Raw genomic sequence first — 56,811 nt, forward strand, 5'->3', positions numbered from 1 at the left:
GCGACAACCAGAACGTCAAGGATCAGGACGACCTCAACGCGCGGATCACCGCACTGGAGAACACTCGCTGGCCTCTGCCCACGGTCGCCGCGCTGACCGCGGTCGGAGCCCTGGCCATCGCGGTGTGGCAGGCACTCGGGCGCTAGCGCCTGCCGTGGCGGGAGTTCAGCCGAGCCGGAGATGGTGGAGCAGCAGCAGTGCGGCCGCCATGTTGGCGGCCGGGACCTCTCCGCGGGCGATCATGTCGGGGACGAGCTTGAGATGGACCCACTCCCTGCGGTCCGACTCGAAGTCGTCCTGGGGGTGGCCGACGTACGTCGCCTCGTCGGCCCAGTAGATGTGGTGTCGGGCGTCCGTCAGACCGTTGGACGGTTCGACGCTCATCAGGTGCCGTAGCGGTCCCGGCCGCCACCCGGTCTCCTCCTCCATTTCCCTGGCGGCCGCGTACGCGATGTCCTCGCCGTCCTCGACGACGCCGGCCGCGAGTTCCCAGCCCCAGCTGTCGGTGATGAAGCGGTGACGCCACAGCAGGAGCACCTCGTCCGCCTCGTTGACCACCGTCGCGACCGCCACGGGGCGAAGGCGTATCAGGAAGTGGTCGAGGTGCTTGCCGTCAGGGAGTTCGACGTCTGCCAGATTGACGCTGAACCACCTGTTTTCATACACAGTTTGTTCGTTCAGTTTCGTCCACTGCACGGTTCTGCCACCTTCCATCGATTTGATGGCAATATCGCAGCAGCGGCGTGAACGAGCGCCCAGGCAAGAGGGGCAAGGCTCAGAGCGGTACGCGCAGCGCCCCGTCGATGAGTTCGGCGGCTTCGGCCGTGCCGGCACAGCCGCTGCGCACCAGGTGCTCGCGTACCGCCCGGAGTCTGTCGCGCAGGCGCTGGGATTCCATCCCCCGGGCGGCCTCGGCCATCTGGACCGCGGTCTCGACGGCCTGGTCGGTGTTGCCCTGTCTGAGCTGGATCTGGCTGAGCACGGCGAGCCGGTGGACGCGGCCGCGGTCGTGCGCGGGAGTGTGCACGGCCTCGGTGGCGTGCTCCTTGGCGCCCGCGTAGTCACCGAGGCTCAACAGGGCTTCCGCCACCTGTACGTTGACGAACCCGGGCTGCACGTACCCCGTCTCGTCCGGTTCGTGTCCGCGGCGGATCCGGTCGGCGGCGGACTCGGCACGCCGGATGCACTCCAGGGCGCTGGTGCCGTCGCCGAGGTGTGCGTACGACTTGGCCTGCATCGCGTACAGGTCCGAGGCGAGGGCGGGGGTGATGTGCCGCCCGGCGGCGCGCAGCGCGGCCTCCGCGAAGGCGACCGCCTGCCGGTACTCCCGCATGTGCAGCGACTGATTGACGAGGAGCGCTATGACGTACGCGCCGAGTCCCCGGTCACCGCTGGCCTTCGCGAGCCGCAGCGCCTGATGGAAGTAGCGCTGGGCGAGTCCGTGCGCGTCGGAGTCGTAGGCGCAGATGCCCGCGATGGCCACCAACCCGCCTGTGGCCCGGTGGAGATGACGGCCCGTCTCGTCCGTGTAGCTGCCGCGGAGCAGCGGCGCGGCCTCCGAGTTGAGGAAGCCGACGATGCGGATCCGGGTCGCGATGCCGCCCGCCTTGCGGTACATCTGCTCGTAGTGCGTCCGGGCCGAACGCATCATCTCCAGGTCGGCGAAGCTGACTTGGTGGCGCCCGCCGCGCGAGACGTCGTTGTCCTCGGGCGGGTTCTCCCACTCCCAGACGGGCATCACGGCCGGGGTGCCGGTGACGGCGGGGGCGTCGAGGATGTGCCGGCGCTGCTGCTGGTCGGAGCGCCACAGGGCGGTCGCCCGCTCCACGAAGCCGGACAGCGTCCCGTTGTGCGGGACGGCCGGTTCACCGGGGATGCCTAGGCCGATGTCGTCGAGCGTGACATGCCGCTGGAGCCGGGAGGCGAGCACCTCGCAGATCAGGTCGGGCACCTGGCCGCGCGGGCGCTGGCCCTTCAACCAGCGGGCCACGGCGGTGTGTTCGTACCTCAGGGCGAGCCCGCGGGCCCGGCCCGCCTGGTTCACATGGGCGGCGAGACCAGCATGGGAGATCCCGGCCTCGTCGAGAATCGCGTCGAGCAGGGTGTTGGGCTGCATGGATGCCCTCCGTTGGCTCGGTGCCGCCAGCCTAGTCGAGGCCGCTTCGCACGGGGTGTGATCGGAATGCTCAACTCCGTCCCCTGCGCGCTCTGTTGTGGCCGGTTTCATCCCGCTTGACTGAACTGCCTCGCAAGAGGCCGGCCGGGCCGTCGGCTCCCCCTCGTACAGTACGGCGGCCCGTCACCGCGTCGTCCGCCCGCTCGCCTGCCCACAACTCCGCGGCGGGCGGACGACGCGTCCCGGGACGGTGTGATGTGTCAGAGAACCTTGTGCGCGCTCAGGCCCACGGGCTCCCCGTGCTGCATCGGCACGCGCCTGCGGTCGTTGCGCAGGACCAGCAGGGCCGCGTCGTCGGCGGGCGAGCCCGCGACGTGGTCGAGCAGCTGCCCGTACACGCTGTGGATGACGGACTTCGGCACGATGGTCCGCAGCCGCACGGCCTCGATCAGCGCGGCCTGGAACGGAAAGAACCGGCCATGAGCGTCGCGGGCGTCCTCGATGCCGTCGGTGTGCAGCAGGAGCCCCTCCCCCGGCAGGATCCGCCCGCAGCGCACGGGCGTGAGCTCGGCGGGCAGCGGGAACGGTCCGAGCGGCGGCATCGGATCACCGCCGGTCATCGCCTCGACGCAGCGCACGGCACCGGGGCTGAGCCGGTACGGCCACGGGTGCCCGCAGTTGAGCGCGTAGACGGCGCCGTCCTGCCGGATCTCGAGGAGCAGGACGGTGACGAACTCCTCGGCGAGCGGGCTCTCGGGCTCGCCGCCCCCGGCGGCCGGATGCTCGTCACGCGAGCGCTGCCGCAGGTGCCGGGCGTGGGCGCGCTCCAGTCTCCGCAGCACGCAGCCGAGTTCGGCCTCGTCGTGGGCGGCCTCGCGGAAGCTGCCGAGGACGGCGCCGACGGTGGCGAGCGCGCCGAGTCCGTGTCCGCGGACGTCTCCCATGACGACCCGTACGCCGTGGTCGGTGGCCACGACGTCGTACAGGTCGCCGCCGATGCTGGCGCCGCGGTCGGCGGACAGTTGCCCCGCGGCGAGCGCGAGCCCGTCGAGCCGCGGCGGAGGTGGTCGAAGGAGCACGGACTGGGCGGCGCCCGCGACCGCCCTGATCTCCCTCAACTCCCGCATCAGGCCGTGTCGTACGTGGAGTATCAGCCCGGTCCCCACCACGAAGAAGACGGCACTGCTCACGATGCGCGCGCCCAGCCCGTTCTGCTGGGCGAGCGGGCAGGCCATCTTGTACGTGATGGCGACCGCGCCCCACACCGTGGGCAGCCCCAGCATCAGGGCGCGCCTGATGCGGCGGGGTTCGGCGCGAACTACCTTGCCGAGCCGTGAGCGCAGGCCGGTGCGGAGGGAGGTGGGGCGGGCTCGGGTGGGCGCCCTGGTCTTGGTACGAATCATGCCGACGGCCCCCTAGGCCCTGTTCAGCGGGCGCACCGGTCGGCCCGGCGGCCGCCTTGATTCTTGCGACCGATGCCCCGATCGGGCCAGATCACCGAGATTCCTCACTCGAACGAGTGAGGGGCGCACCCGGTGACCCGGGTGCGCCCCTCACGAGCGTCCTGCCTGCGCCGTTACGCGCCGCGCAGGACCGCGCCCATGTTCTCGGCGGCCTGCGCGACCGCGGTGTCGCGGGCGGCGCTGGCCTCCTCGACGGTCAGGGTGCGGTCGGTCGCGCGGAAGCGCAGCGCGTAGGCGAGGGACTTCTTGTCCTCGCCGAGCTGCTCCGCGTTCTCGTACACGTCGAACAGGCGGATGTCCTCGAGGAGTTCACCGGCGCCGAGTCGCAGCGCGTGCTCCACGGCGGCGGCCGGGACGTCCTTGTCGACGACGAGCGCGACGTCCTGGGTGGCCACGGGGAACGTGGAGATGCGCGGCGCCTGCAGGGCACCCTCGCTCGCCTGCTCCACGAGGTCGAGCTCCAGCTCCATCGCACTGGTGCGGGCGGGCAGTCCGAGCGCCTTGACGACGCGCGGGTGCAGCTCGCCGGCGTGACCGACCAGGGTCTTTTCCCCGTCGATGACCACGTACAGCGCGGCGCAGCGGCCCGGGTGCCACGGCTCGTGCTGATCCTGGTCGACGGCGAGCTCGACCCCGGCCTCACGGGCCACGGCGCGCGCGGCCTCGACGGCGTCGGCCCAGGTCGACGGGTGACCCTTGCCCCACCAGCCGGCCTGCTCGCGGGCGCCCGCGAGGACGACGGCGACGCGGCGCGGCTGACGCGGCAGCGCGGTGGTGAGCTCGGCGATCTCCTCGTCGGTCGGGCGACGGTCGACGGGCAGCCGGACGGCCTTGTGCTCGTCGCCGGTCGGCCGGAAGACCAGGCCCGTCTCGAAGAGCGCCAGATCGTGCGAGCCGCGTCCGTCGTTGCGGCGCAGCGCGCCGAGCAGGCCCGGCAGCAGCGTCGTACGGAGCGAGGGCTCCTCGTCGGAGAGCGGGTTGACCAGGTCGACGGTGACCCGGCGCGGGTCGTCGGCGGCCAGGCCCAGCTGGTCGAGGACGGCCTGCCCGATGAACGGGTAGTTCAGGGCCTCGACGTACCCGGCACCGGCCAGCGCACGGCCGACGCGGCGGTGCAGCCGCTGCCGCTCGGTGAGACCGCGGCCGGCCGGGGGCTTCGGCAGGGTGGAGGGCAGGTTCTCGTAGCCCTCGAGCCGGATGACCTCCTCGGCGAGGTCGTTCGGGTCGGTCAGGTCGGGGCGCCAGGACGGGACGGTGACGGTCAGGTCGTCCTGCCCGTACACGTCGCAGCCGACCTCCTGGAGGCGGCGCACGACGGTCTCGCGGCCGTACGCCACGCCCGCGACCTTGTCCGGGTGGTCCGCCGGGATCGTGATGGTGTGCGGGGCGCCCGGGGAGATGACCTCGGTGACACCTTCCTCGGCCGTACCGCCCGCGAGCAGCACGAGGAGGTCGACGACGCGCTGCGCCGCGGCGGACGCGGCCTGCGGGTCGACGCCGCGCTCGAAGCGCTTGGCCGCCTCGGAGGACAGCTTGTGACGGCGCGCGGCGCGGGCGATGGTGATCGCGTCGAAGTGCGCGGCCTCGATGACGACGTCGGTGGTCCCGGCGCCCTCAGCGTTGTCGGGGTGATCGGCGATCTCCGTGTTGGCGCCGCCCATGACACCGGCGAGGCCGATCGGGCCGCGCTCGTCGGTGATGACGAGGTCCTCGGCGTCCAGCGTGCGCTTCGTGCCGTCGAGGGTGGTGAGCTTCTCGCCCTGCTGCGCCCGGCGCACACCGATCGCGCCCTGGACGAGGGAACGGTCGTACGCGTGCAGCGGCTGACCGAGCTCCAGCATCACGTAGTTCGTGACGTCGACGGCGAGCGAGATCGGGCGCATGCCGGCCTTCTGCAGACGGCGCTGCAGCCAGATCGGCGAGCGGGCCTCGGGGCTCAGCCCGGTCACGGTGCGCGCGGTGAAGCGGTCGCAGCCGATGGGGTCGGCGACCTTGACCGGGTAGCCGTGCGCGTTCGGCGCGGGCACGTCCAGGAGGGCCGGGTCGCGCAGCGGGAGCCCGTACGCGGTGGCGGTCTCGCGGGCGATGCCGCGCATCGAGAGGCAGTAGCCGCGGTCCGGCGTGACGGCGATGTCGAGCACCTCGTCCACCAGCTCCAGGAGCTCGATGGCGTTGGTGCCGGCCTCGTACTCCGGCGGCAGCACGATGATGCCGTGCGTGCCGTCGTCGCCCATGCCGAGCTCGTCGCTGGAGCAGATCATGCCGTGCGAGGTCTTGCCGTACGTCTTGCGCGCGGCGATCGCGAAACCGCCGGGCAGCTCGGCGCCGGGCAGCACGACGACGACCTTGTCGCCGACCGCGAAGTTCCGGGCGCCGCACACGATCTCCTGCGGCTCACCGGTGCCGTTGGCGGTGCCGACGTCGACGGTGCAGAACCGGATCGGCTTCTTGAAGCCCTCGAGCTCCTCGATCGTCAGCACCTTGCCGACGACGAGGGGGCCCTTGAGGTCGGCGCCGAGCTGCTCGACGGTCTCGACCTCAAGCCCTACGCCGACCAGCTTGGCCTGCACGTCGCGGCCGGTCTCGGTGGCGGGGAGGTCGACGTACTCCCGCAGCCAGGAAAGCGGGACCCGCATCAGATCTCCATCCCGAACGGCCGGGTGAACCGGACGTCACCCTCGACCATGTCTCGCATGTCTTCGACGTTGTGGCGGAACATCAGCATCCGCTCGATGCCGAACCCGAAGGCGAACCCGCTGTACTTCTCGGGGTCCACACCGCAGGCCGTCAGGACCCGCGGGTTGACCATGCCGCAGCCGCCCAGCTCGATCCAGCCCTCGCTGCCGCAGGTGCGGCACGGACGGTCCGGGTTGCCGACGGACTCGCCGCGGCAGACGTAGCAGACCATGTCCATCTCGGCGGACGGCTCGGTGAACGGGAAGTAGTTGGGCCGCAGCCGCGTCTTCATGTCGTCGCCGAAGAGCGCCTGGACCATGTGGTCGAGGGTGCCCTTCAGGTCCGCCATGGTCAGGCCCTCGTCGATGGCGAGGAGCTCGATCTGGTGGAAGACCGGGGTGTGCGTGGCGTCCAGCTCGTCGGTGCGGAAGACGCGACCGGGGCAGACGACGTAGACGGGCGGCTCACGGTCGAGCAGCGCACGCGCCTGCACGGGCGAGGTGTGGGTGCGCAGGACGACACCGGACTCGTCGCCGACAGTCTTCTCGCGGCCCTCGGGACCGGCGACGAAGAACGTGTCCTGCATCTGCCGCGCCGGGTGGTCAGGCGTGAAGTTCAGGGCGTCGAAGTTGAACCACTCCGCCTCGACCTCGGGGCCCTCCGCGATCTCGTACCCCATGGACACGAAGACGTCCGCGACGCGCTCCATCATGGTGGTCAGCGGGTGGCGGGCGCCGGCCGGAGTGCGGTCGTAGGGCAGCGTGACGTCCACGGCCTCCTCGACCAGGACGCGCGCGTCGCGCTCGGCCTCCAGTTCGGCCTGGCGGGCGGCGAGGCCCCGGCCGACGGCCGCGCGGGCCTGCCCGACGAGCTTGCCGGCCGCGGCCTTGGCCTGCGGGGGCAGCGCGCCGATCTCGCGGTTGGCGAGCGACAGCGGCGACGTGCCGCCGGTGTGCGCGACCTTGGCCTCCTGAAGCGCCTCGAGCGAGTCCGCGGCGGCGAAGGCGGCGAGCGCCTCGTCCCGGGCCCGCTCGATCTCTTCCGGTTTCAGTGCCTCGACCTCGACAGGGTCGTACGACTTGTTCGGTGCCGACATCTCTTCCCGTGCTTCCGATTGGCGTGGCTGAGGGTCCCGCAGACGCGTTCGACGGCCGTCGAGTGGCAGGGACGCAAACGTGCCAAAGGACGAGTCTAACGGGGGTGACGTGTACGACTGCGCCCGTGGGGGCCCGGCGCTCAGCTGGTGAGATACGCGGGCGTCGCCACGGGCAACGTAAATCGGAACTCGGCGCCGCCGCCGGGCGCCCGCCCGACCGTGATGGTCCCGCCGTGGGCCTCGACGATGCCCTTGACGATGTACAGCCCGAGGCCCGTGCCGCCGCGCTTGCTGCCCCGCCAGAAGCGGGTGAAGACGCGGTTCATGGACTCCTCCGGGATGCCGGTGCCCTCGTCGCTCACCGTGACCGACGTGCCGACCGGCTCAGTGGGTGCGGCGGGTTCGATGGCAATGGTGACCGATCCTTCGCCGTGCCGCACGGCGTTTTCCAGCAGATTGCTGAGCACCTGGTCGACCTTGTCGGGGTCCGCCCACAGATCGGGCAGCGGCTGCTCCACCCGGAGCAGGAAACGGTCGGCCGCCTGCCCGGACGCCACATGGGCCTGGATGTGCCGGGAGACGGCGGCGCCGATGTCGACGGGCTGGCGCCGCACTTCGAGACGGCCCGAATCGATCCGTGAGATGTCGAGCAGTTCGGCGATCAGCCGCGTCACGCGGTTCGCGTCGGCGTCGACGGTCTCCAGCATCAGCCGCTTCTGCTCGTCGGTGAACCGCTCCCACTTCGCGAGGAGCGTGGCGGTGAATCCCTTGACCGAGGTCAGCGGGGACCGCAGCTCGTGGGCGACGGTGGCGATCAGCTCCGCGTGGCTGCGCTCGGTGCGGCGCCGGGCCTCGGTGTCGCGGATCGAGATGACGACGCGGCGCACGGGACCGGTCGGCCTGCCGCGCACATAGCGCGCGGTGACCAGGACCTCCCGCCCGCCGGGCAGCAGCAGGTTCCGCTCGGGCTGGCCGATGCGCGTGGCGAGTCCGCCGTACGGATCGGTCAGTTGCCACCAGCGGCGTCCTTCGAGGTCCTCCAGGGGCAGCGCGCGCTCCAGCGGCTCGCCGAGGGCACGCTCCCGCGGTACGGCGGTGATGCGCTCGGCGGCGGCGTTGAAGGAGACGACGCGGCCGCTCTCGTCGGCGACGACGAGTCCGTCGGGCAGTTCGTCGGGGTGCACTCCCAGGCCGGCGAGATCGTCGCGGTCACGCGGGGGCACGGTCGGTCCCCACCGTCCCCGCACTCCTCGCGAACTGCTCGTGCCGACGACGCTCATCTCCCCGTGTCCCACCTCTCGTCCCCATCCAGGACCAGGCCCGAGGTGGTCACCCTACTAGCTGTCCGTGACGGAACGGCACCCTCCGGGGGCGCGCTGTGCACGAGCGGAGGCGTACAGGCACACGGCGGCCGCCGTCGCGAGGTTGAGGCTCTCGGCCTTCCCGTGGATGGGGACGCGCACCACGGCGTCCGTCAGCGCGCGGGTCTCCTCGGGCAGTCCCCAGGCCTCGTTCCCGAAGACCCAGGCGGTCGGGGTGCCCATGGTCCCCTTGTCGAGCTCGTCGTCGAGGTCGTCGTCCCCCGCCCCGTCGGCGGCGAGGATCCGTACGCCCGCGTCCTTGAGCCCGGCGACGGCCTGCTCGACGGGCACGCCCATGGCGACCGGCAGATGGAACAGCGACCCCACGGAGGCGCGCACGGCCTTCGGGTTGTACAGGTCCACGGAGGCGTCGGTCAGGATCACTGCCTCGGCACCGGCCGCGTCCGCGCACCGCAGCACGGTCCCGGCGTTCCCGGGGTCGCGCACGTGTGCGAGTACGGCGACCAGCTTCGGCCGCGCCGCGAGGATCTCCTCGAACGGCGTGTCCAGGAACCGGCAGACCCCGACGAGCCCCTGCGGTGTCACCGTGGTCGAGATGTCGGCGATGACGCTCTCGTCGGCGAGGTGCACCCGGGCCCCGGCCTCACGGGCCTCGCCCACGATGTCGGCGTACCGCTCCGCGGCCTCGACGGTGGCGAACATCTCCACGAGCCCACCGTGCGCGGCGGCCTCCCGCACGGCCTGCGGCCCCTCGGCGAGAAACAGCCGCTCCTTCCCCCGGAAGTTCCGCTTACCGAGCCGCCGGGCGGCGGAGACGCGGGGCGACTTGGGAGAGATCAGCTCGGGGGCAGCAACCATGACAACTCACCTGGGGAAGAAGCGCCCCCGAAGGGGCGCGAGGAACGGCGCGACCAGCCACAGCCGGTCCGCACACGGCACACAACAGACGATGGCAGACGGGACACCGAACGCACTCGGACCCGCAAGCGGCAAGCTTGCGGGTCCGAAAATCACGTCCGGCTCAGCGGAGCGATCAGGCGGCAGCCTTCGGCGCGTTGACGTCCGCCGGAAGCGCCTTCTGCGCAACCTCGACCAGCGCGGCGAACGCGTTGGCGTCGTTGACGGCGAGCTCCGCGAGGATCTTGCGGTCCACCTCGATGTTGGCGGCCTTCAGACCCTGGATGAGGCGGTTGTACGTCATGCCGTTCTGGCGGGCAGCGGCGTTGATGCGCTGGATCCACAGCTGACGGAAGTCGCCCTTGCGCTTCTTGCGGTCGTTGTAGTTGTAGACCAGGGAGTGGGTGACCTGCTCCTTGGCCTTGCGGTACAGACGCGAACGCTGACCGCGGTAACCGCTGGCCTGCTCGAGGATCGCCCGACGCTTCTTGTGCGCGTTTACCGCGCGCTTGACGCGTGCCACTTTGTAACTCCTTGTAGCGGGGCCGGGGTTGTCGTCACCCGACCCGAATTCGAATAGGTCCCGGTCAGTCGATGCTCAGGGTGCGGGGCACCCGAGCATCACTTGCCGAGAAGCTTCTTGATCTTCTTGGCGTCGCCCGGGGCCATCTCGGCGTTGCCGGTGAGGCGGCGCGTCAGGCGCGACGACTTGTGCTCGAGCAGGTGGCGCTTGCCGGCGCGCTCACGGAGCACCTTGCCGGAGCCGGTGACCTTGAAGCGCTTGCTGGCACCGCTGTGCGACTTGTTCTTCGGCATAGCGCCGTTCTCTCCTCGTCAGTGGCGTTCCCGGCCGGTCCGTGCCTGGGGCGCGAACCGGCCGCGGGGGAACGTCAGTTGTGTCAGTTGGTATCCGTGGCGCACAGGCTGTGCGCCGGCGGATCATGCCTCGGCAGGAGCCTCGGCGGGGGCCTCGGCCGGAGCCTCGGCAGCTTCCTCGGAAGACAGGTCCTCGGCGGCGTTCTGCGACTTGCCGGGGTTGGCCTTCGCGTCGGCCTTGCGGGCGGCCTGCGCCTCGCGGGCCTCGGCCATGGCCTCGGTCTTCTTCTTGTGCGGGCCGAGAACCATGATCATGTTTCGACCGTCCTGCTTCGGGTTCGACTCGACGAAACCGAGGTCCTCGACGTCGTTCGCGAGACGCTGCAGCAGTCGGTAGCCGAGCTCCGGCCGGGACTGCTCGCGACCACGGAACATGATCGTGATCTTGACCTTGTCACCCTGCTTGAGGAACCGGACGACGTGACCCTTCTTGGTGTCATAGTCGTGCGGGTCGATCTTCGGCCGGAGCTTCATCTCCTTGATGACCGTGTGCGCCTGGTTCTTGCGCGCCTCACGGGCCTTCATGGCCGACTCGTACTTGAACTTCCCGTAGTCCATGAGCTTGCAGACAGGGGGACGGGCGTTCGCCGCCACCTCGACCAGGTCGAGGTCGTACTCCTGAGCGAGCTCAAGGGCCTTGGCAAGCGGAACAATCCCGACCTGCTCGCCGCTGGGACCGACAAGTCGCACTTCGGGAACGCGAATCCGGTCGTTGATGCGGGGCTCGGCGCTGATGGATCCTCCTCGGTAGCACCACACGACGGTCTGGCGGACCGCCGCGTACGTCTTTTACGTAAGTACCAACCGCGCCGGCGCACAAAAAATGCCCCGGACGGTACACATGGGGGGCTCCAAGAACTACCGGAGCACCGCCACGGTGTGACCGCGGGGCGCGCTATCGGACGGTTCCATCGTCCGTACGGAACGATGGGGACCGTCTGACCGGTGACCCGCCGCCCTTATGTGCCGGGCGGCCAGGTGGGAGATCGGAGCCTCCACTTGTGGGCCGGAACTCGCTGACTTTCGCAAGGGCGTGTCCGGCCGGTCGTTACACAAGGTTAGCAGCACTTGGGGGGTGCGCCCAACCGGGTGCACGGGCGGCATATCGTGTGACGCATGAGTGACACCACCCCTTCTTCTGTCGAAGCGCCTGACTACGACGCGCTGGCCCGTGACATCGCCGAGGTTCCGGCGGTCGAGGTCATCGTGACCGTCGCGGTGAACCTGATGAGTGCCGCCGCGGTGAAGCTGGGCCTCACCGAGGAGGGCGACGCCCACAAGGACCTCGACGAGGCGCGCAAGCTGATCCACGCCCTCGCCGGTCTGCTCGACGGCAGCGCGACCGAGATCTCGTCCTTCCACGCCGCGCCGCTGCGCGACGGGCTGAAGTCGTTGCAGCTCGCCTTCCGCGAGGCGTCGATCGTGCCCGACGAGCCCGGCCAGGGCCCCGGCGAGAAGTACACGGGCGCCGTCTACGGCTAGGGACGACGCTCAGCCACGTACGTAAAGGGGCTCGCCCGGAAGCGTGGCCTCGGCCGGCAGGAGTGCCAGGTCGAGGCCGCGCGCCAGGCGGGCCCTCAGTGTTTCGTCGGCCGCGATGCGGGCGGCCACCGCGCCGGCGGCCGCCTGGACGTCGGCCTCCGCGTCCACGACCAGGGCCAGCGTGCCGTCCGCCGGTCCCGGTCCCAGATATGCGCGGGACACCGCCGGCTCCGCCGCGACCGCCGCGCGGACCGCGTCCCTGACCGCCGGATCGGTCAGCGGGTCCGTGGTCGTGCGGCCCTCCGCGAGGGCGTACAGGGCGGGGCCCGTCAGCTCGTACGGGACCGGGCCCGCGAGGTCGAGGACGACCGTGTCGGCCTTCTCGTGGGCGGCGGCCTGGAGCGCCTGGTGCAGCGGGACGGCGACCGGGCGGGCCTCGGGGTCCCACAGGGCGAGGGACGCGGTGGAGGTGAAGGCGGGGAGCGCGGTGCGGTGGCCCGCCTTCAGGGTCGGGACCGCCATGTCGCTCGTCTTCTCGCGGCGCAGCCCGCCCACCCGTCTCCCACCACCGCCCTTGTTTCGAGCTTCGCGCCCCTCCTCGTTGCCCTCCTCCACCTCGCCGAGCACGGCGACGACGGGGACGAGGAGGCGGGCGCCCTTCAGTGCCTCCAGGACCGGGCCGTGGGCCGTGCGGTCCGCCGACCAGGCGGCCAGGGCCTCGGTCAGACGCGGGTCCGCGGTGCCGTCGTCGTCGGAGAAGCCGGGGTCGGGAATGTTCTTGTTCGCCACGTTCACCGACCCTACCGAGGTCACGGGCGCGGGTTCTCAGCGGACCCTGAGCCGGGCCTCATGGTCCCCACAGGACGCGGTCGCACCATCGGCCGCATGTCCCCCGGATCCCGTGGTTCCCGGCGCCGTGAGCGGAGTCGGCGGCCTGTCCTGTACGCGGCCGTCGCGTCCTCGGTGCTCCTCGCCGGTACCGCCGCCACTACCGTCTACGTGAAGGCGCAGGCGCACGACGCGACCGCGCTGGTGTCGCACGCGTCCGCTGCCGCTGGAGGTCCGTCCGTGTCGCCCTCGTCGTCGCCGTCCGCCTCGCCCACCGTCGACCCGGACGCCCTGCTCGCCGAAGCACTGAAGGGCCGGGACGGGACCTTCTCCGTCGCCGTGCTCGACGTGGCGGACGGAACGAGTGCCGCGTACAGCTCCGGCGAGGACGACAGGACGTACGACACCGCCAGCATCGTGAAGGTCGACGTTCTCGCCGCGCTGCTGCTCCGGGCCCAGGACGAGGGGCGGTCGCTGACCGGCCAGGAGAAGGCGTACGCCGCCGCGATGATCGAGAACAGCGACAACTCGGCGACCACCGCGGTGTGGGACATCATCGGCGGGGCCGACGGGCTCGACGCCGCCAACGAGCGGCTCGGGCTCACCGGGACGACCGGTGGCGACGGCCCGCTGTGGGGGCTCACACAGACCACCGCGGCCGATCAACTCGCTCTGCTGCGTCAGGTGTTCGGGGTGGCGGGCGACAGCGATCAGGTGCTGGACGCGTCCTCGCGCGCGTACGTCGAGGAGCTGATGGGCAACGTCGAGTCCGATCAGCGATGGGGGGTGTCCGCCGCCGGTGACGGCGACGGTCTCGCGCTCAAGAACGGGTGGCTGCGGCGCAGCACGACCGGGCTGTGGGACATCAACAGCGTCGGCCGGGTGACCGTCGACGGGAAGCGGTACCTGGTGGCCGTGGTCTCCGACGGGAGCGCCACCAAGGACGCGGGGATCTCGCTGGTCGAGGCCGTGGCGAAGGCCGCGGTGCCGGTGGTCAGCGGCGCCGCGTGAGGCGGTGGCCGCGCCACAGGTAGACGGCCGCGCCGACCAGGACGACGCCGAGACCGCCCGCCACCAGGCCGACCCAGGTGGCCTGACCCTCTTCGTCCGGGTCCGCGGGGCCGTCACCGAAGTACTTCTCGCCGTACGCGGCCGAGGTCAGGGTCTCCGGCTTGAGCTTGCGGGCCGCCGTGATCGCCGCCGCCGGGTCGACCATGCCGAAGCCGCGGGAGTCGTCCCGGCCGCCGTCCGGCGGGTCCTGCGCGGTGCCCTCGACGAGCTGCTTGATCTGGGCCGGGGTCAGGCCCGGGTGCGCGGCGCGGATCAGGGCGACCGCGCCGGAGACGAACGCCGAGGCGGCGCTGGTGCCCCAGGCCGAGTAGTACTTGCGGTCGGGGTCGGCGGTGACGATGCCGCGGCCGGGGGCGGCGACCGTGGCGTACCAGCGGCGGGTGGAGAACGAGGCGCGGGTGCCGGTCGCGTCGACGGCGGTGGCCGTGATGACGCCCGGGTAGGCGGCCGGGTAGGAGATGTGGTCGCCCTTCTCGCCGCCGTTGCCCGCCGAGGCGACGACGGAGACGCCCTTCTTCAGGGCGTACTGGATGGCGTCGTCCTCGCTCGCCTCGGCGTGGGCGGTGGACGAGTCGTCGCCGAGGGAGAGGTTGATGACGTCGGCGCCGTGGTCGGCGGCCCAGCGGATGCCGTCGGCGAGCGCGTTTCCGCGGGTCTCGCGGGCCTTGGCGCGGGACGAGTCGCCGTCCTCCAGGATCACGCGGACGGGCAGGATCTTCGCTTCCGGGGCCACGCCCATGACGCCGTCGCCGTGGTCCTTGCCGTGGCCGTGGCCCGCGATGACACTGGCGATGGCGGTGCCGTGCCGGGCCCAGGGACGGTCGCCGCGCTCGGCGCCGAAGCCGATGAGGTCCTTGCCCGCGAGCACGTTGCCCGTCAGGTCCGGGTGTTCGTCGTCGACGCCCGTGTCCAGGACGGCGACGGTGATGCCCTTGCCCTTCGTGGTGTGCCAGGCCTCCTGCGTGTGCAGGGCGGTGAGGCCCCACTGCTGGGCGCGGACCGAGTCGGCGTGCGCGGCCGTGGCGGGGAGCAGGGTGAGCGTCGCGGCCGTCGTGAGGATCGCGAGCCGGTGTCGGCGGTTCATGACGGCTGCTCCGTGGACTGCTTCTGGACCGCCTTGCGCAGGCCCCGCTCGATCCGGTCGGCGATGCCCTGGGCCTCGTGGCCGAGTCCCGCCTGGGCGGGGGCGGTGGTGGCGCCCGACTTCATGGCGTCGGCGGCGGGTTGGGGGTCGGAGACGGTGCGGCCGTCGGCGAAGCCGGAGACCGCGTAGACCACGACGGGGGCGTCGGTCAGGACGTTGATGGTCCAGGACGCGCGCTGGGCGTCGCCGAAGTCAGCGGCGGCGGTGCCCTTGGCGGCGTACGGGCGGGGCATGAGGTCGGCGCGCCGGTCCAGGCCCTGTTCGGTGAAGCGGGTGCGCAGCGTGCTGGTCGCCTCGACGTCGGCCCTGGTGAACATCAGGCCGACGGTGGTGACGTTGCTCTGGGTCGAGTCGGTGTACGTGGCGCGCAGCAGGCGCAGGCAGCCCGCGGGGCTCAGGGCCTTGTGCAGCAGCGGGTCGAAGGCGTCCTTGCAGCCGCTGTCGGGGGCGACGGCGATCCGCGTCCAGGTGCGGTCGGCGCCGCCGGGGCCCGCGCCCTCGCCCTTCAGGGTGGGCGGGAACAGCCGGTCGACGGGGATGCTGTGCCACAGCTCGCCCGCCTCGCGGTAGGCGCTCTGCGCGGACACGGTGCCGTCTCCGTCGTCGCCGGTGAGAAGGGAGCCGGTGGTGGCGCCGCCGAGCAGGCCGAGGCCCAGCACGAGGCAGGCCGCGGCCGCGGCGGCCCGGGGCGCGAGGCGGGCGCCGATGGGGCGCAGCCTCGTAGTGCTGTCGTCGTAGTGCTCGGGGCGGGCGAACCGCACGAAGGGCCGGCCGGTCGTGCCCGGGAGGGGGGTGAGGTCGACGGTGCCGACGGGCCTGCGGGGGGCTGTGGTTGGCGGGGCCGGCGGGATCGGTGGTGCGGCGGGTGCCGGTGGTATCGGCGGTGCCGGCGGGATCGGGCGCAGGCGGGTGGTGGTTTCGGCGGGACGCGGCGTCGGGACCTCGGGGGGCAGGGGGCCCGGGTGTGCCGTGGGGCGGGGGGCCTTGACGCCGTGGGCGGTTGCCGAGGTGCCGGCGGGTGACGCGCCGTCGCCGTTCGTCGCCTCGGCCCTCGCCTCGCGCCTGGCGGGGCGCAGCACCGTGGTCGGGGGCGAGTCCGGGAGGCGGGAGGACGGGGCCGGCGCCGGGGGCGCGGTCGGCAACGGCGGGGCCGCGTCCGGGCGTTCGGCCGCGGGCTCCTGCGCGGGGCGGGGCGGAACGGCGGTCTCCGGAGGGCGGGGCGGGAGGGGAGGGAGGGGAGGGACGCGTCGCGCTTCCGTGCTCATGCCTCCCCGTTTCCTCAGCCTGCTTGCGCGTCACTCTAACGGGCTCGGCCACGTACCGGAGGATTCAGTCCACGTGCTCGGCCGATCTGCCCGGAACGTCCCCCTACCCTGCGGTAATCGTGTCTGGCAGGCTGCGGTCATGACACCCCGTGCAGCCGATCGCGCCCGCTTCGACCGGGCCACCGCTCATCTCGACGCCCCTGTGGCGATCGTCGACCTGGACGCTTTCGACGCGAACGCCGACGACCTGGTGCGACGCGCGGGCGGGAAGCCGATCCGGGTGGCCAGCAAGTCCGTGCGCTGCCGGGCGCTGCTCGAGCGGGTGCTGGCGCGGCCGGGGTTCGCCGGGATCATGTCGTTCACGCTGGCCGAGTCGGTCTGGCTGGCCCGGTCGGGGTTCGAGGACATCCTCCTGGCCTATCCGTCGGCCGACCGTGCCGGGTTCGCCGAGCTGGCGCACGACCCGAAGCTGGCCGCCGCGGTGACCGTCATGGTCGACGATCCCGCGCAGCTGCGGCTCATCGACGAGGCCCGGGACGGCGGCGGTGAGGACATCCGCGTCTGTCTGGAGCTCGACACGTCGTGGCGGGTGCTCGGCGGCCGGGTGCGGGTCGGCGCGCTGCGCTCGCCGCTGCGTACCCCGTCCCAACTCGCCGATCTGGCACGGGTCGTGGCCCGGCGGCCCGGGTTCAAGCTCGTGGGCATCATGGCGTACGAGGGTCATGTGGCCGGGGTCGGCGACGCGATCGCGGGACGGCCGGTACGGTCGCGGGCGATCCGGCTGATGCAGGCCGCCGCCCGCAAGGAACTGGCCGCGCGGCGCGGCGAGGTGGTGCGGGCCGTGCGCGCGGTGGCCCCGGACCTGGAGTTCGTGAACGGCGGCGGAACCGGCAGCGTGCAGCACACGGCGGCCGAGGACGCCGTCACCGAGATCGCGGCCGGTTCGGGGCTGTACGTCCCGCGGCTCTTCGACAACTACACGTCCTTCAGCGGGCGTCCGGCCGCGCTGTTCGCGCAGCCCGTGGTGCGTCGCCCCGGGGTGGGCGTGGTGACGGTGCTGGGCGGCGGGTATCCGGCGTCCGGTGCCGCGGGCGCCGACCGGCTCCCGGTGCCGTATCTGCCGGAGGGCCTGCGCTACGACTCCCAGGAGGGGCCCGGCGAGGTGCAGACGCCGCTCATCGGCGCGCCCGCGGACGATCTGCTCATCGGCGACAAGGTGTGGTTCCGGCACGCGAAGGCCGGGGAGCTGTGCGAGCGGTTCGAGGTGCTGCATCTCGTGTCCGGGGACACCGTGACCGAGACGGTGCCGACGTACCGGGGCGAGGGCTACACGTTCCTGTAGCCCCCGCCCGGCGTCGGATCGGTCGGATCGGTCGGATCGGTCGGATCGGTCGGATCAGTGGATGGAGTCCACCTGGTCGGGGACGACCGAGCCGTCGTCACGCAGGAGCGGTCCGAAGCCGCCTTCCGGCTTGTTGTAGGCGGCGGTCGAGCAGGGGTACGTCCCCGTCTTCTGCGGCAGCGGCTCGATGAACATCGGGTTGGCGACCCAGCGTCCGTCGGCGTTGTCGTAGGCCCGGCACATGATCTCGTTCTTGTTCCGGTTGAGCACGAGGTGTGCGCCGGTGGCGTCGCCGACGAAGGTCACGTCGGTGTCGGCGTCACCGCCGCCGAGGGCGATGCGCTGGTGCCAACTCTGCTTGTTCCAGGCGGCCTTGCCCTTGACACCGTAGATGTCCTGGTTGATCCAGCAGCGCTTGCCGTCGATGTACGGGATGGCCTCGCCCTGGGTGCGGCCGGTGCCGCCGCAGCCTTCGTTGTACGTGGTGATGCGGCCCTTGCGGTCGAGCACGGAGCGGATCGCGATGGTGTGCTTCCGGTCGATGCCCACGCCCTTCGACCAGACCTCCGTCACCGGCTCGGACCCCGCGGACACGATGTAGACGTCGAATCCGGCCTTCTGCAGCGTCCGGATGAGGTCGCGCTGCTGGTCGTAGTAGCGGACGTAGCCGGGGATGGTGTGCGTGCCGAGCTTCTGGGTGGCGCCGACGGGCGCGGCGAGGGCCTCCTTGCGGGCGGCGGCCGCGTAGGACTCCAGCTCGGGGACCGTGTGGCCGGCGAACAGCTGCGGCACCCAGGCGTACTGGGGCACCGTCCAGCGGTGGTTCCAGTCGCCGGCGAACGCGGCGGCGCCGCTCATGGTCTTGCCGGACTCACGGATGTTGAAGATCTCGTCCGTGCAGTCGGTGTCGGTGGAGGTGGGCAGCGGGGAGCCGACGGGGACGGCGGTGCCGCAGGCGGCGGTGAGCGCCTTGTCGGCGTCGTCGGTCATCCACTTGCTGGACTTCTTCCAGCTCGCTGGCCGCAGGATCTTGTCGTGCTTGAGGGCCCAGGCGATGGTGGCGTCGGTGACGTCGTTCTTGGAGACGGTGTTGTCCCAGTCGAACGCGGCGACGGGGCGCGGGCCGTGCTGACCGTTGCAGGTCCCGCGCTCGTCGATCATCTTCTGGAGTCGGTCCCGGTTCTCCCCGTACCACGGCAGCTTCTTCGAGAGCTGCGGGCACCTTCCGGAGCCGGACCCGGTGGACGCGGACGTGGCGGCGGCCGCAGGAGAGACAAGAGCCGTGGCCACCAGGGCGGTGACCACGGCCGAAGTCCACGCGGCAACATCTCTGTTACGCATGTCTCGGGACCGTACACCTACATGACGCGTCCCCTACAGAGGCGTGACGTAGGCGCCCGAGATCCCGCCGTCCACAAGGAAGTCGGAGGCGTTGACGAAGGAGGAGTCGTCGCTGGCCAGGAAGGCGACGGCGGCCGCGATCTCGTCCGCCTCCGCGAACCGGCCGACCGGAATGTGCACGAGGCGGCGCGCCGCCCGCTCGGGGTCCTTGGCGAACAGCTCCCGCAGCAGCGGGGTGTTGACCGGTCCGGGACACAGGGCGTTGACCCTGATGCCCTCGCGGGCGAACTGCACGCCGAGCTCGCGGGACATGGCGAGCACGCCGCCCTTGGACGCCGTGTACGAGATCTGGGACGTCGCCGCGCCCATCCGGGCCACGAACGAGGCGGTGTTGATGATGGAGCCCTTGCCCTGTTCCCGCATGTAGGGGATGGCGGCCTTGCAACACAGGTACACGGAGGTGAGGTTGACGTCCTGGACGCGCTTCCACGCCTCCAGGCCCGTGTCGAGGATCGAGTCGTCGTCGGGCGGGGAGATGCCGGCGTTGTTGAAGGCGATGTCGACGGAGCCGTAGGTGTCGTAGGCCGTCTTGAAGAGGGCCTCGACCTGTTGGGCGTCGGTGACGTCGACCTTCACGAACGTGCCGCCGACCTCCTCGGCCGCCTTCTTTCCCGCGGTCTCGTCGATGTCGCCGCAGACGACGTGCGCGCCCTCGGAGGCGAGGCGGCGGGCGGTGGCGAGGCCGATGCCGCTGCCGGCGCCGGTGATGACGGCGGTGCGGCCGACGAGACGGCGGCAGATGATTCCTTCAGTCACTGTGCGGGTCCTCCGTGCTGATGAAGACGTTCTTGGTCTCGGTGAAGGCGGCCAGCGCGTCGGGGCCCAGTTCGCGGCCGATCCCGGACTGCTTGTATCCGCCGAACGGGGTCCAGTAGCGCACGCTGGAGTGCGAGTTGACGGAGAGGTTGCCCGCGCGGACGGCTCCGGCGACGCGCAGGGCGCGGCCCACGTCGCGGGTCCACAGGGAGCCGGACAGTCCGTAGGCCGTGTCGTTGGCGAGCCGGACCGCGTCCGCCTCGTCGGTGAACGGGAGCAGGACCGCGACCGGCCCGAAGATCTCCTCCCGCGCCGCGGGCGCGTCGGGCGCCTGACCGGTGAGCACGGTCGGCGGGAACCAGAAGCCGGGCCCGGCCGGGGCACTCCCCCGGATCGCGGCGGCGTCCTCCGGAACCAACTCCCGCACCCGGTCGAGCTGCTGACGGGAGATCAGCGGTCCCATCTGGCTCTTCTCGTCGGCCGGGTCACCCACCACCACGGCCCGCACCGCCGCCGCGAGCAGCTCGGCGTACTCCTCGTACACCGACTCCTGTACGAGGATGCGGGTGCGGGCGCAGCAGTCCTGGCCCGAGTTGTCGAGGAACGCGAAGGGGTCGGCGGCGGCACCGAGGTCGGCGTCGGCGAAGACGATGTTCGGGCTCTTGCCGCCGAGTTCGAGCGTGACGGGCTTGATGAGGGCCGCGCACCGCTCCATGACCTCGCGTCCGGTGCGGGTGGACCCCGTGAAGGCGATCTTCGCGACGTCCGGGTGCTCGACGAGGGCGCGGCCCGCGATGTGCCCGTGGCCGGGCAGCACCTGGAAGATGTCCTCGGGCAGGCCCGCCTCCAGGGCGAGTTCGGCGAGGCGGAGCGCGGTGAGCGGGGTGGTCTCGGCGGGCTTCAGGATCACCGCGTTGCCCGCCGCGAGCGCGGGTGCGGAGCTCCAGCCGGCGATGGGCATCGGGAAGTTCCAGGGCGCGATGACGCCGACCACACCGAGCGGTTCGCGGAAGGTGACGTTCCAGCCGCCGGGGACCGGGATCTGCTGCCCGGTGAGGCGCTCGATGCCGCCGGAGGCGTACTCCAGGAGGTCCCGGAAGTTGCCCGCCTCCCAGCGGGCGTTGCCGATGAGGTGGCCGGCCTCGCGCACCTCGATGAGGGCCAGCTCCTCGACGTGCGCGTCGACGGTGTCGGCGAAGCGGCGCAGCAGGCGGGCCCGGTCGGCGGGGGCGGCCGCGGCCCAGGCGCGCTGGGCGACGACGGCGCGTGCCACGGCGCGGTCGACGTCGGCGGCATCGGCCGCCGGGACGGTCGCGACGACCTCTTCGGTCGCCGGGTTCAGTACGTGGAGCAGCTCGGTCAACGGGCGATCCTCACATGCGTTCGAAGGAGCGGCGCAGCTCCCAGTCGGTCACCGCGGCGTCGAACGCGTCGAGTTCGACCCGCGCCATGTTGCGGTAGTGGGCGACGACCTCGTCCCCGAAGGCGGCCCGGGCGACGGGGCTGTTCTCCCAGAGCTCGGCGGCCTCGCGCAGGGTGCTGGGCACATGCTCGTACGCGGCGGTGTAGGCGTTGCCCGCGCACGCGTCGGGGAGTTCGAGCTTGTGCTCCACGCCGTACAGGCCCGCGGCGATCAGGCCCGCGACGGCGAGGTGCGGGTTGACGTCGCCGCCGGGCAGCCGGTTCTCGAAGCGCAGGGAGCGGCCGTGGCCGACGACGCGCAGCGCGCAGGTGCGGTTGTCGTTGCCCCAGGCGACGGCGGTCGGGGCGAAGGAGCCCGGCTGGAAGCGCTTGTAGGAGTTGATGTTGGGCGCGTAGAGGAGGGAGAAGTCGCGGAGCGCCGCCAGTTGTCCGGCGAGGAAGTGGCGCATGAGGTCGGTCATCCCGTCCGGACCGGCCATGGCGTTGTTGCCGTCCGCGTCGGCGAGGGAGAGGTGGATGTGGCAGGAGTTGCCCTCGCGCTCGTTGTACTTCGCCATGAAGGTGAGCGAGACGCCCTCCTGGGAGGCGATCTCCTTGGCGCCGGTCTTGTAGATCGCGTGCTGGTCGCAGGTGACGAGCGCCTCGTCGTAGCGGAAGACGATCTCGTGCTGTCCCGGGTTGCACTCGCCCTTCGCGGACTCGACGGTGAGGCCGGCCGCCTCCATCTCGTTGCGGATGCGGCGCAGCAGGGGCTCGATGCGGCCGGTGCCGAGGACGGAGTAGTCGATGTTGTACTGGTTGGCCGGGGTCAGTCCCCGGTAGTTCGCGTCCCACGCCTGCTCGTAGGTGTCCTTGAAGACGATGAACTCCAGCTCCGTGCCGACCTGCGCGGTGAGGCCGCGTTCGGCGAGCCGCTCCAGCTGGCGGCGCAGGATCTGGCGGGGCGCGGCGACGACGGGCGAGCCGTCGTTCCAGGCGAGGTCGGCGACGAGCAGGGCCGTGCCCGCGTTCCAGGGGACGCGGCGCAGGGTGGTGAGGTCCGGGTGCATGGCGAAGTCGCCGTAGCCGCGCTCCCAGGACGACATCGCGTAGCCCTCGACGGTGTTCATGTCGGTGTCGACGGCCAGGAGGTAGTTGCAGCCCTCGGTGCCGTGGGCCAGGACCTCGTCGAGGAAGAAGCGGGCGGCGAACCGCTTGCCCTGCAGCCGCCCTTGCATGTCGGGGAAGGCCAGGACGACGGTGTCGATCTCTCCGCTCGCGACGCCGGCGTGCAGCTCCTCGACCGAGAGCGGGGGTGTGCGGTCTGCCACGGGAAAGGCCTCCTCGGGTCCGCCATGAGCCAATGCGTCATAAGGTATGGGCCGCAACCATTGCTTGGGAAGGGGGTCGGGGCTCATGTCGCCCACCAATACCGAAGGCGGCCGCGCGGCCGGTCTCGCGACGGTGCTGCGCCCGGTGCGGGCGGGCAACGGCTTCGAGGAGGCCCTGGAACAGATCCTCCAGGTGGTCCGGCTCGGCCTGGTGGCGCGGGGTGAACGGCTGCCGTCCGAGCGGGAGTTGGCGGAGCGTCTGGGGATCAGCCGGGTGACGCTGCGCGAGGTCCTGAAGGTGCTGCAGGACCAGGGGCTCGTCGAGGCGCGGCGCGGCCGGTACGGCGGGACGTTCGTGCTGCCGCGACCGGAGGGGGCCGGCGAGGACGAGCTGCGGCGCCGCATCAGGGGCGTCGACGTGGAGGACGTGCTGCGCTTCCGCGAGGTCCTGGAGGTGGGGGCGGCCGGGCTGTGCGCGGCGCACGGCCTGGACGAGGCGCGGGCCGCACGGCTGCGCGCCGCGCTCGCGGACACCCATGACGCACCGCTGACGGACTACCGCCGCCGGGACACCCTGCTCCACCTCACGCTCGCCGAACTGTGCGGGTCGCCCACGCTCGCCGCGCAGTACGCGGCGGTGCGCGCGACGGTGAACGACCTCCTGGACTGCATCCCGCTGCTGGTCCGCAATCTGGAGCACTCGCAGCGTCAGCACACGGCGCTGGTGGACGCCGTGCTCGACGGCGACGCGGACGGCGCGCGGGAGATGATGCGCGAGCACTGCGCGGGCACCGCCGCCCTGCTGCGCGGGTTCCTGACCTGACGGCCTCACGACCGCCCCTCTTCCATTGGTACGTGTTCGGTCCATTGGGGGGCGCCGCCGGGTGACCGCATGCTGAACAGCGCGGTGTTCCTCGCGATGATCTCGTACGGTGGCGCGGGCAACGCCCAGGACGGACCGGACGTGGGGAGCGCAGCACCATGGTGAGCAGGCCGCTGATCGGCATCAGCACCTATCTGGAGAAGAAGGCCAGTTGGGGTGTGTGGGAGCTGCCCGCGGCGCTCCTCCCGGCCGGTTACCCGCAGCTGGTGCAGTCGTCGGGCGGGCTCGCCGCGATGGTGCCGCCGGACGACGCCCGGCACGCCCCGTCGGTGGTGGCGCGGCTCGACGGGCTGATCGTGGCGGGCGGCCCCGACGTGGCGCCGGAGCGGTACAAGGCCGAGCGCGACCCGCGCACCGGGCCGCCCGCAGAGGAGCGGGACACCTGGGAACTCGCCCTGATCCGGGCCGCGTTGACGTCCGGGACCCCCCTGCTCGGCATCTGCCGCGGCATGCAGTTGCTGAACGTGGCGCTCGGCGGCACGCTGACCCAGCACCTCGACGGACATGTCGAGGAGACGGGCGTCTTCGGGCGGCACAAGGTGACGCCGGTGCCCGGCACCCGGTACGGGGATCTGGTCCCGGACCCGGCGGACGTGCCGACGTACCACCATCAGGCCGTGGACCGTCTGGGCCGGGGCCTGGTCGTGTCGGCGCACGCGGACGACGGCACCGTCGAGGCGGTCGAGCTGCCCGGCATGTCCTGGGTGATCGGGGTGCAGTGGCATCCCGAGATGGGGGACGACACGCGCGTCACGGAAGGTCTGGTACGAGCGGCCGGCACCCCGCACGGTTTCTGAGCCGCCGCTTCAGCCACGCCAATGCCGCTTCTCCCTGGGCCCGTTGGAAGGCGCGGAGGGTCGGCAGGCCCGGCGGGGCCGGGCGTGCGGCGTGGCCGAGGAAGAAGCCGGTGAGTCCGGCGAGGGTGCGGGTGACGCCCTCCGGGTCCGCGTCCCGGCCCGAGGGGTGCGCGGTGAACAGTTCTTCGGGGTCGGGCCCGCCCTGCGCCCGTACGCACGGGAGCATCACCAGCAGGTCCAGCCACGGCGCCGCGCGCATGGCGTGCGGCCAGTCGACGAAGACCACGCGCTCCTCGGTGAGCAGGATGTTGTCGGCGCGCAGGTCGCCGTGGACGAGCGTGTCACCGGAGGCGAACTCGCCCCAGGGCGCGGCGAGTTCGGCGAGCGCGTGCACATTGCGGGCGGTCCAGGGGTCCAGGCGCGCGGCGGCCGCCCGCTCCGGGTCGGCCAGGTGGCGCCAGCCGGCGAAGGCCTTGGCGAGGTCGTCGGCCACGCGGGGTGCCGGGAACGGGGCCGGGGTGAGGGTGGCGGACAGCGCGCCGACGGCCTCCAGGACGCGGGTCAACTCCGGCTGCCGCCAGGGGACATGCGGCTGGCTGCCCTGGATGTCCTCGAAGACCAGGGCGACCCAGGTGCCGTCGTCGTACGTGGCGAGCAGGCGCGGGACGGGGGCCTCCGGCGGGAGCCGGGCCGCGTTCTCGGCCTCCCTGCGGTGCATGTTCGGGCTGTGCGGGTTCGCCTCGGCGCTGACCGCCTTGACGAAGGCGCGGCGGCCGTCGGCGAGGGTGACGCTGGCCGCCACTCCTGGGGAGAATCCGCCGGCCCGTGTCCGCGCGTGCCGCACGGGGGCGCCCAGCTTCTCCGTCAGGGCCTGTTCGACGTGGGCCGGGAGATCCGACCACGGGGTTCGTTCGCCGGTGGCGGGCGGGGCCTGGGTCATGGCGGAAGCCTGGCCGATACGAGGCCGGGGGTGCCAGTGCTTTTCGGGTGCGGAGCGCCGCCGTGGCGTGTCGCGCCCCGCGGCGGTGCCGCTGATGGATACGGGCCCGCGCCCCGGTCAGGACCTTGTCAGGCTCAGCAGATCTCTCGCCGGGCCCGTCGGGCGGTGGCCCGTGGGCCAGACCGCGCGGAGGGCCCGCGTCAGCGGAGCCGCGGCCGCGTCGAAGGGAATCTCCACCAGGCGGCGGGACGTCAGCTCCTCGCCGACGGCCAGCTCGCTGAGGACGGAGGGGCCCGCCCCGCTCACCACCGCGGCCTTCACCGCCGTCGTCGAGGAGAGCTCGATCAGCGGGCGGGCCAGGCCGCCGAGGGCCTCGTCGAGGACCTGGCGGGTGCCCGAGCCGCGTTCGCGCAGGATGAGCGGGGTCGCCGCGAGTTCGTCCGCCGTCAGGGGCCTCCGGCGGCGGGACCAGGGATGGCTGGGCGCCGTCACCACGATCAGGCGGTCGTGCGCGATGACCGTCGAGTCCAGCCCCGTGGGCACCGAGACGCCTTCGACGAAACCGAGGTCCGCCTCGCCCCCGATGAGCCGCTCCGCGACCGCCGCCGAGTTGCCCGCGAGGAGCGAGACCGCCGTGTCCGGGCGGGCCGCGCGCAGCGCGAGCAGCCAGCGCGGCAGCAGGTACTCGGCGATCGTCATGCTCGCCGCCACCGTGAGGCGCGAGTCCCGGCGGTCGCGCAGCGCCTGCGCCCCCGCGTCGAACTCCTCCGCGGCCTCCACGATCCGCCGCGCCCAGTCGGTGACGAGCGCCCCGGTGTCGGTCAGCCGTGAGCCGCGCGGCGAGCGGTCGACCAGGGCCAGGCCGAGCTGGCGCTCCATGGAGCGGACGCGGCTGCTGGCCGCGGGCTGGGTGATGCCGAGCTCCCGCGCGGCCGCGCCGAGGCTGCCGAGCCGGGCCACGGCGAGGAGCAGTTCGAGGGCGCCGAGGTCGGGGACGCGGTGGGCGAGCATGCCCGGCGGTGACTCGCGCCCTGGTTGCTGCTCCCGTCGCCCCTGCCGCTCCGTGCCCATAAGGCCAGGTTATGCCCTCATAGTGGCAACGTCCCTGGTGGGCCCCCTGTCGACAGAGGAGCGTGGAGCCATGGTCACCGTCGCCCACTCGCACTCCGTCCCCGCCACCGGCGTCCGCGTCGCCGCCGTCCGCCACCTCGGCCCGAACTGGTACGCCGCCGTCATGGGCACCGCGATCGTCGCGAACGCCGGCGCGACGCTGCCCGTGCAGTTCACCGGGCTGCGGACCGCCTGCACGGTGGTGTGGGCGCTGTCGTTCGTCCTGCTGGGGGCGGTGCTCACCGCCCGGGTGCTGCACTGGGTCCACCATCGCGACCAGGCGCGGGCCCATCTCCTCGACCCGGCCGTGGCCCCGTTCTACGGCTGTCTGTCGATGGCGCTGCTCGCGGTCGGCGGCGGGACGCTGCTCGTCGGGCAGGACTGGATCGGGCTCGACGCCGCGCTCGCCGTCGACACCGTGCTGTTCGTCGTGGGCACGGCCCTCGGGCTCGCCTGCGCCGTGGCGATCCCGTACCTGATGGTCGTACGGCATCGGATCGAGGTCGCGCAGGCCTCGCCCGTGTGGCTGCTGCCCGTCGTGGCGCCCATGGTCTCCGCCGCCCTCGGCCCGCTGCTCGTGCCGCACCTGCCCGCGGGGCAGTGGCAGCAGACCCTGCTCCTCGCCTGCCACGGGATGTTCGGGCTGAGCCTGCTCGCGACGCTGGTCATGCTGCCGGTGATCTTCGCCCGGCTCGTCACCGCGGGGCCGCTGCCGCTGCCGCTGACCCCGACCCTGTTCCTCGTCCTCGGCCCCCTCGGCCAGTCGACGACCGCCGCCAACAAGTTCGCCGACGTCGCGGGCGGCGTGCTCCCCGCCTCGTACGCGCACGGCTTCACCGCCTTCGCGGTGCTGTACGGGGTGCCGGTGATGGGGTTCGCCCTGATGTGGCTGGCGCTCGCCGTGGCCATGGTGGTGCGGGCCCGGCGCAAGGGCATGGGGTTCGCGATGACGTGGTGGGCGTTCACGTTCCCCGTCGGTACCTGTGTCACCGGCGCGGAGGGGCTCGGCAAGCACACGGGGCTCGCCGTGTTCGACGGGCTCGCGCTCGTGCTCTACGTGGCCCTGGTCGCGGCCTGGGCGGTGGCGTCGGTGCGGACCGCGCGGGGGCTGATCGGCGGACGGCTGCTCGCACCGCCGGCGCGGTAGCGACAGCCGTATCGGTAGCGCTCAGCGCTTGAGGGCCCGGTAGCGCTTGACCAGCGCCGTGATCCGGGTCTGGTCCGCCGCCCCGTTGAGCTCGGCCAGGAGCTCGTCGGGGCAGAGCTCGTAGTGGTCGCCCCAGTAGCGGCGCCCGCGGTTGTCCCAGACGCGGTAGCCCCCGGGCACCCCGCGCGCGACGTAGCGCCGCTTACTCACACCGCTCCCCCAGCTGATGGCGCAGCACCTTCGGCGCCTCCTTCAGCGAGGGCCCGTACCAGGTGAGATGGCGCCCGCTGACCAGTGCCGACGGTGCCATGAACGCTTCCGGCCCGTCGTCGGCGGTGAAACGGTACGGCTCGTCGGGCAGGACCACCAAGTCCTTTTCCACCGCGTCCAGTTCCTCGTGCGGGATGCGGGGGTAGCGCTCCGCGTGGTCCGCGTAGGCGTTGTCGACGCCGAGGCGGGCGAGCAGGTCTCCGGCGAAGGTGTCGCGGCCGACGACCATCCACGGGCGGCGCCAGATCGGGATCACCGCCGTCGATCGCCGCTCCGGAGGGGCGAGTTCGCTCCACGCCGCCTCCGCCTCGTCCAGCCAGCGGGGCCGCGAGCGCGCCCCGCACGCCCGCAGGACCCGGTCCAGTTCCCTTACGGCCTGCGGGAGTTGACGCACCTCGGTGACCAGTACCTCGATTCCCGCGGCGCGCAGGGCGGCGAGGTCGGGCTCCCGGTTCTCCTCCTCGTTGGCGACGACCAGGTCGGGGCGCAGCGCGACGATCGCCGGGACGTCGGGGTTCTTGGTGCCGCCCACCCGCGCCACGTCCAGGCCCGCCGGGTGCGTGCACCAGTCGGTCGCGCCGGCGAGGGCGTCCGGCAGGGTGACGGCGACCGCCTCGGTCAGCGACGGCACCAGGGAGACGACACGCACGGCGCGATCCCCTACTTCGGCCCCGGCTCGTCGACCGCTTCGATGTGCTCGGCGACCGCGACGACCAGTACGCGCGCGTCCGGCACGGTGGCCCGCCAGCGATGCCGTACGCCACCGGTCAGATACAGGGTGTCGCCGCGCACCAGCCGGTAGGCGCGGCCCTCCGCCTCCACCTCCACGGCACCCTCGGTGACGTGCATCAGGACGTCGTTGCGGAGCTGGAACTCGCGGCCGGGGTCGTGGTCGCCGACGAATTCCTGGGCGTGCATCTGGTGGTGGCCGCGCACGAGGGACCGTACGACGAAGGCCGCGCCGTCGGACCGGTCCTCCTCCACGGAGGTGTCGTCGGCGCGGACCAGGTCCACGGTGCGGGCCGGGTCGGCGGCGGCGAGGAGCTCGACGGCGGTGGTGCCGAGCGCGTCGGCGACCTTCTCCAGGGAGCGGCGGCTGGGCCTCGCCCGTTCGTTCTCGACCTGGCTGAGGAACGGCACCGACAGGCCGCTGCGCTCGGCGACGGCGGACAGGGTCAGTTCGAGCGTCCGGCGCCGACGCCGGACGGCCGCGCCCACGCGGAGTGACTCCTTGTGTTCATCCATGACGTCCGCTCCCTCCCACCGCTTGCTCTGTTCGTTCATTGCACCCTACGCATGTTCGTCACGCCGTTTCATGCGAGCGGCACAAGCCATGGGCACAGTTCGCCCCGTGTGCTACAGCTCTCGCCAGTACACGAGCTGCCCGGCCTCGCCGGGCGCCGCGCCCTCCGCCGGGATGAACAGGCTTACCAGGAGCGCCCGGTGACCGCCAGGGTCCGTGATCAGGGTGGCGGACGGATTGGCGAAGGAGGTGGAGCCTCCGCTCGTGCGCAGCGGGATCCGGTCGGCTCGGCCGGACGCGGGATCGTAGGCGTACGTCGACCAGCTCCCGAAGTCGTCGCGCCACCGCTGCCCCTCGATGAGCACCACCGGCTCCCCGGCGAGCCGCAGCCGGTCGCGGTCCCCGATGTTGCCGCTGTTGCCGTAGTCCTCTATGGCCTCGTCGAGGCGGTGGTCGGGTGTCGCGTGCCAGGTGGTGAAGTCCCTGAGGGTGGCGGTGAGTTGGCGGTCGGTGTCGCAGTCGGCGCGGTAGTGACCGGTCAGCTCGATCGTGTCGCCGCGCAGGGCGGTGATCGCCGGGGTGCCCTCGGCGCACGAGGAGAGCGTGCGGGGCGCGTCGAAGCGGTGGGCGGCGCGGCCCGCGAGGAGTGCGTCCAGATCGGCATAGCCGCGTACCGCGATGTGGTTGCGCGGGTCCTTCTCGTACGCGAGGACGTAGCCGCCGCGGCCGTCCGCGGCGAGCGTCGGCTGGCTGGAGCCGGCGCCGAAGTCGTGGCGGCGCTGCCAGTGCAGCAGGTCGGCGGAGGTGGCGACGGCCGAGTGGAACCGGCCGTCGGCGAGCATCGTGTGGTAGACGGCGAGGTACGTTCCGTCGGCGCCGTCGGTGGCCTGGACGATCTGCGCGGCGTCCATGGTGCGGCCGGTGTCGTCGGTGAGGGCGTAGCGGTGCCCGTCCGCCCTGGTGACATCTCCGGCGAGTGTCGCAAAACGGGCGGTGGCCGCCGAGGCCGGGTGCGCGCTGGCGGCGGGCAGCTGCGTCAGGAGCAGGACGGCGGCGAGCGCGGCGGCGGCGAAGGCGGTGAGCCGGGCGGCGGTCACGGTGCTGTCGAGCGTACGAACGCGACCCGGGCGTCCGGGGCGGTGCGCGGGGTGTGCTTCACCACAACGCGAAGGCCGGCCGGGGACGTGTGTCCCCGGCCGGCCTCTTCATGCGGAAGGTGCGGCGGTCAGCCCTTCACCGGAGCCAGCTTGTCCTCGAGACCCGGCTGGGCGTCCAGCCACTTGCGGGCCGAGGCCTTCTCGTTGCCGGCCCCGCCCTTCTGGATCTCGACCTCGAGCGAGGCGAGCTGCTTCTCGGTGAGCTTGAAGTTCTTCAGCCACCCGTTGAACTCGGGGAAGTCCGTGCCGAAGTCCTTCTTGCCGATGATGTGGATCCGCTCGCCCTTGCCCCAGGCGCCCTTCGGGTCCTTGAGCTTCTTCAGGTCGTACTTGCCGTACGCCCAGTGCGGCGACCAGAGCGTCACCACGACCGGCTCCTTCTTCTTGATGGAGCGGTCCAGCTCGGCCAGCATCGAGGAGGTGCTGGAGGAGACGACCTTGTACTCGCCGTCCAGGCCGTAGGCCTTCAGGACCTTCTTGTTCAGCGTGCCCATCATTCCGGCACTGGCCTCAATGCCGATGATCTTGCCGTTGAACTTCTTGCCCTGGCCCTTGAGGTCCTCGAGCGAGTCGATGCCCTTCACGTAGGACGGCACCGTCAGTTCGAGCGACGTCGGGCCGTACCAGGAGCCGATGTCGCTGAGCTGCCCCTTGTATCTGTCCACGTACTCCTTGTGCGTCTGTGGCAGCCAGCCGTCCAGCTGGACGTCCATCTGCCCCTGCGCGAGGGAGGTGTAGAGCGGGCCCGGGTCGAGCTGCTTCACGTTCGGCTTGTAGCCGCGGTCCTCGAGGATGTTCTGCCACAGGTAGGTGGAGGCGATGGCCTCGTCCCACGGGAAGAAGCCCATGTTGACCGTCTTGCCCGCGTCCTTGCCCTGCTTCTGCACGCCGCCGCCCGGCACCGGGGCGAGCTGGTCGGCGAGGCCCTGGTTCTTCTTCAGCCAGGTCTTCACGCCGTCCTGCTCGTGGCCCTCACCCGCGGCGCGGATGTCGTTCTCCAGGCTGGTGAGCTGCTTCTCGGTGAGCTTGAAGTCCTTCAGCCACTTGGCGACCGTCGGGTCCTTCTTCGCGAAGCCCTTGTGGGCGACGGTGTGGATCTCCTCGCCCTTGCCCCAGGCGCCCTTCGGGTCCTTGAGCTTCTTCAGGTCGTACTTGCCGTACGCCCAGTGCGGCGACCACAGGGTCACCACGACGGGCTCCTTCTTCTTGATGGAGCGCTCGAGCTGGGCCAGCATCGTCGAGGTGCTGGACGAGACGACCTTGTACTCGCCGTCGAGGCCGTAGTCCTTGAGGACCTTCTTGTTGAGGGTCCCCATCATTCCGGCACTGGCCTCGATGCCGATGATCTTGCCGTCGAACTTCTTGCCCTGGCCCTTGAGGTCCGCGAGCGAGTCGATGCCCTTCACGTACGAGGGCACGGTCAGTTCGAGCGACGTCGGGCCGTACCAGGAACCCATGTCGTCGAGCTGGGACTTGTACTTGTCCCAGTACGCCTTGTGGGTCGTCGGCAGCCAGGAGTCGGTCTGGAAGTCGATGTCGCCGCGGGCCACACCGGAGTACAGCGGGCCCGGGTCGAGCTGCTTGACGTCCGTGGTGTAGCCGCGCTCCTCCAGGAGCTCCTTCCACAGGAACGTGGAGGCGGTGCCCTCGTCCCACGGGATGTAGCCGATGTTGATCTTCTTGCCCTGGCCGACGTTCGTGCTCTTGCCTGCCGCGGTCGAGGAGCCGTCGTCGCCCGCGAGGTTCATGCCGCCGGCGACGAGCGCCAGGGCCACCACACCGACGACGGCGACGACGCCGCCCGGCTTGTAGTGCGCGAAGGAGACCTTGTGCCGGGTCGCGGCCAGCTTGGCGGCGGCGCGGCGGCCTAGCGGCGAGACCCGCTCGTTCAGGGCGCCCGTCATCCGGTCCAGGTACATGGCCAGGATGACGACGGCGACACCGCTCTCTGCGGCCAGGCCGACCTTGAGCTGGGTGATCGCGGAGTAGACCTGCTCGCCGAGGCCGCCCGCACCGGCCATACCGCCGATGACGACCATCGACAGGGCCAGCATGATGACCTGGTTGACACCGGCCATGATCGTCGGCAGGGCCAGCGGCAGCTGCACCCGGGTCAGGGTGTTGCGCGGGCTGGTGCCGAACGCGTCGGCCGCCTCGATCAGTTCACCGTCGACCTGCCGGATGCCCAGCTCGGTCATGCGGACGCCGGGCGGCATCGCGAAGATGACCGTGGCGAGCAGGCCCGGGGTGGTGCCGACGCCGAAGAACATGACGCCGGGGATCAGGTAGATGAACGCCGGCATCGTCTGCATGACGTCGAGCACGGGCCGGATGGCGCCGCTGACGCGGTTGCTGCGCGCGGCCCAGATGCCCATCGGCACGGCGATGACGATGGTGATCACGGCCGCGACGAGCACGAGGGACAGCGTGTCCATCGCGTCGTCCCACAGCCCGAGGGAATCGATCAGCGCCATTCCCACGAAGGCGAGCACGCCCGGGAGCAGACCGCGCAGCCAGCACGCGATGACGGCGAGGATGCCCGCCATCAGCAGCGGCTCGGGGCCGCCGAGCACGGCCGCGACGCCGTCGTACATGCCGCCCAGGATCGACTGGATGGCATCGAACAGCCAGGTCAGATGGGACTGCAGCCAGTCGACCGCGTCCTCGACCCAGTCACCGAAATGAAGCCTAGGCACCGGCGTTCACCTTCTCCACCGGGCCGTCGCCCTCGTTGCGCGGCGCGACCACCTTGTCCTGCGGGGCCGCGTCGTCGTTCTCCACCGTCTTCATGGGCTCGCCGAGCACGGCGAGCAGCCGCTCCCGCGGGACGACACCGAGCACGTTGCCGTCGCCGTCGGTCACGGCCACGGGTATCTCGCTGGTCGAGCACGGCGTGAACAGCTCGATGATCGGGGTGTCCTCGGTGACCTTCGCCGGGGCCTCGGCCGCCTGGTACCCCCGGTCGGGGGCGGCCATGATCGCGCCCGCGGTGAGCACGCGCGAGCGGTCGACGTCCTGGGTGAAGGACGCGACGTAGTCGTTGGCCGGGGTGACGAGGATGTCCTCGGAGGAGCCGATCTGGACGATGCGGCCGTCGCGCATGACGGCGATGCGGTCGCCCAGGCGCATGGCCTCGTTCAGGTCGTGGGTGATGAAGACGATGGTCTTCTTCAGGGTCTTCTGCAGTTCGAGCAGCTGGTCCTGCATGTCGCGCCGGATCAGCGGGTCGAGCGCGCTGAACGACTCGTCCATGAGGAGCATGTCGGCGTCGGTGGCGAGCGCGCGGGCCAGGCCCACACGCTGCTGCATGCCGCCGGACAGCTCGTCGGGGAAGGACTTCTCCCAGCCCTTGAGACCGGCCAGCTCCAGCGCCTCGTGGGCGCGCTTGTCACGCTCGGCACGCGGCACGCCCTGCACCTCGAGGCCGTAGGCCGCGTTCTCCAGGACGGAGCGGTGCGGGAACAGCGCGAAGTGCTGGAAGACCATGCTGATCTTCTTGGAGCGCACCTCGCGCAGCTCGCGCGCGGACAGCTGCGTCAGGTCCTGGCCGTCGAAGCGGACGTGCCCCGCCGTGGGCTCCAGGAGTCCGTTCAGCATGCGCAGCAGCGTGGACTTACCGGATCCGGACAGACCCATGACGACGAAGATCTGGCCGGGCTCGACGGTGAAGGACGCGTCGATGACGGCGGCTGTGGTGCCGTCGGCGCGCAACTCCTCGCGGTCGGCGCCGCCGCGGAGCTTGTCCACCGCCTCAGCGGGTCGTCTGCCGAACACCTTGTACAGGTCTTCGGCCTCAAGCCTGGACACATACACCTCTCGGGTTGAAGCAGGACGGCCCGCCTCCCCCGCCGGCGGGCCGTGGAACGCTGCGGGGTCCGCCCGCATGACCCGTTCCGTTCAACCGTTCATTAGTTGAATGTAGGACCGGGTTCGCTCCGGGGCGGCGCCTGCCCGCCCTTATGCGAATCAAACACATGAGTGGCCCAGGTCACAGAGGGTGACTGTCAGTGGGGTGCGGCATGATGCGAATCGTGACCCAAGAACCCCAGCGCCTGATGCTGCTCGACACCGCGTCCCTGTACTTCCGGGCCTACTTCGGGGTGCCGGACTCCGTGAAGGCCCCGGACGGCACACCGGTGAACGCGGTGCGCGGGCTGCTCGAATTCATCACCCGGCTCGTCCACGACCACCACCCCACCCACCTGGTGGCGTGCATGGACGCGGACTGGCGCCCGCAGTGGCGCGTCGACCTGATCCCCTCGTACAAGGCGCACCGTGTCGCCGAGGAGACGGCGGCCGGGACGCCCGACGAGGAGGAGATCCCCGACACCCTCTCGCCGCAGGTCCCGGTCATCGAGGCCGTGCTCGACGCGGTCGGCATCGCGCGCGTGGGCGTCGCGGAGTACGAGGCGGACGACGTCATCGGCACCTTCACCGGGCGGGCCACGGGACCGGTGGACATCGTCACCGGTGACCGTGACCTCTTCCAGCTGGTCGACGACAAGCTGGAGCGGCGCGTGCTCTACCCGGTCAAGGGCGTCGGCACGCTGCAGATCACGGACGAGGACCTGCTGCGCGAGAAGTACGGGGTGGACGGCTCCGGCTACGCGGACATGGCGCTGCTGCGCGGCGACCCGAGCGACGGCCTGCCGGGCGTCCCCGGCATCGGCGAGAAGACGGCCGCGAAGCTGCTCGCGCAGTACGGGGACCTGGCCGGGATCATGGCCGCCGTCGACGACCCGAAGTCCAAGCTGACGCCGACGCAGCGCAAGCGGCTCGACGAGTCACGCCCCTACCTCGCGGTGGCGCCGAAGGTCGTGAAGGTCGCCGACGACGTCCCGCTGCCCGACGTGGACACGGCCCTGCCCCGCGCGCCCCACGACCCGGCGGCGGTCGAGGAGTTGGCGGCCCGCTGGGGCTTGGGGGGTTCTTTGCAACGACTCCTCACCACCCTCTCAGGATGAGGTGTTAGCTTAGGTATACCTAAGTAGCAGTGGATCAAGGGAGACCGCACATGGCCGAGCGTCCCGCAGCGCGCAAGCCCCGCCAGGCCCGCTCCGCACAGGTCGTGCGCACGGAGCAGCTCACGCCCCACATGCGGCGGGTGGTGCTCGGCGGGGACGGCCTCGCGGACTTTCCCGCCGAGCTGGAGTACACCGACCACTACGTGAAGCTGCTCTTCGCGCCGGCCGGTGTCACGTACGAGGAGCCCTTCGACGTGGCCCGGATCCGTGAGGAGCTGCCGCGCGACCAGTGGCCCGTCACGCGTACGTACACGGTGCGCGCCTGGGACCCGGCCGCGCGCGAGCTGACCCTCGACTTCGTGGTCCACGGCGACGAGGGCCTCGCCGGGCCGTGGGCGGCCGCCGTCCAGCCGGGCGAGACGATGCGCTTCATGGGCCCGGGCGGCGCCTACCGCCCCGACCTCACCGCCGACTGGCACCTGATCGCCGGTGACGAGAGCGCCCTGCCCGCGATCGCCGCCGCGCTCGAAGTGCTGCCGGAGGGGACGCGGGCGCACGCCTTCATCGAGGTCGAGGGCCCCGAGGAGGAGCAGAAGATCGACACCCCCGTCGAGATCACCTGGCTGCACCGGGCGGGCCGGCCGGTGGGGCAGGCGCTGATCGCGGCCGTGACCGGACTCGACTTCCCCGAGGGGCGGCCGCACGCGTTCGTGCACGGCGAGGCCGGGTTCGTGAAGGAGCTTCGCCGCCATCTGCGGGTCGACCGGCAGATCCCGCGCGAGGACCTGTCGATCTCCGGGTACTGGCGGCTCGGGCACAACGAGGACGGCTGGCAGGCGTCCAAGCGGGACTGGAACGCACAGGTGGAGGCCGAGCAGGAGGCTCCGGCGGTCGCCGGGTGACGTGCGGGCGGGGCGCCCTGTCGCGCCCCGCACCCTGGGCTTCTGCCCGCGCTACACCTTCCGCTGGTACGAGCGCAGCGCCCTGATCGACAGCCACACGGCCACGACGGCCAGGGCCAGCAGGGCCCCGCCCCGGGTCAGGACGTCCGACCACTCCGGATCGCCGGACATCGCCGAACGGCCGGCCACCATCGCCCAGTTGAGCGGATTGAAGTCGGCGATGTGCCGCATCCAGCCGGGCATCTGGGACTCGGCCATGAACGCCGTCGACAGGAACGTCAGCGGCAGCAGGAGGAACGTGTTGATGCCGATGATCGACTCGCGTTCCTGCACCAGCATCCCCAGGGCGTTGGACAGCGCCCCGAAGACCGTGCCGAGCAGCACCGAGGCCAGGACCAGGATCACCACGCCGCCGAACCCGCCCGGGTAGGAGGCGCCGCCGGCCAGGCCGAGCAGCACGATGATCACCGACTGGAGCGCGGTGACCAGACCGTTGTCCACGACGTTGCCGTTGACGAGCGCGGCGCGGCTGGCCGGCGTGACCAGGAAGCGGTCGAGGGTGCCGCGCTGGATCTCGTCGAGCGTGGTCATACCCGCCCACATGTTGGAGCTGAGGGCGCTCATCACGACCACGCCGGGCACCAGGTAGTCCAGGTAAGAGGTGGTGCCGAAGCCGCCCAGTTCGACGACGTTCTTGAAGAGGTTGCCGAAGAGGAACAGCCAGACCACCGGCTGGATCAAGGTGATGATCAGGTACGCGGGCTGGCGCACGAACACCATGAGTTGACGCTGCGTCATGTACCAGGTCTGGGTGAGGGTCGCGGAACTCATCGCGCACCTCCGGCCAGAGCGGGCTGTCCGGTGACGGCGGTGTCCGCTTCCGCTTCCGCGTAGCGACGCCCCGCGTACCGCAGGTACACGTCGTCGAGCGAGGGCCGGGCGACGGTCGCCGAGGCCACCGCGACGCCGACCCGCTCCAGCGTGCCGAGCAGCAGCGGCACCGCCGCCGCGCCGTCGTCCGCGCGCACGGTGATGCGGCGGCCGCCGACGTGGTGGGCCTCGCTCACGCCCGGCACCGCGCCCAGGGCGCCGTCCAGGAGCGTACGACCGGCTTCTCCGAGGGGTTCGCTCAGCTCCAAGTGGACGGCGTCGCCGCGCAGTTCACCCTTGAGGGCGTCGGGTGTGCCGGTCACGACGACCCGGCCGCGGTCGACGATCGCGATGCGTTCGGCGAGCCGGTCGGCCTCCTCCAGGTAGTGCGTGGTGAGCAGGATCGTGAGGCCCTCGTCGCCGGCGAGGCGGGCGATCTCGTCCCACATCGCCGTCCGCGCCTCGGGGTCGAGGCCCGTCGTCGGTTCGTCGAGGAAGAGCACCTCGGGGCGGTGGACGAGGCCGAGCGCCACGTCGAGGCGGCGTCGCATGCCGCCGGAGTAGCCCTTGACGGTCCGGCGCGCCGCGTCGGTGAGGGTGAACCGGTCGAGAAGCTCGTCGACCCGCTGGTCGAGGGCGGCGCCGCTCAACCCGTGCAGCCTGCCCTGGAGTCGGAGGTTCTCGCGGCCGGTGGCGGTCGGGTCGGCGCCGGACTTCTGGGCGACGACACCGATCGCGCGGCGCACCCGCTCGGGACGGCGCAGCACGTCGTGGCCCGCGACCTCGGCGCTGCCGGAGTCGGGCCGGGCGAGGGTGGTCAGGATCTTGACGGTGGTGGACTTGCCCGCCCCGTTCGGCCCGAGGAGGCCGAAGACGGTGCCGGGCGCGACCTCGATGTCCAGGGAGTCGAGCGCCCTGACATCGCGGGGATAGGTCTTCACCAAGTGACGCGCCCGCACTGCGGGCGCCAGGCTGTTCATGACGAAAGGTCTCCTGCTCGTACGCGGATGACGACTGATCCACGCGCAGGGCGCCGGGCTATCCTGGGTGTGCCGCACCTCGATGGCCTGGCCTGCCGCACGGTGGGTCGGTCCGGGGTTCGAGACCCTGGCGGGGCTGCTGCAACAGCTCCGCCGGGGTCGTTCTTCTTCAGCTGTCGGTCCGGTCCTCCTCCATGCCGTCCATGCCCTCCGTGCCGCCTGCGCCTTCCATGTCCTGGAATTCCGGGGGCACTTCACCGGTCTCGCGGAACGTCCGCCAGGCGGCGACGCCGTCGAGCGAACCGTCCTTCACCTCCGCGAGGAACGACCGCAGCCATGCGGCCTGCGCCTCGAGCTGGTGCACCTGGTACTCGGTCTCCACGAGGAAGAGCCGCGGCAGGGTCTCGTACAGCTTCGCGAGGCCGCCGCGCGTGCCGGCGATCTGCACCTCCAGGCTCGCGAGCCGCTCCTCCAGAAGGCGCACCGCCTCGTCGGGATGGATGATCCCGATCAGCGAGAGCGCCGTCTCGAAGATCGGATACTCGCGGGCCGGCTCGGCCAGCAGGTCGGACAGCCACTCGACCGCCTCCTCGCGGCCGGCGTCCGTGATGCCGTACAGGGTGCGCTCCGGCCGGTTCCCCTGCCGCTGCACCTCCGCGACCTCGACGAACCCGTGCTTCTCCAGGTTCTGCACGACCGTGTAGAGCGAGCCGTAATTGATCTTCGTGCTGCTGTCCTTGCCGCGCCGGCGCAGCGTCCGGGCGATCTCGTACGGGTGCATGGACTTCTCCATGAGCAGGACCATGACCGCGAGCGCCAGCGGATTGCCGAGCTTGCGTCGCTTCGTCGCCACGATCCCTCACCTCCTCCGTGACCCGCCCGCACGGGATTCCACCCGCAGGACCTCGCTCCCGAATACTCGTCGACGAACATATCGCGAATCCCCGGTCCCGTGAATACGCGATGCATCGCGTATCGCCGGAGGTGCCCCGCGAACAGGTGAGGAGTTGGGCCCCACCGCGACACGGCCGCGTCACGCCTGCGAAACAGGCCGCCCCTAATTTCTGTCGCTCGACAGGAATCCCGGCCACCCATCCAGGCAGGTGCTGCGCCCGTGACCACGATCGCCCCGCCCGACGACACCTCGCTCACGGAGTTCGGCTACCGGCAGGAGCTGCACCGCAGCCTCGGCCGGTACGCGTCGTTCGCCGCGGGCTTCTCCTTCATCTCGGTCCTGACGACGGTGTTCCAGTTCTTCGCCGTCGGCTACTCGTTCGGCGGCCCGGTCTTCTTCTGGACCTGGCCCGCGGTGCTCGCCGGGCAGCTGCTCGTCGCCGCGTGCTTCGCCGAACTCGCCGCCCGTTACCCGATCTCGGGCGCGATCTACCAGTGGTCGTCCCGCCTGTCCACGCCCTCCTTCGGCTGGTACGCGGGCTGGATCATGGTGGTCGGGCAGATCGTGGTGGTCGCCGCGGTGGCGCTGGCGCTGCAGATGGTGATGCCGCCGCTGTGGTCCGGGTTCCAGCTGGTGGGCGGCGATCCCGCTCCCACGTCGCCCACGGGCGCGGCCAACGCGGCCGTGCTCGGCGTGATCCTGCTGGCCCTGACGACGCTGGTGAACGTCGTCGACAACCGTGTGATGTCGTGGATCAACCGGGTCGGCGTGACCGCGGAGATCATCGGCGCGGTCCTGATCGTGGTGCTGCTCCTCACCCACTCCGAGCGCTCCCCCGGCATCACCTTCCACACCGGCGCGGCGGGACAGTCGGGCCTGCTGGCCGCGCTGTTGACGGGGTCGCTGACCGCCGCGTACGTCCTGATCGGCTTCGACAGCGCGGGCGAGATGAGCGAGGAGACGCGCGGCCCGCGCCGCACCGCGCCCCGCACGATCCTCACCGCGCTGGGCGCCGCGGGCCTGATCGGCGGACTGCTCGTGCTCGGCGGGATCCTGGCCGCCCCGAGCCTGACCGACGGCCGCCTGGCCACCGACGGGCTCAGCTACGTGCTGACCAGCAGCCTCGGCGACGGTGTCGGCCGCGCCCTGCTCGCCGACGTGGTGATCGCCGTCGCGGTGGCCACCCTCGCCATCCAGACGGCGGCCTGCCGGATGCTCTTCTCGATGGCGCGGGACGGCGAACTCCCCTGCTCCCGCGCCCTGTCGAGGGTCAGCCCGCGCACCGGGATGCCGACCGGGCCCGCGCTCGTCGTGGGCACCCTGGCGGCGGCCCTGCTCCTGCTGAACTTCGCCTCGCCGGACGCCTTCCTGGCCATCGGCACGACCTGCATCGCCATGCTGTATCTCGCCTACGCGATGGTGACGGGGCCGATGCTGGTGCGCAGGCTGCGCGGCACCTACCGGGGCACCCGGGACGACGGCGTCGACGAGTCGGGCCGCCCCCTGTTCGCGCTGGGCCGCTGGGGCCTGCCGGTGAACGCGCTGGCTCTGCTCTACGGCCTGTTCATGACGGTCAACCTGGCCTGGCCGCGGGCCGCGGTCTACGACCCGGCGGGCGGCACCTGGTACTTCCAGTGGTTCACCGTGCTGTTCGTGCTCGTCACGGTGGCGGCAGGCGCGGCCTTCCGGTGGCGGCGCCGGACGCGGACTCAGCCGGAGGCGGTCGTCGTGGCCGCCTGAGGATCGCCCTGCACCCGCGCGTGCACGTGCATGTCGTGCCATCCGTCGGTGTGCAGCAGGGCGCTGCGCGCGATGCCTTCGAGGGCGTACCCGCACTTGTCGGCGACCCGGCACGAACTCCCGTTGTCCACCGAGTGGTTGAGCGTGATGCGGTGGAAGCCGACGGTGTCGAGGGCCCAGCGCGTGAGGGCGTCGACCGCGCGCGGGGCGACCCCGCGGCCCCGGGCCCTCGGCAGCGTCCAGTACGCGACCTGGGTGACCCCGGCGGCGAGGATCGTCTCCCGCAGCGCGACCCGGCCGAGCGCCTCGTCCGTGGTCGCGTCCGCCACCGCCCAGTGCGCGTCGTACTCCTCGGCCCAGGCGGCCCGCCAGCCGCGGATCAGGTCCCGGGCCTCCTCGGCAGACGCGGTCTCGCGCGCGTGCCACCGCTGGATCGTCGGGTCGCGGAACGCGGTGTGCACGGCGTCCGCGTCCGTCTCGGCCCACGGCCGCAGGATCAGGCCGGCGCCGGCGGGCAGGGTGGGTTGCGGGCGGTGGGCCAGGGTTCCCCGAGGCAGCACGGGCGGGATCAACGACGGCATGCGACCACTCTCCCAGGGGCGCGGGGAACCGCGCGAGCAACCCACGACAGCCTGCACCCGCGAGCGCCACGAGCCCCTACGGAGAGACGGCGCGCCCCTCGCCCCACGTACCCTTGCACCCGATGACCCGCCGCCGACGCACCCCGCCCTCCCCCCTGCCCCAGCGCGACGGGGTCGACCCGGTGCGGGTGCGGCTGCCGCTCGACAAAGCGGGGACCTGGGCCACCGTCCGCGACCATCTCGTGGGCCGGCTCTCCGCGGGTGACGGCACGATCGACGCGATGATCGCCGCGGAGCGCATCGTGCGGGAGGACGGCAGCCCCCTCACCGCCGACACCCCGTACGAACCGGGCGGCCACGTCTGGTTCCACCGGGACCTCGCACCCGAGACCCCGGTGCCGTTCGCCGTCGACATCGTGCACCAGGACGAGCACATCGTCGTCGCCGACAAGCCGCACTTCCTCGCCACGACCCCGCGCGGCAGCCATGTCGCCGAGACCGCCCTCGCGCGACTGCGCCGGGACCTGGGTATCGCGGCGCTCGGACCCGCGCACCGGCTCGACCGGCTGACCGCGGGGCTCGTGCTGTTCGTCGTACGGCCCGAGGAGCGCGGCCGCTACCAGACGCTGTTCAGCGACCGGCTCGTCGCCAAGGAGTACGAGGCCGTGGCCGCGTACGACCCCGGGGTGCGGCTGCCGGTCACCGTGCGCAGCCGCATCGAGAAGGAGCGCGGGGTGCTCACCGCCCTGGAGATCCCGGGCGGTGAGCCCAACGCCGAGAGCCATGTCCAACTGGCCGCCCGCAAGGGGGCGTTGGGGCTGTACCGGCTGACGCCGCACACCGGACGCACCCACCAGCTGCGGGTGCACATGAACAGCCTCGGCCTGCCGCTCCTCGGTGACCCGCTCTATCCGGTCGTCGCCGACCGCGTCGCCCCGGACGACTTCGGCCGGCCCCTGCAACTCCTGGCGCGTTCGCTGGAGTTCAGGGATCCGGTGACCGGGCACGAGCACCGGTTCGTCAGCACGCGCGCCCTGGGCGCCTGGACGTCGTACGAGACCTGGGCCGCCGGAGCCACGGATCAGTAGCCGCGCCACCACCGCAGGAACCGCTGCCAGGCGCCGAGCCCGTGCTGTTCGCCCGGCTGCTGCGGAGCCGCCGGAGCCACCGGTGTCGGCGCCGGAGCGGGGGCCGGCGCGGGGGCCGGAGCGGGAGCGTGGACCGGAGGGGCCGAGGAGACGTGCCAGTCGGGGGCGCGCGGCGGTGTGATGCTCGGCTTGCCGGAGACCTCCTGCTGCGCCCGCGGCGTGAACGACACCGGGAGCGACACGAGGTGCTGCGACAGGATCGTCGAGCGCCAGCTCAACTCACTCTCGTCGACCGAGAGTTCGGCGTCCGGCAGACGCATCAGGAACGCGTCGACGCCGATGTCCGCGATGGCACGGCCGATGTCCTGGCCCGGGCACTCGTGCGGCCCGCCGCTGAACGCGAGGTGCGAGCGGTTGCCCATCATGTGGGCGCCCGGCTCGGGCCGCACCACCGGGTCGGCGTTGCCCGGCTGGATGCCGAGGATCAGGCCGTCGCCCGCGCGGATGTGCTGCCCGCCGAGCTCGGTGTCCACCTTGGCGAAGTAGCCGACCATGGCGCTGAACGGCGGCTCGTCCCACAGCGACTGCTCGACCGCCTCGGGCACGGTCATCTGCCCGCCGTTGAGCTGGGCGCGGAAGCGCGGGTCGGTGAGCACGACGCGCAGCACGTTCGCGATGAGGTTGGCCGTCGCCTCGTACGCGGCGATGAGCACGAGCCGCAGGTGGTGGGTGACCTCCTCGTCGGTGAGGCCGGCCGGGTCGGAGATGAGGCCGCTGGTGAAGTCGTCCTCGATGGGGGCGGCCCGGCGCCGCACCGCGAGGTCGGTGAGGACGCCCATGATGAACTCGTTGCTGGCGATCGCCGTCTCGGTGCCCTTGATCATGTCGCGGGCCGCCTGCACGAAGCGCTCGCTGTACGCCTCGGGCGCGCCGATGATCTCCAGCATCGCCATCATCGGCAGGTGCTCGGCGAACTCGCTGACGATGTCGCAGGTGCCGCGCTCGGAGAAGCGGTTGATGATCTCCTGGGTGGCCTTGTTGATGCTGCGGCGCAGGCTGCGGTGCTCGATGGTCTCCATGGCGGTGGTCACCGCGCCGCGCAGTCGCGCGTGCTCGGCGCCCTCCACGAAGGAGCACATCGGCCCCCAGGTGAAGACCGGGGCGAGCGGGTGCGTGGGCTTGACCGTGCCGTTCTTCAGCATGGTCCAGATCCGCGAGTCGCGGTTGAACTGGGAGGTGCTGCGCACCATCTGGAGGTTCTCGCTGTGGCCGAGCACCGCCCACATGCGGACGTCGTCGTGGATCAGCACCGGGGCGACGGCGCCGTGCTCGGCGCGCAGCTTCTCGTAGACGGCCGCGATGTCGGCGTCGGCCTCGGGCCCGTACAGCCGGCGCAGCCCGTCCGGGCCGAGGGCGTGTGCGGGGCAGCCGGGCGGCGGAGCCGCGCCGAAGGCGCCCGGATCGTCGTACCCGGCGGATGGCTGGGAGGAGTGGGAGGGGGGAGGCGTCACGGAATCGCTCCGGTCGTGGGGTGAACGTACCTAGGGCGGGCGGGAGTCGGGGTCAGGCGCGGTGCAGGGCCATCTCGTGCAGATAGCGCATCAGGGTCAGCAGCACATCGCGGCTCGACGCCCGGCGGCGCGCGTCGCACTCGATGATCGGTACGTGCGGATCGAGGTCGAGGGCGCTGCGCAGTTCCTCGGCGGGATAGCGCGGGCCGTCCGGGAACGCGTTGTTGGCGATGACGAACGGGACGCCGCGCTCCTCAAGACGTCCGATCACGTCGAAGCTGACTTCCAGGCGGCGGGTGTCGATCAGCACGACGGCGCCGAGGGCACCCTCGAACAGTCCGTTCCACAGGAACCAGAACCGCTCCTGCCCGGGCGTCCCGAACAGGTAGAGGACCAGTTCGTCGGTGATCCTGATGCGGCCGAAGTCCATGGCCACGGTGGTCGCCGTCTTGGTGTCCGAGCCGTAGTTGTCGTCGACGCCGATGCCCGCCTGCGTCATGGTCTCTTCGGTGGTGAGCGGGCGGATCTCGCTGACCGAGCCGACCATGGTCGTCTTGCCGACGCCGAAGCCGCCGACGATCACGATCTTGACGGCCGAGGTGACCGTCTCCGGCATCCGGTCCTCGGCCCGCGGCCCGGGGATGTGCACGCCGCCGACGGCGACCTCGGTGGCGCCGGTGTTCTCAGAGCTTCTGTAGTCCATGCATCACCGCTTCGAGGAGGGACCGGTCCGCCACCGCGCCCCGGATCACCGGTGCGCGCGCCTGGACCTGTTCGGCCGCGAGGAGTTCGCCGAGCAGCACGGTGACCACGCTGAACGGCAGATTGAGGTAGGCCGAGATCTCGGCCGTGGACAGGGGCGACTTGCACATCCGCAGAACCGCCGCCTGTTCCGGCGGCGCCGAGGGCGCCGGATCGGTGCGGGCCACGATCAGGGTGACCAGGTCGAGCGAGGCGCGCTCGCTCCCGTCGGTGCCGCCGGTGATGACGTACAGCCGCTCGGGCTCCTTGGGATCCTGGTTCGGGCGGCGTTCACGCTGCGGAGGTGGTTCGCGGAAAGGTGGTTGTGGGGGACGACTCATACGGTTTGGCCATTGCGTCGCGGCGGGCTGGTGAGGTGGGCGCCGATCCGGATGACCAGGTCACGCATCTGGTGACTGATCATTCCGGCGTCGACGAACTGGTCGGCGAGGACGGCGAGGTACGCGCCCTTGCCCGCGGCCATCAGATAGAAGAAGCCACCGTCGACCTCGATGATGACCATGTTCATCTTGCCGCTGGACTCGGGAATCTCCGTGGCGACCGCGGAGGCGAGGGACTGAAGTCCCGCACAGGCGGCGGCGATCCGGTCGGCGGCGTCGGGATCGCCGCCGTACCGGGCGATGCGCAGCCCGTCGGCGGACAGCACCACCACCTGCCGGACGTTCGCCACGCTGTCGGCGAGCTCCTTGAGCATCCAGTCGAAATTGGCGCGTTGCTGGATCACGGACGGTCTCCCTCGTCGACCTGCTGGTTGTACGCGTCGTCGTGCGGCTTCTCGGTGCCCTCGCGGGCGGCTTCGGCGGCTGCCGCGGCGGCTTCGTCGGGGCGCAGTCCGTTCATGAACGCCTCGACCCACAGGCCGGGTTCGGGCTGGTCCGGCTTGTCGTGCTCCGGCTCCACGGACGGCAGGGGCACCGGTGCGGTCTCCGCCTCGGGCGGCGGCATGGACAGGTCCGGGTTGCGGGGCGTCACGATGATCTGGTTCTCGATGACCTTCGTGTCGACCTTCCTGCGGCGTTGCGGGAGCCCGTTGGCCCGCCATTCGGTGACCACCGGGACGTCGTCCTCCATCGCGGCGACGAGCGGGGCGGAGGGACGCGGGCCCGTGGTGGGGCGCCGGGTCTTCTTCAGCCGCGGCTCTTCCTTGATCGGTACGCCGTTGTGGTCGACGCGGGGCACGGCGGTGGCGCCGATGCCGTGGGCGAGGCCGGGAGCGGGCGCGCTGCTCATCATGTCGCGCGGTACCACGAGCACCGCGCGCACGCCGCCGTACGCGGACTGCCGCAGCGAGATCTGCATGTTGTACATGGCGCAGAGCCGGCCGACGATGGCGAGACCGAGGCGCGGGTTCTCGCCGAGGTCGTTGAGGTCGACGCCGGCCTGGGCCCGGTCCAGCATCCGCTCGACCTTGGCGCGCTGCTCCTCGCCGAGGCTGATGCCGCCGTCCTCGATCTCGATGGCGACGCCGGTCTGCACCTCGACCGCGGTGACGTGCACCCGGGTCGACGGCGGCGAGTAGCGGGTGGCGTTGTCGAGCAGCTCGGCGCAGGCGTGGATCAGGGGCTCGACGGAGACGCCCTTGATGGCGATGTCGCAGATGGCGTGCAGGTCGATGCGCGGGTACTCGAGGATGCGCGACATGGCGCCGCGCAGCACGCTGTAGAGCTTGACCGGCTTGGGCCACTGCCGTCCGGGGCGGGCGCCGCCGAGGACGGTGACGGAGTCGGCGAGGCGGCCGATCAGGGCCGTACCGTGGTCGATGCGCAGGAGGTCGTCGAAGACCTCGGGGTTGCGGCCGTGGTCCTCCTCCATCTCGCGGAGTTCCTGGGCCTGCTTGTGCACGATGGCCTGGACGCGGCGGGCGATGGAGACGAAGGCGCGCTGCGCCGCGTCGTTCGCGGCCGCCTCGCGGTCGACCTCCTTGAGGCAGGCGCTGAGCAGCTCGCGCTCGCCCTTCGTAACGTCACGGAAGGCGGGCTCGGCGTCGCAGGTGTTGCGGACGGCGTCCCTCGGGTTGTCGCCGGTGCGCATCCGGTACAGGGCGTGCGGGAGTACTTCCTTGGCCACGCGCAGGGTGCGGTGCTCCTGGGCGGCGACGTGCGTTTCCAACTGGGCCACGTGGCGGGCGTATTGGGCGTGCTGGCCCTTGATGACGCGGCCGCGCCGGACGGCTTCCGCCGCGACGGCCACCACCAGGAGCGTGCCGAGGGCGCCGCACAGGGCGACGGCGAGGCGCGCGGGGTGGGCCACCACGGCGACGGCCGCTCCGGTGGCGGCGGCCATGACCATGGCGGGCAGCAACAGCACGCGCGTGTAGGGGACTTCTCGGCCACCGGGAGGCGATTGAACACTCACCATGTATGCCCTCTGAACGGTCGGGTCGGGGAGGTTTGCGACGGTTCACTGGTTTTCGTTCCCTGGATCAATGCGAACCATCGGCGCACAGGGGAACAAGCGGCCGAATTTATCTCAACCCGGCTCGCTGCGGGCGAGCTTAGTCCCGCGGGATCATCGCCGGGTCATATTCAGCAAGGGCCTGAAATCGGCCCGCCGACAGGAATACACTCCGCCCATTTGCACGCTCAGCGCCGGATCGTACACATGGAGTGAGGGCGTCCGCCCGTCCGGACGCCTGCCTCCGCTCGGCGGATCGGCCCTGACCAGCGCCTGGTCAGTGGTGGTTCAGACGCCCGCGATGCGCAGGGCCGCGTCCGCGGTGGCGGCGGCGAACACCGCGACGGATCGGTCCGGATCGGATCGGCGGACGAGGATGACACCTTCGATCAGACCGAACAACAGGTCGGTCCGCAGCGCCAGTTCACCCTTGACGAGGGTGGAACCCACGGCCGTCGCGGCCAGCAGCTGCCGGTACGCGTCCTTCAGCTCGTCGCGCACGGCGTGGAACCCGGCGAACCGCTCGGCCCGCACCTCGGGCAGCAGATAGAGCCCGCCGAGGTTGTGCGGCCCGCCGCACAACAGCTCGACGTCGCTGCGGCACAGCTGCCGGAGGCGGTCCTCGGCGGACCGCCCGTCGTCGGCGAGCAGGGCGCGGGCCAGGGTGAGCGAGGGCGTGACGGTCGACTCCAGCAGCTCGGCGAGGAGCTCCTCCTTGCCGGACACGTAGTGGTACATGCTCGCCTGCCGCATGCCGGCCCGCTCGGCGACGGCGCGCGTGGTCGTCGCCGCGTACCCCTTGGTGGTGAACAACTCGGCGGCGGCCGCCAGGAGTTCGGCCCGCGGCGTGAGTCCGCTGTCCGGCCGCCGGTTGGCACGGGGGCGCCCGACGCGGCGTGCTCCTGGGGTGCTCATGCGGCCGATCGTCGCACATCCGCCCACCCATGCGGCGCGGAGAGGGTTCGGTAACGGACCCGCAATGACCGGGCAACGCCGCGGAAGCGCCGCGTCCCTAATTTCTGTCGAGCGACAGAAACACCGCGCACGCCCGATCACGTACGCCCATCAGCACGCCGAGCCGGAAGGTCCCGCCATGGCGACAGCGACCACCTACGGAGCCCGCGACCATGCCCGCGCCCAGGAGGGCACCCGCACCGACGCGATGCCGGTGGTCCCGGCGGCCGCCTGGCCCGAACCCCCGTGCGAGGCAGGCCACTTGGTGTGGGCGGAGACCGTCGCGGGCGGCAACTACACCCACCGCGTCCTGGCCCGCGGCACCGAACTGCGCCTGACCGACCTGACCGGCGACGCCTGCGCGCACGTACTCCTCTACGTCGACGGCCGCCCCTGGGAGCGCCTCAACGTCGCCGACACGGTGAAGGTGCAGTGGAACGCCTACCTGGGCGAGGGACAGCTGCTCCTCTCCGACCAGGGCCGCGTCCTCGCCTCGATCGTGGCCGACACGACGGGCGGCCGGCACGACGCGCTCTGCGGCACCTCCACCCTCGTGCGCAACGAACGGCGCTACGGCGCCGGGACCCCCGAGTCGCCCTCCCCCGCGGGCCGCGAGCTGTTCAAGCTGGCCGCCGCCAAGAACGGCCTCACCCCGCGCGACATCCCACCGTCGCTCTCCTTCTTCCAGGGCGTGGAGATACGGGAGGACGGCGCCGTCGACTTCACCGGCTCCGCGGGCCCCGGCGCGAACGTGACCCTCCGCGCCGAGCAGGACGTGACGGTCCTCATCGCCAACGTGCCGCATCCGTCGGACCCGCGCGAGACGTACGTCAGCGGCCCGCTGGAGGTCCTGGCCTGGCCCGCCGCGCCGACGGCCGAGACGGACCCGCTGTGGGACTCCGCTCCCGAGGCCCGCCGCGCCTTCCTGAACACCGCCGACTTCCTCGCCTCCAGGGGGATCAAGTGACCACATCGACCGTCGCCGCCCGCGCCGCCTGGTCCGCGCTCGTCCGCGCCGGACAGACCCTCACCCTCACCGACCTGCGGGGCAACCAGGCCGTGGACTTCCTGGTGTACGACGCCCAGGACACGGCCGTGCGCTACAGCGCGCCGGACACCATCCACGCGCAGGGCAACCTGTTCCTGACGACGGGCAGTGTGCTGCTCAGCAACGAGCACACCCCGCTCATGACGGTGATCGCCGACGACGTGGGCCGCCACGACACGGTCGGCGGCGCCTGCTCCAAGGAGTCCAACACCCTGCGCTACGGCCACCACACCTGGTCGCAGCACGCGTGCGTGGACAACTTCCTCGCGGAGGGCGCCCGTTGGGGCCTCGGCAAGCGCGACCTCGTCTCGAACATCAACTGGTACATGAACGTGCCCGTGGAGAAGGACGGCACCCTCGGCATCGTGGACGGCCTCTCCGCCCCCGGCCTGCGGCTCACGCTGCGCGCGGAACGCGACGTCATCGTGCTGGTCTCCAACTGCCCGCAGATCAACAACCCGTGCAACGGCTTCGAGCCGACGCCGGTCGAGATGACCGTACAGGAGGCCGGCGCATGAGCTTCGACACGCTTCTGGTCGCCAACCGCGGCGAGATCGCGGCCCGCATCCTGCGCACGGCGCGGGAGTTGGGCCTGCGCACGGTCGCGGTGTACTCCGACGCGGACCGCGACGCCCCGCACGTACGGCTCGCCGACGAGGCGGTGCGCCTCGGCCCCGCCCCGGCCAAGGAGTCCTACCTCGACGCCGATCTGGTCCTGAAGGCGGCGAAGGACACGGGCGCGGGGGCCATCCACCCCGGTTACGGATTCCTGTCCGAGGACGCCGCCTTCGCGCGCCGCTGCGAGGACGCGGGGATCGTCTTCGTCGGCCCCGCCCCGCGCCACCTCGACCTGTTCGGCGCCAAGCACACGGCGCGCGCGGCGGCCGAGGCCGCGGGCGTCCCGCTGGCCCCCGGCACCGGCCTGCTCGCGGACCTGGACGAGGCGCTCGACGCGGCGGCCGGGATCGGCTACCCCGTGATGCTCAAGGCCACCGGCGGCGGAGGCGGCATCGGCATGTCGGCCTGCCGCACCCCCGACGAACTGCGGGACGCCTGGGAGCGGGTCCAGCGCGTCGCGGCGGCCTCGTTCGCCTCGGCGGGCGTGTTCCTGGAGCGCCTGGTCGAGCACGCCCGCCACGTGGAGGTCCAGGTCTTCGGCGACGGCGCGGGCACGGTGGTCACCTTCGGCGACCGCGACTGCTCGCTGCAGCGCCGCAACCAGAAGGTGGTGGAGGAGGCACCGGCCCCGAACCTTCCCGACGCCGTACGCGCCCAACTCGCTTCCTCAGCACGAGACTTGTGCGCCTCGGTGGACTACCGGTCCGCCGGGACGGTCGAGTTCGTCTACGACGCCGCGCGCGAGGAGGCGTACTTCCTGGAGGTCAACACCCGCCTGCAGGTCGAGCACCCGGTCACCGAGGAGATCTACGGCGTCGACCTCGTCGCCTGGATGCTCCGCCTCGCGGCCGGCGAGCCCGACGTCGTACGGGAACCGGGCGCACCCCGCGGCCACGCGGTCGAGGCACGTGTCTACGCGGAGGACCCGAGCCGTGAACACCGGCCGAGCGCGGGCCTGTTGACCCGCGTGAAGTTCCCCGACGGGGTCCGGGTCGACGGCTGGGTGGAGACCGGCACCGAGGTCACCACCGCGTACGACCCGATGCTGGCGAAGGTCGTCGCGTACGGTGCGGACCGCGCGCAGGCCCTGGCCGGCCTCGACGCGGCGCTCGCCGACACCCGCGTCGACGGCATCGAGACGAACCTGGGCCTGGTGCGGGCGGCCCTCGCCACCCCGGACTTCGTGGCCGCCGCCCACTCCACGGCGACCCTCGCGCACGTCACGGACCCGACCCCGCGGATCGAGGTGCTCTCCGGCGGCACGCTGACCACGGTCCAGGACTGGCCGGGCCGGATCGGCCACTGGCAGGTCGGCGTGCCGCCGTGCGGCCCGATGGACGACCGCTCCTTCCGGCTCGGCAACCGGGCGCTGGGCAACGACGAGGGCGCACCGGGGCTCGAATGCACGCTCCAGGGACCGGAGTTGAGGTTCACGCACCCGACGACCGTGTGCGTGACCGGCGCCCCCGCCCCGGTCACGGTGGACGGCGCACCGGTCCGCCAGTGGGAGCCGGTGACGGTCCCGGCGGGCGGCACGCTCACCGTCGGCGCCCCCACCGAACACGGCCTGCGCACCTACGTACTCTTCGCGGGCGGCGGCCTGGACGTGCCGCCCTTCCTGGGCAGCGCCGCCACGTTCACCCTCGGCGGCTTCGGCGGCCACGGCGGGCGGGCGCTGCGCACGGGCGACGTCCTGCACGGCGGCGCCGGGTCGCCGGAGGCGAGGGCGGTACCCGAGCCCGAGCGTCCCGGCATCACCGCCACCACCTGGACGATCGGCGCGCTCGAAGGCCCGCACGCGGCACCGGAGTTCTTCACCGAGGAGGACATCCACGACTTCTACGCGGCCGACTGGAAGGTCCACTTCAACTCGGCCCGCACCGGTGTCCGCCTGGTCGGCCCCAAACCGCGCTGGGCCCGCACGGACGGCGGCGAGGCCGGCCTGCACCCCTCCAACATCCACGACACCCCGTACTCGGTCGGCGCGGTCGACTACACCGGCGACATGCCGGTGCTGCTGGGGCCCGACGGCCCGTCGCTCGGCGGCTTCGTCTGCCCGGCCACCGTGATCACCACCGAACGCTGGAAGCTGGGCCAGCTGCGCCCCGGCGACACGGTCCGCTTCGCCCCGGTCACGGCGGACGCGCAGCCCCGGCCCGCCCTCGTCGACGGCGGCATCCTGGCCCGCGACGGCGACATCACGTACCGCCGCAGCGGCGACGACAACCTCCTGGTCGAGTTCGGCCCCATGCAGCTCGACCTGGCGCTGCGCATGCGGGTGCACGCGCTCATGGAGGCGGTGCGGGAGGCCGGCCTGGAGGGCGTCCGCGATCTGACTCCGGGCATCCGCTCGCTCCAGATCCAGGCGGACCCGACGGTACTACCACAGACCGAACTCCTCTCCTTCGTGCGCCAGTTGGCGTCCACGCTCCCTCCCTCCGACGAGCTGACGGTCCCGTCCCGCACGGTGCACCTCCCGCTCTCCTGGGACGACCCGGCGACCCGCGAGGCCATCGAGCGTTACATGGCGGGCGTCCGCGACGACGCGCCCTGGTGCCCCTGGAACATCGAGTTCATCCGCCGCGTCAACGGCCTCGACTCGGTCGAGGACGTCCACGCCACGGTCTTCGACGCGGAGTACCTCGTCCTGGGCCTCGGCGACGTGTACCTGGGCGCCCCGGTGGCGACCCCGCTCGACCCCCGCCACCGCCTCGTCACCACGAAGTACAACCCGGCGCGCACCTGGACCGCAGAGAACTCGGTCGGCATCGGCGGCGCCTACCTGTGCGTCTACGGGATGGAGGGGCCCGGCGGCTACCAGTTCGTCGGCCGCACGACCCAGGTCTGGTCGGGCTGGCAGCAGCGCGGCGCCTTCGAGCCCGGCTCCCCCTGGCTGCTCCGCTTCTTCGACCGGATCAAGTGGTACCCGGTCTCCCCCGAGGAACTCCTCGACCTGCGGGCGGACATCAAGTCGGGCCGCTTCGTCCCCCGTATCGAGGAGGGCACGTTCTCCCTCTCCGCGTACGAGGAGTTCCTGGCCCGCGAGGCCGAGCCGATCGCGGAGTTCCGCGCCCGGCAGAACGCCGCGTTCAGTGCGGAACGCGACGCCTGGGAAGCGGCGGGCGAGTTCGAACGCGCCGAGGCCGCGACGACGACGGCCCCGCCCGCCGACACCCTGACGGTTCCCGAGGGCGGCCTCGTGGTGGAGGCCGAATTCGCCGCCTCCGTATGGCAGTTGAACGTCTCCGATGGCGACACGGTCGAACAGGGCCAGCAACTCGTGGCCCTGGAGGCGATGAAGATGGAGTCCCCGGTGCACGCGACGGGCCCCGGCCGCGTCCACCAGGTCCTCACCAAAGTGGGCGCACAGGTGGAGGCGGGCACGCCGCTGCTGATCGTGACGCCGCGCTAGTGGCGTGCGTCCATCCACGGTCCGCCCCCGACGTCGTACAGCATCCCTGGAGCCTTCCATGACCTCGGCCGTAACCCGAGTCCGCACCGCATACGCCCGCATCGCCGAGACCGACCGCCCCGAGATCTGGATCGACCTCCGCGACGAGGCCGAGGTCACCGCGGAGGCCGAAGCCCTGGACGCCCGCACCGCGGCGGGCGAGCACCTCCCGCTGGCCGGCCGCCTGCTGGCGGTGAAGGGCAACATCGACGTGGCCGGCCTCCGCACGACCGCCGGATGCCCCGCCTACGCGTACACGCCAAAGGCCGACGCCCCCGCGGTGGCCCGCCTGCGCGCGGCCGGCGCGATCGTCCTCGGCACCACGAACCTGGACCAGTTCGCCACCGGCCTGGTCGGCACCCGCTCGCCCTACGGCGCCGTGCGCAACGCCCACGATCCGGCGAGGATCAGCGGCGGTTCCAGTTCCGGCTCGGCGGTGGCCGTGGCGCTCGGCCTGGCCGACTTGGCCCTCGGCACGGACACGGCGGGCTCGGGCCGGATCCCCGCCGCCCTCAACGGCATCGTCGGCCTCAAACCCACGTACGGTCTGGTCCCCACCGACGGCGTCGTCCCGGCCTGCGCCTCCCTGGACTGCGTCACGGTCTTCGCCCGCACCGTGCCGGAGGCGGAACGCGCCCTGTCCTTCATGACGGACACAGCTCCCCCGGCCCCGCCCCGCACCCCCGGCCCCTGGCGCGTGGCGATCCCCCGCACGGGCCAACTGACGGACCTGGCACCGGGATGGGCGGCGGCGTACCAGGAGGCCGCTCGCCAACTGGCACTCTCCGGCGTCGAGTTGAAGGAGATCGACCTCACCCCCTTCACCGAGGCGGCGGCCATGCTCTACGAGGGGGCGTTCGTGGCGGAGCGCTACACCGCGGTAGGGACTTTCATCGACAAAACGATAGAGTCCGATGCCGCCGCCCTCGACCCGACCGTCGCCGGCATCATCACCCGGGCCCGCGACATCCCCGCCCACCGCCTCTTCACGGACCAGGCCCACCTGCGGGCCCTGCGCGCGGCCGCCCTGGCCGGGCTCGCCGAGGCGGACGCGGACGCCCTGCTGCTGCCCACCACCACGGAACACCCGACCCTCGCCGAGGTCGCCGCCGACCCGCTCGGCGTCAACGCCCGCCTGGGCCGCTTCACCAACTCCACGAACCTGTTCGGCCTGTGCGCGGCGGCGATCCCCGCAGGCACGGTGGACGGCCTGCCGTTCGGGGTGATGCTGGTCGGCGCGGCCCACACGGACACCAGCCTCCCCCGGATCGCGGAGGCGCTGACCGCCCCGCCCACCCGCGTCGCGGTGGTCGGAGCCCACCTCACGGGCCAGCCCCTGAACGGTCAACTCCTGTCCCTGGGCGCACAGTTCGACCGGGCCACCACCACGGCGCCGGTCTACCGCCTGCACGCCCTGAACACCGATCCGCCCAAGCCGGGCCTGGTCCACGTGGGCCCGGAGACCGGGGCGGCGATCGAGGCCGAGGTCTGGCGCATCCCCTCGGCCGGCCTGGGCCGACTCCTCACCGCACTCCCCCGCCCCATGACCCTGGGCCGCGTCACACTCGCCGACGGCACGGAGATCCCCGGCTTCCTGTGCGAGCCGTCGGCCCTGAGCGACGCCGAGGACATCACGGAACACGGCGGCTGGCGCGCCTACCTGGCCCGGACGCGCGAAGCGCGACACCAGGGGCGCGGGGAACGGCGCGAGAAGCCCCGCCCCCACCCAACACCGATCCGCACCTCTCGACGTCACCCCACGGACGAGTAGGCCACAACCCCCCGCAACACGGCATCGACCGCCTTACGAGCGTTACGCGGAACAGTCGAACCGTCCCCGGAGGGCGCCGCCGCGGCGATCTGCCCCAGCACATCGATCACCTGCTTGCACCACCGCACGAAGTCCCCGGCCGGCATCTCCGCCTCCCGCAGCACTTCGTCGAGCCCCTTCCCGGAGGCCCACTCGTACACGGCCCAGGCGAACCCGAGATCGGGTTCGCGCTGCCCGACCCCCTCGGCCTGGTTGATCCGGAACTCTTCCTCCAGGGCGTCGAGCCGCCCCCAGATCCGGACCATCTCGCCGAGCGCGGCCTTCGCCTTGCCCGACGGCACCTTGGGCGCGAGCGCGTCGTCCCCGACCCGGGCCTCGAACACCAATGCCGAGACGCACGCCGCCAGTTCGGCCGGGCTCAGCCCTTCCCAGACGCCGTCCCGCAGGCACTCACTGGCGAGCAGATCGAGCTCGCCGTAGAGCCGCGCGAGCCGCTTCCCGTGCTCGGTGACCTCGTCGCCGCGCAGGTAGTCCATCTCGGTCAGCAGCTTCACGATGCGGTCGAAGGTGCGCGCGATCGTGTTCGTACGCCCCTCGATGCGCCGCTCCAACTGGGCGGTGTCCCGCCGCAGCCGGTGGTAGCGCTCGGCCCACCGCGCGTGGTCCTCGCGCTCGTCGCACCCGTGGCAGGGGTGGGCCCGCAGCTCGGTCCGCAGCCGCGCGATCTCCCGGTCGTCGGCGGCGGGCGCGCGCCCCTTCTTGTGCCGGTCGGGCACGATGTGCCCGGCCTTGGTGCGCAGCGCGGAGGCGAGATCGCGCCGCGACTGCGGCGACTTGGCGTTGAACGACTTCGGGATCCGCATCCGCTCAAGGGCTTCCACCGGCACCGGGAAGTCCATGGACGCGAGCCGCTTGACCTGCCGCTCGGCGGTCAGGACCAGCGGCCGCGGCCCGTCGTGGTGCTCGAATCCCCGATGCCCGTTGGATCTTCCGGCCGGAAGCCCGGGATCGAGGACCAGCGCCAGACCCGCGAACTTGCCGGTCGGCACGTGGATGACATCGCCCGGCTTGAGCTTCTCCAGCGCGGCGGCGGCCTGCGCACGGCGCTGTGCGACCCCCTGCTTGGCGAGATCGGTCTCCCGGTCCTTGAGTTCACGCCGCAGCCGCGCGTACTCGTCGAAGTCCCCCAGGTGACAGGTCATGGAGGCCTTGTAGCCCTCGAGGCCCTCCTCGTTCTTCTGCACCTGCCGGGAGATCCCGACCACCGACTTGTCGGCCTGGAACTGGGCGAACGAGGTCTCGAGCAGCTCCCGCGACCGGTGCCGCCCGAACTGCTCCACGAGGTTGACGGCCATGTTGTACGACGGCTTGAAGCTGGAGCGCAGCGGATACGTGCGCGTACCGGCCAGGCCCGCCAGGTGCTCGGGGCTGAAGCCGCGCTGCCACAGCACGACGGCATGCCCCTCGACATCGATGCCGCGCCGCCCGGCACGCCCCGTCAGCTGGGTGTACTCGCCGGGGGTGATGTCGGCGTGCTGTTCGCCGTTCCACTTGACGAGCTTCTCCAGCACGACGGACCGCGCGGGCATGTTGATACCGAGCGCGAGCGTCTCCGTGGCGAAGACGGCCTTGACGAGCCCGCGCACGAACAGCTCCTCGACCACCTCCTTGAAGGTGGGCAGCATGCCCGCGTGGTGAGCGGCGATGCCGCGCTCCAGCCCTTCCAGCCACTCGTAGTACCCGAGGACGTGCAGGTCCTCGTCCGGGATGGAGGCCGTCCGCGCCTCGACGATCTCCCGGACCCTGGCCCGCGCCTCGTCGTCGTTCAGCCGCAGTCCCGCGTACAGGCACTGCTGTACGGCGGCCTCACAGGCGGCCCGGCTGAAGATGAAGGTGATCGCGGGCAGCAGCCCTTCCGAGTCGAGCCGCTCGATGACCTCGGGCCGCCCCGGCGTCCAGATCCGGGACCGCTGCCTGCGCTCCCGCTCCCGGTCGGCCTCCCGCATGTTCCGCCCGCGCCGCCGGTCCTGGTAGGAGGGACGGCTGGCCTCCATGCGCGCCATCCTGGTCAGGTCAGGATTGACGGCCTTCTTGCTGCCCTCGCCCTCCTCGAAGAGGTCGTGCATCCGGCGTCCGGCGAGCACGTGCTGGAACAGCGGCACGGGCCGGTGCTCGGAGACGATCACCTCGGTGTCGCCGCGCACGGTGTCGAGCCAGTCGCCGAACTCCTCCGCGTTCGACACCGTCGCCGACAGGGAGACCAGCGTG

General features: G+C 71.8%; 51 protein-coding genes (2 of these 51 only partly in view). 15 read left to right on the forward strand and 36 right to left on the reverse strand.

The genetic code is table 11. From position 1 onward, the window contains the following. A protein-coding gene (locus tag B072_RS0136710; protein ID WP_018534975.1) for a hypothetical protein crosses the window boundary here: on the forward strand, positions 1-146 show its 3' portion. The gene continues 112 nt to the left of window position 1, outside the view; the window shows 146 of its 258 coding nt (coding positions 113-258); the start codon falls outside the window, past its left edge; it ends in the stop codon at positions 144-146. 19 nt (positions 147-165) lie between these two features. Here the strand turns inward: B072_RS0136710 and B072_RS0136715 are convergent, their stop codons facing one another. The 10 genes from B072_RS0136715 to infC all read right to left on the reverse strand — a co-directional run bounded on the left by B072_RS0136715 (position 166) and on the right by infC (position 11,205). Then, positions 166-696, reverse strand: a complete 531-nt coding sequence (locus tag B072_RS0136715) for an NUDIX hydrolase (protein ID WP_026246673.1) — start codon at positions 694-696, stop codon at positions 166-168. Between the two features lie 79 nt (positions 697-775). Next, positions 776-2,116, reverse strand: a complete 1,341-nt coding sequence (locus B072_RS0136720; RefSeq protein ID WP_018534977.1) for a hypothetical protein — start codon at positions 2,114-2,116, stop codon at positions 776-778. Between the two features lie 260 nt (positions 2,117-2,376). Then, positions 2,377-3,399, reverse strand: a complete 1,023-nt coding sequence (locus tag B072_RS0136725) for a PP2C family protein-serine/threonine phosphatase (RefSeq protein ID WP_018534978.1) — start codon at positions 3,397-3,399, stop codon at positions 2,377-2,379. A 293-nt stretch (positions 3,400-3,692) separates the two neighbouring features. Beyond that, complete coding sequence (pheT, locus tag B072_RS0136730) at positions 3,693-6,215, reverse strand: phenylalanine--tRNA ligase subunit beta (RefSeq protein WP_018534979.1); 2,523 nt, start codon at positions 6,213-6,215, stop codon at positions 3,693-3,695. Then, on the reverse strand, positions 6,215-7,351 hold the full coding sequence (gene pheS / locus B072_RS0136735) for a phenylalanine--tRNA ligase subunit alpha (protein ID WP_018534980.1): 1,137 nt from the start codon (positions 7,349-7,351) through the stop codon (positions 6,215-6,217). The genes pheT and pheS overlap by 1 nt, the downstream gene beginning before the upstream one ends. A 140-nt stretch (positions 7,352-7,491) precedes the next feature. Continuing rightward, positions 7,492-8,631: a sensor histidine kinase gene (locus B072_RS0136740; protein ID WP_026246674.1), complete on the reverse strand. Its 1,140-nt coding sequence runs from the start codon at positions 8,629-8,631 to the stop codon at positions 7,492-7,494. 57 nt (positions 8,632-8,688) lie between these two features. Beyond that, complete coding sequence (locus B072_RS0136745) at positions 8,689-9,531, reverse strand: TrmH family RNA methyltransferase (protein ID WP_018534982.1); 843 nt, start codon at positions 9,529-9,531, stop codon at positions 8,689-8,691. Between the two features lie 175 nt (positions 9,532-9,706). Next, positions 9,707-10,093: a 50S ribosomal protein L20 gene (gene rplT, locus B072_RS0136750; protein ID WP_006350245.1), complete on the reverse strand. Its 387-nt coding sequence runs from the start codon at positions 10,091-10,093 to the stop codon at positions 9,707-9,709. 98 nt (positions 10,094-10,191) lie between these two features. Next, the gene (gene rpmI, locus B072_RS0136755; RefSeq protein ID WP_007829094.1) at positions 10,192-10,386 is read right to left on the reverse strand and encodes a 50S ribosomal protein L35; all 195 of its coding nucleotides are present in this window, start codon (positions 10,384-10,386) and stop codon (positions 10,192-10,194) included. Between the two features lie 123 nt (positions 10,387-10,509). Further along, a complete protein-coding gene (gene infC / locus B072_RS0136760; protein ID WP_078506702.1) occupies positions 10,510-11,205 on the reverse strand; it encodes a translation initiation factor IF-3 in 696 nt (231 codons plus the stop codon). Positions 11,206-11,562: 357 nt separating this feature from the next. Between infC and B072_RS0136765 the strand changes: the two genes are divergently transcribed. After that, positions 11,563-11,928, forward strand: a complete 366-nt coding sequence (locus B072_RS0136765) for a DUF1844 domain-containing protein (RefSeq protein WP_018534984.1) — start codon at positions 11,563-11,565, stop codon at positions 11,926-11,928. A gap of 9 nt (positions 11,929-11,937) precedes the next feature. On the opposite strand, the gene B072_RS0136770 is transcribed toward B072_RS0136765, so the two are convergent. Beyond that, positions 11,938-12,717: an SseB family protein gene (locus B072_RS0136770; protein WP_026246675.1), complete on the reverse strand. Its 780-nt coding sequence runs from the start codon at positions 12,715-12,717 to the stop codon at positions 11,938-11,940. Between the two features lie 96 nt (positions 12,718-12,813). On the opposite strand from B072_RS0136770, the gene B072_RS0136775 reads away from it, so the two are divergent. After that, positions 12,814-13,767: a serine hydrolase gene (locus B072_RS0136775; RefSeq protein WP_018534986.1), complete on the forward strand. Its 954-nt coding sequence runs from the start codon at positions 12,814-12,816 to the stop codon at positions 13,765-13,767. Here the strand turns inward: B072_RS0136775 and mycP are convergent. Next, positions 13,751-14,911 carry a type VII secretion-associated serine protease mycosin gene (gene mycP / locus B072_RS0136780; RefSeq protein ID WP_018534987.1) on the reverse strand — a complete coding sequence of 387 codons (1,161 nt, stop codon included), beginning with the start codon at positions 14,909-14,911 and terminating at the stop codon, positions 13,751-13,753. The two genes, B072_RS0136775 and mycP, sit on opposite strands and share 17 nt — an antisense overlap. Continuing rightward, positions 14,908-16,236 carry a hypothetical protein gene (locus B072_RS49505; RefSeq protein WP_063746488.1) on the reverse strand — a complete coding sequence of 443 codons (1,329 nt, stop codon included), beginning with the start codon at positions 16,234-16,236 and terminating at the stop codon, positions 14,908-14,910. Before B072_RS49505 ends, mycP begins: the two co-directional genes overlap by 4 nt. Before the next feature lie 139 nt (positions 16,237-16,375). On the opposite strand from B072_RS49505, the gene B072_RS0136795 reads away from it, so the two are divergent. After that, entirely contained in the window at positions 16,376-17,578 is a 1,203-nt protein-coding gene (locus tag B072_RS0136795) for an amino acid deaminase/aldolase (RefSeq protein WP_026246677.1), read from the forward strand. A 54-nt stretch (positions 17,579-17,632) separates the two neighbouring features. Here the strand turns inward: B072_RS0136795 and B072_RS0136800 are convergent, their stop codons facing one another. Genes B072_RS0136800 through B072_RS0136815 form a run of 4 tightly spaced genes read right to left on the reverse strand, consistent with a single transcriptional unit; the run spans position 17,633 to position 22,467 of the window. Continuing rightward, positions 17,633-18,919, reverse strand: a complete 1,287-nt coding sequence (locus B072_RS0136800; RefSeq protein ID WP_026246678.1) for a hypothetical protein — start codon at positions 18,917-18,919, stop codon at positions 17,633-17,635. Between the two features lie 33 nt (positions 18,920-18,952). Beyond that, complete coding sequence (locus tag B072_RS0136805) at positions 18,953-19,735, reverse strand: 3-oxoacyl-ACP reductase (protein WP_018534991.1); 783 nt, start codon at positions 19,733-19,735, stop codon at positions 18,953-18,955. After that, positions 19,728-21,098 carry an aldehyde dehydrogenase family protein gene (locus B072_RS0136810; protein ID WP_018534992.1) on the reverse strand — a complete coding sequence of 457 codons (1,371 nt, stop codon included), beginning with the start codon at positions 21,096-21,098 and terminating at the stop codon, positions 19,728-19,730. The genes B072_RS0136805 and B072_RS0136810 overlap by 8 nt, the downstream gene beginning before the upstream one ends. A 10-nt stretch (positions 21,099-21,108) precedes the next feature. Continuing rightward, positions 21,109-22,467, reverse strand: a complete 1,359-nt coding sequence (locus B072_RS0136815; protein WP_018534993.1) for a glutamine synthetase family protein — start codon at positions 22,465-22,467, stop codon at positions 21,109-21,111. A gap of 85 nt (positions 22,468-22,552) precedes the next feature. Between B072_RS0136815 and B072_RS0136820 the strand changes: the two genes are divergently transcribed. Beyond that, a complete protein-coding gene (locus B072_RS0136820) occupies positions 22,553-23,290 on the forward strand; it encodes a FadR/GntR family transcriptional regulator (RefSeq protein WP_018534994.1) in 738 nt (245 codons plus the stop codon). A gap of 158 nt (positions 23,291-23,448) precedes the next feature. After that, the gene (locus B072_RS0136825) at positions 23,449-24,147 is read left to right on the forward strand and encodes a gamma-glutamyl-gamma-aminobutyrate hydrolase family protein (RefSeq protein WP_018534995.1); all 699 of its coding nucleotides are present in this window, start codon (positions 23,449-23,451) and stop codon (positions 24,145-24,147) included. On the opposite strand, the gene B072_RS0136830 is transcribed toward B072_RS0136825, so the two are convergent. Further along, a complete protein-coding gene (locus B072_RS0136830) occupies positions 24,101-25,087 on the reverse strand; it encodes a phosphotransferase family protein (RefSeq protein WP_018534996.1) in 987 nt (328 codons plus the stop codon). The genes B072_RS0136825 and B072_RS0136830 overlap by 47 nt on opposite strands. Positions 25,088-25,204: 117 nt before the next feature. Continuing rightward, on the reverse strand, positions 25,205-26,158 hold the full coding sequence (locus B072_RS0136835; RefSeq protein ID WP_106433008.1) for a LysR family transcriptional regulator: 954 nt from the start codon (positions 26,156-26,158) through the stop codon (positions 25,205-25,207). 70 nt (positions 26,159-26,228) lie between these two features. On the opposite strand from B072_RS0136835, the gene B072_RS0136840 reads away from it, so the two are divergent. Further along, positions 26,229-27,344, forward strand: a complete 1,116-nt coding sequence (locus B072_RS0136840; RefSeq protein WP_018534998.1) for a TDT family transporter — start codon at positions 26,229-26,231, stop codon at positions 27,342-27,344. A gap of 21 nt (positions 27,345-27,365) precedes the next feature. Here B072_RS0136840 and B072_RS0136845 read toward each other — a convergent pair whose 3' ends face one another. The 6 genes from B072_RS0136845 to B072_RS0136870 form a co-directional block, all read right to left on the reverse strand. Continuing rightward, positions 27,366-27,554: a hypothetical protein gene (locus B072_RS0136845; RefSeq protein ID WP_026246680.1), complete on the reverse strand. Its 189-nt coding sequence runs from the start codon at positions 27,552-27,554 to the stop codon at positions 27,366-27,368. Next, a complete protein-coding gene (locus B072_RS0136850) occupies positions 27,547-28,263 on the reverse strand; it encodes a helical backbone metal receptor (RefSeq protein ID WP_018535000.1) in 717 nt (238 codons plus the stop codon). Before B072_RS0136850 ends, B072_RS0136845 begins: the two co-directional genes overlap by 8 nt. Positions 28,264-28,274: 11 nt before the next feature. Then, on the reverse strand, positions 28,275-28,859 hold the full coding sequence (locus B072_RS0136855) for a helix-turn-helix domain-containing protein (protein WP_026246681.1): 585 nt from the start codon (positions 28,857-28,859) through the stop codon (positions 28,275-28,277). Between the two features lie 111 nt (positions 28,860-28,970). Next, the gene (locus B072_RS0136860; RefSeq protein ID WP_018535002.1) at positions 28,971-29,954 is read right to left on the reverse strand and encodes a hypothetical protein; all 984 of its coding nucleotides are present in this window, start codon (positions 29,952-29,954) and stop codon (positions 28,971-28,973) included. Positions 29,955-30,082: 128 nt separating this feature from the next. After that, positions 30,083-32,710 carry an ABC transporter permease/substrate binding protein gene (locus tag B072_RS0136865; protein WP_018535003.1) on the reverse strand — a complete coding sequence of 876 codons (2,628 nt, stop codon included), beginning with the start codon at positions 32,708-32,710 and terminating at the stop codon, positions 30,083-30,085. Then, on the reverse strand, positions 32,703-33,821 hold the full coding sequence (locus tag B072_RS0136870; RefSeq protein WP_018535004.1) for a glycine betaine/L-proline ABC transporter ATP-binding protein: 1,119 nt from the start codon (positions 33,819-33,821) through the stop codon (positions 32,703-32,705). The genes B072_RS0136865 and B072_RS0136870 overlap by 8 nt, the downstream gene beginning before the upstream one ends. 248 nt (positions 33,822-34,069) lie before the next feature. Here B072_RS0136870 and B072_RS0136875 point away from each other — a divergent pair, with 248 nt between their 5' ends. Both B072_RS0136875 and B072_RS0136880 read left to right on the forward strand, forming a co-directional pair. Next, positions 34,070-34,978 carry a 5'-3' exonuclease gene (locus B072_RS0136875; RefSeq protein WP_018535005.1) on the forward strand — a complete coding sequence of 303 codons (909 nt, stop codon included), beginning with the start codon at positions 34,070-34,072 and terminating at the stop codon, positions 34,976-34,978. Positions 34,979-35,028: 50 nt separating this feature from the next. Next, a complete protein-coding gene (locus B072_RS0136880) occupies positions 35,029-35,880 on the forward strand; it encodes a siderophore-interacting protein (protein WP_018535006.1) in 852 nt (283 codons plus the stop codon). A 51-nt stretch (positions 35,881-35,931) separates the two neighbouring features. On the opposite strand, the gene B072_RS0136885 is transcribed toward B072_RS0136880, so the two are convergent. From B072_RS0136885 to B072_RS0136895, 3 genes are all read right to left on the reverse strand, one after another. Further along, entirely contained in the window at positions 35,932-36,711 is a 780-nt protein-coding gene (locus B072_RS0136885) for an ABC transporter permease (RefSeq protein ID WP_018535007.1), read from the reverse strand. Further along, positions 36,708-37,730 carry a daunorubicin resistance protein DrrA family ABC transporter ATP-binding protein gene (locus B072_RS0136890; protein ID WP_018535008.1) on the reverse strand — a complete coding sequence of 341 codons (1,023 nt, stop codon included), beginning with the start codon at positions 37,728-37,730 and terminating at the stop codon, positions 36,708-36,710. The genes B072_RS0136885 and B072_RS0136890 overlap by 4 nt, the downstream gene beginning before the upstream one ends. 169 nt (positions 37,731-37,899) lie before the next feature. Beyond that, complete coding sequence (locus tag B072_RS0136895) at positions 37,900-38,583, reverse strand: PadR family transcriptional regulator (RefSeq protein ID WP_018535009.1); 684 nt, start codon at positions 38,581-38,583, stop codon at positions 37,900-37,902. Between the two features lie 261 nt (positions 38,584-38,844). Between B072_RS0136895 and B072_RS44915 the strand changes: the two genes are divergently transcribed. Next, complete coding sequence (locus tag B072_RS44915; RefSeq protein WP_018535010.1) at positions 38,845-40,365, forward strand: amino acid permease; 1,521 nt, start codon at positions 38,845-38,847, stop codon at positions 40,363-40,365. Here B072_RS44915 and B072_RS0136905 read toward each other — a convergent pair. Next, positions 40,335-40,946, reverse strand: a complete 612-nt coding sequence (locus B072_RS0136905; protein ID WP_018535011.1) for a GNAT family N-acetyltransferase — start codon at positions 40,944-40,946, stop codon at positions 40,335-40,337. The two genes, B072_RS44915 and B072_RS0136905, sit on opposite strands and share 31 nt — an antisense overlap. A 122-nt stretch (positions 40,947-41,068) precedes the next feature. Here B072_RS0136905 and B072_RS0136910 point away from each other — a divergent pair, with 122 nt between their 5' ends. Beyond that, entirely contained in the window at positions 41,069-42,034 is a 966-nt protein-coding gene (locus B072_RS0136910; RefSeq protein WP_026246683.1) for a pseudouridine synthase, read from the forward strand. On the opposite strand, the gene B072_RS0136915 is transcribed toward B072_RS0136910, so the two are convergent. From B072_RS0136915 to B072_RS0136940, 6 genes are all read right to left on the reverse strand, one after another. Next, entirely contained in the window at positions 42,028-43,545 is a 1,518-nt protein-coding gene (locus tag B072_RS0136915; RefSeq protein WP_018535013.1) for a cytochrome P450, read from the reverse strand. The two genes, B072_RS0136910 and B072_RS0136915, sit on opposite strands and share 7 nt — an antisense overlap. 52 nt (positions 43,546-43,597) lie before the next feature. After that, on the reverse strand, positions 43,598-44,248 hold the full coding sequence (locus tag B072_RS0136920) for an ATP/GTP-binding protein (protein WP_018535014.1): 651 nt from the start codon (positions 44,246-44,248) through the stop codon (positions 43,598-43,600). Then, positions 44,229-44,627, reverse strand: coding sequence for a DUF742 domain-containing protein (locus tag B072_RS0136925; protein WP_018535015.1), 399 nt, complete (start codon positions 44,625-44,627; stop codon positions 44,229-44,231). Before B072_RS0136925 ends, B072_RS0136920 begins: the two co-directional genes overlap by 20 nt. Continuing rightward, complete coding sequence (locus B072_RS0136930) at positions 44,624-45,031, reverse strand: roadblock/LC7 domain-containing protein (protein ID WP_018535016.1); 408 nt, start codon at positions 45,029-45,031, stop codon at positions 44,624-44,626. Before B072_RS0136930 ends, B072_RS0136925 begins: the two co-directional genes overlap by 4 nt. Continuing rightward, a complete protein-coding gene (locus B072_RS0136935) occupies positions 45,028-46,665 on the reverse strand; it encodes a sensor histidine kinase (RefSeq protein WP_051127375.1) in 1,638 nt (545 codons plus the stop codon). Before B072_RS0136935 ends, B072_RS0136930 begins: the two co-directional genes overlap by 4 nt. Positions 46,666-46,989: 324 nt before the next feature. Next, complete coding sequence (locus B072_RS0136940) at positions 46,990-47,616, reverse strand: TetR/AcrR family transcriptional regulator (RefSeq protein ID WP_018535018.1); 627 nt, start codon at positions 47,614-47,616, stop codon at positions 46,990-46,992. A gap of 178 nt (positions 47,617-47,794) precedes the next feature. Between B072_RS0136940 and B072_RS0136945 the strand changes: the two genes are divergently transcribed. Genes B072_RS0136945 through B072_RS44920 form a run of 4 tightly spaced genes read left to right on the forward strand, consistent with a single transcriptional unit; the run spans position 47,795 to position 54,543 of the window. After that, complete coding sequence (locus tag B072_RS0136945; protein ID WP_018535019.1) at positions 47,795-48,622, forward strand: urea amidolyase associated protein UAAP1; 828 nt, start codon at positions 47,795-47,797, stop codon at positions 48,620-48,622. Continuing rightward, complete coding sequence (locus B072_RS0136950; protein ID WP_018535020.1) at positions 48,619-49,221, forward strand: urea amidolyase associated protein UAAP2; 603 nt, start codon at positions 48,619-48,621, stop codon at positions 49,219-49,221. The genes B072_RS0136945 and B072_RS0136950 overlap by 4 nt, the downstream gene beginning before the upstream one ends. After that, on the forward strand, positions 49,218-52,733 hold the full coding sequence (locus B072_RS0136955; RefSeq protein ID WP_018535021.1) for a 5-oxoprolinase/urea amidolyase family protein: 3,516 nt from the start codon (positions 49,218-49,220) through the stop codon (positions 52,731-52,733). Before B072_RS0136950 ends, B072_RS0136955 begins: the two co-directional genes overlap by 4 nt. Before the next feature lie 58 nt (positions 52,734-52,791). Beyond that, positions 52,792-54,543, forward strand: coding sequence for an allophanate hydrolase (locus B072_RS44920; protein ID WP_018535022.1), 1,752 nt, complete (start codon positions 52,792-52,794; stop codon positions 54,541-54,543). Here B072_RS44920 and B072_RS0136965 read toward each other — a convergent pair. Continuing rightward, a protein-coding gene (locus B072_RS0136965; RefSeq protein WP_018535023.1) for a DEAD/DEAH box helicase crosses the window boundary here: on the reverse strand, positions 54,525-56,811 show its 3' portion. The gene runs 524 nt beyond the window's last position; only the last 2,287 of its 2,811 coding nucleotides appear in the window; its start codon lies off the right edge, out of view; its stop codon occupies positions 54,525-54,527. The two genes, B072_RS44920 and B072_RS0136965, sit on opposite strands and share 19 nt — an antisense overlap.

It is taken from the genome of Streptomyces sp. HmicA12, assembly GCF_000373565.1.
Taxonomy (GTDB): domain Bacteria; phylum Actinomycetota; class Actinomycetes; order Streptomycetales; family Streptomycetaceae; genus Streptomyces.

Excerpts from the sequence above, each read along its gene's own strand:
- B072_RS0136720 (WP_018534977.1), bottom strand. The coding sequence starts at position 2,116 with ATGCAGCCCAACACCCTGCTCGACGCGATTCTCGACGAGGCCGGGATC.
- B072_RS0136725 (WP_018534978.1), bottom strand. The coding sequence starts at position 3,399 with ATGCTGGGGCTGCCCACGGTGTGGGGCGCGGTCGCCATCACGTACAAG.
- pheT (WP_018534979.1), bottom strand. The coding sequence starts at position 6,215 with ATGCGGGTCCCGCTTTCCTGGCTGCGGGAGTACGTCGACCTCCCCGCC.
- pheS (WP_018534980.1), bottom strand. The coding sequence starts at position 7,351 with ATGTCGGCACCGAACAAGTCGTACGACCCTGTCGAGGTCGAGGCACTG.
- B072_RS0136740 (WP_026246674.1), bottom strand. The coding sequence starts at position 8,631 with ATGAGCGTCGTCGGCACGAGCAGTTCGCGAGGAGTGCGGGGACGGTGG.
- B072_RS0136745 (WP_018534982.1), bottom strand. The coding sequence starts at position 9,531 with ATGGTTGCTGCCCCCGAGCTGATCTCTCCCAAGTCGCCCCGCGTCTCC.
- rpmI (WP_007829094.1), bottom strand. The coding sequence starts at position 10,386 with ATGCCGAAGAACAAGTCGCACAGCGGTGCCAGCAAGCGCTTCAAGGTC.
- B072_RS0136765 (WP_018534984.1), top strand. The coding sequence starts at position 11,563 with ATGAGTGACACCACCCCTTCTTCTGTCGAAGCGCCTGACTACGACGCG.
- B072_RS0136775 (WP_018534986.1), top strand. The coding sequence starts at position 12,814 with ATGTCCCCCGGATCCCGTGGTTCCCGGCGCCGTGAGCGGAGTCGGCGG.
- mycP (WP_018534987.1), bottom strand. The coding sequence starts at position 14,911 with ATGAACCGCCGACACCGGCTCGCGATCCTCACGACGGCCGCGACGCTC.
- B072_RS49505 (WP_063746488.1), bottom strand. The coding sequence starts at position 16,236 with ATGAGCACGGAAGCGCGACGCGTCCCTCCCCTCCCTCCCCTCCCGCCC.
- B072_RS0136795 (WP_026246677.1), top strand. The coding sequence starts at position 16,376 with ATGACACCCCGTGCAGCCGATCGCGCCCGCTTCGACCGGGCCACCGCT.
- B072_RS0136800 (WP_026246678.1), bottom strand. The coding sequence starts at position 18,919 with ATGCGTAACAGAGATGTTGCCGCGTGGACTTCGGCCGTGGTCACCGCC.
- B072_RS0136820 (WP_018534994.1), top strand. The coding sequence starts at position 22,553 with ATGTCGCCCACCAATACCGAAGGCGGCCGCGCGGCCGGTCTCGCGACG.
- B072_RS0136825 (WP_018534995.1), top strand. The coding sequence starts at position 23,449 with ATGGTGAGCAGGCCGCTGATCGGCATCAGCACCTATCTGGAGAAGAAG.
- B072_RS0136830 (WP_018534996.1), bottom strand. The coding sequence starts at position 25,087 with ATGACCCAGGCCCCGCCCGCCACCGGCGAACGAACCCCGTGGTCGGAT.
- B072_RS0136835 (WP_106433008.1), bottom strand. The coding sequence starts at position 26,158 with ATGGGCACGGAGCGGCAGGGGCGACGGGAGCAGCAACCAGGGCGCGAG.
- B072_RS0136840 (WP_018534998.1), top strand. The coding sequence starts at position 26,229 with ATGGTCACCGTCGCCCACTCGCACTCCGTCCCCGCCACCGGCGTCCGC.
- B072_RS0136855 (WP_026246681.1), bottom strand. The coding sequence starts at position 28,859 with ATGGATGAACACAAGGAGTCACTCCGCGTGGGCGCGGCCGTCCGGCGT.
- B072_RS0136875 (WP_018535005.1), top strand. The coding sequence starts at position 34,070 with ATGCTGCTCGACACCGCGTCCCTGTACTTCCGGGCCTACTTCGGGGTG.
- B072_RS0136880 (WP_018535006.1), top strand. The coding sequence starts at position 35,029 with ATGGCCGAGCGTCCCGCAGCGCGCAAGCCCCGCCAGGCCCGCTCCGCA.
- B072_RS0136885 (WP_018535007.1), bottom strand. The coding sequence starts at position 36,711 with ATGAGTTCCGCGACCCTCACCCAGACCTGGTACATGACGCAGCGTCAA.
- B072_RS0136890 (WP_018535008.1), bottom strand. The coding sequence starts at position 37,730 with ATGAACAGCCTGGCGCCCGCAGTGCGGGCGCGTCACTTGGTGAAGACC.
- B072_RS0136905 (WP_018535011.1), bottom strand. The coding sequence starts at position 40,946 with ATGCCGTCGTTGATCCCGCCCGTGCTGCCTCGGGGAACCCTGGCCCAC.
- B072_RS0136910 (WP_026246683.1), top strand. The coding sequence starts at position 41,069 with ATGACCCGCCGCCGACGCACCCCGCCCTCCCCCCTGCCCCAGCGCGAC.
- B072_RS0136920 (WP_018535014.1), bottom strand. The coding sequence starts at position 44,248 with ATGGACTACAGAAGCTCTGAGAACACCGGCGCCACCGAGGTCGCCGTC.
- B072_RS0136925 (WP_018535015.1), bottom strand. The coding sequence starts at position 44,627 with ATGAGTCGTCCCCCACAACCACCTTTCCGCGAACCACCTCCGCAGCGT.
- B072_RS0136935 (WP_051127375.1), bottom strand. The coding sequence starts at position 46,665 with ATGGTGAGTGTTCAATCGCCTCCCGGTGGCCGAGAAGTCCCCTACACG.
- B072_RS0136940 (WP_018535018.1), bottom strand. The coding sequence starts at position 47,616 with ATGAGCACCCCAGGAGCACGCCGCGTCGGGCGCCCCCGTGCCAACCGG.
- B072_RS0136945 (WP_018535019.1), top strand. The coding sequence starts at position 47,795 with ATGGCGACAGCGACCACCTACGGAGCCCGCGACCATGCCCGCGCCCAG.
- B072_RS0136955 (WP_018535021.1), top strand. The coding sequence starts at position 49,218 with ATGAGCTTCGACACGCTTCTGGTCGCCAACCGCGGCGAGATCGCGGCC.
- B072_RS44920 (WP_018535022.1), top strand. The coding sequence starts at position 52,792 with ATGACCTCGGCCGTAACCCGAGTCCGCACCGCATACGCCCGCATCGCC.